General features: G+C 48.1%; 59 protein-coding genes (1 of these 59 cut by a window edge). 27 read left to right on the plus strand and 32 right to left on the minus strand.

From position 1 onward, the window contains the following. The first annotated feature begins 85 nt into the window (after window positions 1-85). Window positions 86-880 carry an NUDIX domain-containing protein gene (locus P402_RS16780; protein ID WP_051525182.1) on the plus strand — a complete coding sequence of 265 codons (795 nt, stop codon included), beginning with the start codon at window positions 86-88 and terminating at the stop codon, window positions 878-880. Window positions 881-931: 51 nt separating this feature from the next. Here the strand turns inward: P402_RS16780 and P402_RS0115225 are convergent, their stop codons facing one another. After that, a complete protein-coding gene (locus P402_RS0115225) occupies window positions 932-1,786 on the minus strand; it encodes a VOC family protein (protein ID WP_026829469.1) in 855 nt (284 codons plus the stop codon). Between the two features lie 120 nt (window positions 1,787-1,906). On the opposite strand from P402_RS0115225, the gene P402_RS0115230 reads away from it, so the two are divergent. Further along, the gene (locus tag P402_RS0115230) at window positions 1,907-2,287 is read left to right on the plus strand and encodes a winged helix-turn-helix transcriptional regulator (protein ID WP_012369193.1); all 381 of its coding nucleotides are present in this window, start codon (window positions 1,907-1,909) and stop codon (window positions 2,285-2,287) included. A gap of 80 nt (window positions 2,288-2,367) precedes the next feature. Next, entirely contained in the window at window positions 2,368-3,138 is a 771-nt protein-coding gene (locus tag P402_RS0115235) for a nucleotidyltransferase domain-containing protein (RefSeq protein WP_026829470.1), read from the plus strand. A 266-nt stretch (window positions 3,139-3,404) separates the two neighbouring features. Here the strand turns inward: P402_RS0115235 and P402_RS0115240 are convergent, their stop codons facing one another. Together P402_RS0115240 and P402_RS0115245 are read right to left on the minus strand one after the other, a co-directional pair. Next, a complete protein-coding gene (locus P402_RS0115240) occupies window positions 3,405-4,334 on the minus strand; it encodes an NADP-dependent oxidoreductase (RefSeq protein ID WP_026829471.1) in 930 nt (309 codons plus the stop codon). A gap of 101 nt (window positions 4,335-4,435) precedes the next feature. Continuing rightward, window positions 4,436-5,908: a methyl-accepting chemotaxis protein gene (locus P402_RS0115245; protein ID WP_026829472.1), complete on the minus strand. Its 1,473-nt coding sequence runs from the start codon at window positions 5,906-5,908 to the stop codon at window positions 4,436-4,438. Between the two features lie 148 nt (window positions 5,909-6,056). On the opposite strand from P402_RS0115245, the gene crcB (P402_RS0115250) reads away from it, so the two are divergent. Both crcB (P402_RS0115250) and crcB (P402_RS0115255) read left to right on the plus strand, forming a co-directional pair. Then, window positions 6,057-6,458 (plus strand): fluoride efflux transporter CrcB, encoded by a 402-nt coding sequence (gene crcB / locus P402_RS0115250; protein WP_012369189.1) that lies wholly within the window; start codon window positions 6,057-6,059, stop codon window positions 6,456-6,458. Then, window positions 6,455-6,802 (plus strand): fluoride efflux transporter CrcB, encoded by a 348-nt coding sequence (crcB, locus tag P402_RS0115255; RefSeq protein ID WP_026829473.1) that lies wholly within the window; start codon window positions 6,455-6,457, stop codon window positions 6,800-6,802. The genes crcB (P402_RS0115250) and crcB (P402_RS0115255) overlap by 4 nt, the downstream gene beginning before the upstream one ends. Window positions 6,803-6,868: 66 nt before the next feature. Here the strand turns inward: crcB (P402_RS0115255) and P402_RS0115260 are convergent, their stop codons facing one another. The 6 genes from P402_RS0115260 to P402_RS0115285 all read right to left on the minus strand — a co-directional run bounded on the left by P402_RS0115260 (window position 6,869) and on the right by P402_RS0115285 (window position 14,801). Then, window positions 6,869-7,723, minus strand: a complete 855-nt coding sequence (locus tag P402_RS0115260; protein ID WP_026829474.1) for a DegV family protein — start codon at window positions 7,721-7,723, stop codon at window positions 6,869-6,871. Window positions 7,724-7,794: 71 nt separating this feature from the next. After that, on the minus strand, window positions 7,795-8,823 hold the full coding sequence (locus tag P402_RS0115265; RefSeq protein ID WP_026829475.1) for an aldose epimerase family protein: 1,029 nt from the start codon (window positions 8,821-8,823) through the stop codon (window positions 7,795-7,797). 102 nt (window positions 8,824-8,925) lie between these two features. Next, window positions 8,926-10,608 (minus strand): LytS/YhcK type 5TM receptor domain-containing protein, encoded by a 1,683-nt coding sequence (locus P402_RS0115270; RefSeq protein ID WP_026829476.1) that lies wholly within the window; start codon window positions 10,606-10,608, stop codon window positions 8,926-8,928. 176 nt (window positions 10,609-10,784) lie between these two features. Continuing rightward, on the minus strand, window positions 10,785-12,098 hold the full coding sequence (locus tag P402_RS0115275; RefSeq protein WP_012369184.1) for a hemolysin family protein: 1,314 nt from the start codon (window positions 12,096-12,098) through the stop codon (window positions 10,785-10,787). Window positions 12,099-12,132: 34 nt separating this feature from the next. After that, window positions 12,133-12,510 (minus strand): MerR family transcriptional regulator, encoded by a 378-nt coding sequence (locus P402_RS0115280; RefSeq protein ID WP_234944558.1) that lies wholly within the window; start codon window positions 12,508-12,510, stop codon window positions 12,133-12,135. Window positions 12,511-12,668: 158 nt separating this feature from the next. Continuing rightward, window positions 12,669-14,801 (minus strand): (Fe-S)-binding protein, encoded by a 2,133-nt coding sequence (locus P402_RS0115285; RefSeq protein WP_026829477.1) that lies wholly within the window; start codon window positions 14,799-14,801, stop codon window positions 12,669-12,671. Between the two features lie 202 nt (window positions 14,802-15,003). On the opposite strand from P402_RS0115285, the gene P402_RS16635 reads away from it, so the two are divergent. After that, a complete protein-coding gene (locus P402_RS16635; protein WP_012369181.1) occupies window positions 15,004-15,348 on the plus strand; it encodes a hypothetical protein in 345 nt (114 codons plus the stop codon). 155 nt (window positions 15,349-15,503) lie between these two features. On the opposite strand, the gene P402_RS0115295 is transcribed toward P402_RS16635, so the two are convergent. The 5 genes from P402_RS0115295 to P402_RS0115315 all read right to left on the minus strand — a co-directional run bounded on the left by P402_RS0115295 (window position 15,504) and on the right by P402_RS0115315 (window position 19,758). Further along, window positions 15,504-16,547 (minus strand): zinc-binding dehydrogenase, encoded by a 1,044-nt coding sequence (locus P402_RS0115295; RefSeq protein ID WP_026829478.1) that lies wholly within the window; start codon window positions 16,545-16,547, stop codon window positions 15,504-15,506. A gap of 43 nt (window positions 16,548-16,590) precedes the next feature. Further along, entirely contained in the window at window positions 16,591-17,031 is a 441-nt protein-coding gene (locus tag P402_RS16640) for an NUDIX domain-containing protein (RefSeq protein WP_051525183.1), read from the minus strand. Window positions 17,032-17,112: 81 nt separating this feature from the next. After that, the gene (locus P402_RS0115305) at window positions 17,113-17,532 is read right to left on the minus strand and encodes a hypothetical protein (RefSeq protein WP_012369178.1); all 420 of its coding nucleotides are present in this window, start codon (window positions 17,530-17,532) and stop codon (window positions 17,113-17,115) included. After that, window positions 17,522-18,037, minus strand: a complete 516-nt coding sequence (locus tag P402_RS0115310) for a DUF1934 domain-containing protein (RefSeq protein WP_012369177.1) — start codon at window positions 18,035-18,037, stop codon at window positions 17,522-17,524. The genes P402_RS0115305 and P402_RS0115310 overlap by 11 nt, the downstream gene beginning before the upstream one ends. A 20-nt stretch (window positions 18,038-18,057) precedes the next feature. Next, window positions 18,058-19,758 (minus strand): glycoside hydrolase family 13 protein, encoded by a 1,701-nt coding sequence (locus P402_RS0115315; RefSeq protein WP_012369176.1) that lies wholly within the window; start codon window positions 19,756-19,758, stop codon window positions 18,058-18,060. 366 nt (window positions 19,759-20,124) lie between these two features. Here P402_RS0115315 and P402_RS0115320 point away from each other — a divergent pair, with 366 nt between their 5' ends. From P402_RS0115320 to P402_RS0115360, 9 genes are all read left to right on the plus strand, one after another. Then, window positions 20,125-21,564: an NAD-dependent succinate-semialdehyde dehydrogenase gene (locus P402_RS0115320; protein ID WP_026829480.1), complete on the plus strand. Its 1,440-nt coding sequence runs from the start codon at window positions 20,125-20,127 to the stop codon at window positions 21,562-21,564. Further along, the gene (locus P402_RS0115325; RefSeq protein ID WP_026829481.1) at window positions 21,561-23,186 is read left to right on the plus strand and encodes an acetolactate synthase large subunit; all 1,626 of its coding nucleotides are present in this window, start codon (window positions 21,561-21,563) and stop codon (window positions 23,184-23,186) included. Before P402_RS0115320 ends, P402_RS0115325 begins: the two co-directional genes overlap by 4 nt. Before the next feature lie 5 nt (window positions 23,187-23,191). Then, entirely contained in the window at window positions 23,192-23,518 is a 327-nt protein-coding gene (gene ytxJ, locus P402_RS0115330) for a bacillithiol system redox-active protein YtxJ (protein ID WP_026829482.1), read from the plus strand. A 230-nt stretch (window positions 23,519-23,748) separates the two neighbouring features. Next, on the plus strand, window positions 23,749-25,281 hold the full coding sequence (locus tag P402_RS0115335) for a DHA2 family efflux MFS transporter permease subunit (RefSeq protein WP_026829483.1): 1,533 nt from the start codon (window positions 23,749-23,751) through the stop codon (window positions 25,279-25,281). Window positions 25,282-25,442: 161 nt separating this feature from the next. Beyond that, window positions 25,443-25,739 carry a metal-sensitive transcriptional regulator gene (locus tag P402_RS0115340; RefSeq protein WP_026829484.1) on the plus strand — a complete coding sequence of 99 codons (297 nt, stop codon included), beginning with the start codon at window positions 25,443-25,445 and terminating at the stop codon, window positions 25,737-25,739. A 12-nt stretch (window positions 25,740-25,751) separates the two neighbouring features. Then, complete coding sequence (locus tag P402_RS0115345; RefSeq protein WP_026829485.1) at window positions 25,752-27,878, plus strand: heavy metal translocating P-type ATPase; 2,127 nt, start codon at window positions 25,752-25,754, stop codon at window positions 27,876-27,878. 2 nt (window positions 27,879-27,880) lie between these two features. After that, window positions 27,881-28,087 carry a cation transporter gene (locus tag P402_RS0115350; RefSeq protein WP_026829486.1) on the plus strand — a complete coding sequence of 69 codons (207 nt, stop codon included), beginning with the start codon at window positions 27,881-27,883 and terminating at the stop codon, window positions 28,085-28,087. Window positions 28,088-28,171: 84 nt separating this feature from the next. Then, window positions 28,172-28,396, plus strand: coding sequence for a hypothetical protein (locus tag P402_RS0115355; protein WP_026829487.1), 225 nt, complete (start codon window positions 28,172-28,174; stop codon window positions 28,394-28,396). A gap of 206 nt (window positions 28,397-28,602) precedes the next feature. After that, window positions 28,603-29,910, plus strand: coding sequence for a globin-coupled sensor protein (locus P402_RS0115360; protein WP_026829488.1), 1,308 nt, complete (start codon window positions 28,603-28,605; stop codon window positions 29,908-29,910). A 51-nt stretch (window positions 29,911-29,961) separates the two neighbouring features. On the opposite strand, the gene P402_RS0115365 is transcribed toward P402_RS0115360, so the two are convergent. Together P402_RS0115365 and P402_RS0115370 are read right to left on the minus strand one after the other, a co-directional pair. Beyond that, window positions 29,962-30,579 carry a class F sortase gene (locus P402_RS0115365; RefSeq protein WP_235188894.1) on the minus strand — a complete coding sequence of 206 codons (618 nt, stop codon included), beginning with the start codon at window positions 30,577-30,579 and terminating at the stop codon, window positions 29,962-29,964. Further along, window positions 30,539-31,333: a DUF4397 domain-containing protein gene (locus P402_RS0115370; protein WP_026829490.1), complete on the minus strand. Its 795-nt coding sequence runs from the start codon at window positions 31,331-31,333 to the stop codon at window positions 30,539-30,541. Before P402_RS0115370 ends, P402_RS0115365 begins: the two co-directional genes overlap by 41 nt. Window positions 31,334-31,589: 256 nt before the next feature. Between P402_RS0115370 and P402_RS0115375 the strand changes: the two genes are divergently transcribed. Then, window positions 31,590-32,048, plus strand: a complete 459-nt coding sequence (locus P402_RS0115375) for an Lrp/AsnC family transcriptional regulator (protein WP_026829491.1) — start codon at window positions 31,590-31,592, stop codon at window positions 32,046-32,048. Between the two features lie 3 nt (window positions 32,049-32,051). Further along, window positions 32,052-32,636 (plus strand): LysE family translocator, encoded by a 585-nt coding sequence (locus tag P402_RS0115380; RefSeq protein WP_081776666.1) that lies wholly within the window; start codon window positions 32,052-32,054, stop codon window positions 32,634-32,636. Window positions 32,637-32,682: 46 nt separating this feature from the next. Here the strand turns inward: P402_RS0115380 and speB are convergent, their stop codons facing one another. The 3 genes from speB to P402_RS0115395 form a co-directional block, all read right to left on the minus strand. Beyond that, on the minus strand, window positions 32,683-33,555 hold the full coding sequence (gene speB, locus P402_RS0115385; protein WP_026829493.1) for an agmatinase: 873 nt from the start codon (window positions 33,553-33,555) through the stop codon (window positions 32,683-32,685). 61 nt (window positions 33,556-33,616) lie between these two features. After that, window positions 33,617-34,456: a polyamine aminopropyltransferase gene (speE, locus tag P402_RS0115390; RefSeq protein ID WP_026829494.1), complete on the minus strand. Its 840-nt coding sequence runs from the start codon at window positions 34,454-34,456 to the stop codon at window positions 33,617-33,619. A gap of 143 nt (window positions 34,457-34,599) precedes the next feature. Further along, window positions 34,600-35,274: an NAD(P)H-dependent oxidoreductase gene (locus P402_RS0115395; protein WP_026829495.1), complete on the minus strand. Its 675-nt coding sequence runs from the start codon at window positions 35,272-35,274 to the stop codon at window positions 34,600-34,602. A gap of 388 nt (window positions 35,275-35,662) precedes the next feature. On the opposite strand from P402_RS0115395, the gene P402_RS0115400 reads away from it, so the two are divergent. Both P402_RS0115400 and P402_RS0115405 read left to right on the plus strand, forming a co-directional pair. Then, a complete protein-coding gene (locus P402_RS0115400; RefSeq protein WP_026829496.1) occupies window positions 35,663-37,219 on the plus strand; it encodes a BCCT family transporter in 1,557 nt (518 codons plus the stop codon). A gap of 79 nt (window positions 37,220-37,298) precedes the next feature. Further along, window positions 37,299-38,141, plus strand: coding sequence for a metallophosphoesterase (locus tag P402_RS0115405; protein WP_235188895.1), 843 nt, complete (start codon window positions 37,299-37,301; stop codon window positions 38,139-38,141). Window positions 38,142-38,186: 45 nt separating this feature from the next. Here the strand turns inward: P402_RS0115405 and P402_RS0115410 are convergent, their stop codons facing one another. Then, on the minus strand, window positions 38,187-38,681 hold the full coding sequence (locus P402_RS0115410) for a YwhD family protein (protein WP_012369156.1): 495 nt from the start codon (window positions 38,679-38,681) through the stop codon (window positions 38,187-38,189). Between the two features lie 70 nt (window positions 38,682-38,751). Then, the gene (locus P402_RS0115415; protein ID WP_235188912.1) at window positions 38,752-39,273 is read right to left on the minus strand and encodes a hypothetical protein; all 522 of its coding nucleotides are present in this window, start codon (window positions 39,271-39,273) and stop codon (window positions 38,752-38,754) included. Between the two features lie 174 nt (window positions 39,274-39,447). Between P402_RS0115415 and P402_RS0115420 the strand changes: the two genes are divergently transcribed. Both P402_RS0115420 and P402_RS0115425 read left to right on the plus strand, forming a co-directional pair. Then, window positions 39,448-39,633 carry a 2-hydroxymuconate tautomerase gene (locus P402_RS0115420; protein WP_014969267.1) on the plus strand — a complete coding sequence of 62 codons (186 nt, stop codon included), beginning with the start codon at window positions 39,448-39,450 and terminating at the stop codon, window positions 39,631-39,633. A gap of 75 nt (window positions 39,634-39,708) precedes the next feature. Beyond that, complete coding sequence (locus tag P402_RS0115425; RefSeq protein WP_026829499.1) at window positions 39,709-40,338, plus strand: NAD(P)-dependent oxidoreductase; 630 nt, start codon at window positions 39,709-39,711, stop codon at window positions 40,336-40,338. Window positions 40,339-40,428: 90 nt separating this feature from the next. On the opposite strand, the gene P402_RS0115430 is transcribed toward P402_RS0115425, so the two are convergent. The 3 genes from P402_RS0115430 to P402_RS0115440 all read right to left on the minus strand — a co-directional run bounded on the left by P402_RS0115430 (window position 40,429) and on the right by P402_RS0115440 (window position 43,884). Then, window positions 40,429-41,607 carry a NupC/NupG family nucleoside CNT transporter gene (locus tag P402_RS0115430; RefSeq protein ID WP_026829500.1) on the minus strand — a complete coding sequence of 393 codons (1,179 nt, stop codon included), beginning with the start codon at window positions 41,605-41,607 and terminating at the stop codon, window positions 40,429-40,431. A gap of 124 nt (window positions 41,608-41,731) precedes the next feature. After that, on the minus strand, window positions 41,732-42,583 hold the full coding sequence (locus P402_RS0115435; protein WP_026829501.1) for a phosphotransferase family protein: 852 nt from the start codon (window positions 42,581-42,583) through the stop codon (window positions 41,732-41,734). Beyond that, the gene (locus P402_RS0115440) at window positions 42,580-43,884 is read right to left on the minus strand and encodes an HD domain-containing protein (protein WP_026829502.1); all 1,305 of its coding nucleotides are present in this window, start codon (window positions 43,882-43,884) and stop codon (window positions 42,580-42,582) included. Before P402_RS0115440 ends, P402_RS0115435 begins: the two co-directional genes overlap by 4 nt. 154 nt (window positions 43,885-44,038) lie before the next feature. Between P402_RS0115440 and P402_RS0115445 the strand changes: the two genes are divergently transcribed. Together P402_RS0115445 and P402_RS0115450 are read left to right on the plus strand one after the other, a co-directional pair. Then, complete coding sequence (locus P402_RS0115445) at window positions 44,039-44,863, plus strand: lipoate--protein ligase family protein (RefSeq protein WP_026829503.1); 825 nt, start codon at window positions 44,039-44,041, stop codon at window positions 44,861-44,863. A 14-nt stretch (window positions 44,864-44,877) separates the two neighbouring features. Continuing rightward, window positions 44,878-45,726, plus strand: coding sequence for a DegV family protein (locus tag P402_RS0115450; RefSeq protein WP_026829504.1), 849 nt, complete (start codon window positions 44,878-44,880; stop codon window positions 45,724-45,726). 114 nt (window positions 45,727-45,840) lie between these two features. On the opposite strand, the gene P402_RS16785 is transcribed toward P402_RS0115450, so the two are convergent. The 8 genes from P402_RS16785 to P402_RS0115490 all read right to left on the minus strand — a co-directional run bounded on the left by P402_RS16785 (window position 45,841) and on the right by P402_RS0115490 (window position 52,894). Then, window positions 45,841-46,251: a hypothetical protein gene (locus P402_RS16785; RefSeq protein WP_026829505.1), complete on the minus strand. Its 411-nt coding sequence runs from the start codon at window positions 46,249-46,251 to the stop codon at window positions 45,841-45,843. Beyond that, window positions 46,248-47,768: a flotillin family protein gene (locus P402_RS0115460; RefSeq protein ID WP_026829506.1), complete on the minus strand. Its 1,521-nt coding sequence runs from the start codon at window positions 47,766-47,768 to the stop codon at window positions 46,248-46,250. Before P402_RS0115460 ends, P402_RS16785 begins: the two co-directional genes overlap by 4 nt. Further along, on the minus strand, window positions 47,765-48,286 hold the full coding sequence (locus P402_RS0115465) for an NfeD family protein (RefSeq protein WP_026829507.1): 522 nt from the start codon (window positions 48,284-48,286) through the stop codon (window positions 47,765-47,767). The genes P402_RS0115460 and P402_RS0115465 overlap by 4 nt, the downstream gene beginning before the upstream one ends. After that, on the minus strand, window positions 48,276-48,527 hold the full coding sequence (locus P402_RS0115470; RefSeq protein WP_026829508.1) for a hypothetical protein: 252 nt from the start codon (window positions 48,525-48,527) through the stop codon (window positions 48,276-48,278). The genes P402_RS0115465 and P402_RS0115470 overlap by 11 nt, the downstream gene beginning before the upstream one ends. A gap of 190 nt (window positions 48,528-48,717) precedes the next feature. Beyond that, window positions 48,718-49,917, minus strand: coding sequence for a Bcr/CflA family multidrug efflux MFS transporter (locus P402_RS0115475; protein WP_026829509.1), 1,200 nt, complete (start codon window positions 49,915-49,917; stop codon window positions 48,718-48,720). A 17-nt stretch (window positions 49,918-49,934) separates the two neighbouring features. Continuing rightward, window positions 49,935-51,068: a YfbR-like 5'-deoxynucleotidase gene (locus P402_RS0115480; RefSeq protein WP_026829510.1), complete on the minus strand. Its 1,134-nt coding sequence runs from the start codon at window positions 51,066-51,068 to the stop codon at window positions 49,935-49,937. Between the two features lie 59 nt (window positions 51,069-51,127). Beyond that, window positions 51,128-51,883, minus strand: a complete 756-nt coding sequence (locus P402_RS0115485) for a TerC family protein (protein WP_026829511.1) — start codon at window positions 51,881-51,883, stop codon at window positions 51,128-51,130. Between the two features lie 153 nt (window positions 51,884-52,036). Continuing rightward, the gene (locus tag P402_RS0115490; protein WP_026829512.1) at window positions 52,037-52,894 is read right to left on the minus strand and encodes a TerC family protein; all 858 of its coding nucleotides are present in this window, start codon (window positions 52,892-52,894) and stop codon (window positions 52,037-52,039) included. A 312-nt stretch (window positions 52,895-53,206) separates the two neighbouring features. On the opposite strand from P402_RS0115490, the gene folE2 reads away from it, so the two are divergent. From folE2 to P402_RS0115510, 4 genes are all read left to right on the plus strand, one after another. After that, window positions 53,207-54,112 carry a GTP cyclohydrolase FolE2 gene (gene folE2, locus P402_RS0115495; protein WP_026829513.1) on the plus strand — a complete coding sequence of 302 codons (906 nt, stop codon included), beginning with the start codon at window positions 53,207-53,209 and terminating at the stop codon, window positions 54,110-54,112. Between the two features lie 100 nt (window positions 54,113-54,212). Beyond that, window positions 54,213-55,979 carry a LytS/YhcK type 5TM receptor domain-containing protein gene (locus P402_RS0115500; protein WP_026829514.1) on the plus strand — a complete coding sequence of 589 codons (1,767 nt, stop codon included), beginning with the start codon at window positions 54,213-54,215 and terminating at the stop codon, window positions 55,977-55,979. Continuing rightward, window positions 55,960-56,655: a LytR/AlgR family response regulator transcription factor gene (locus P402_RS0115505; protein ID WP_026829515.1), complete on the plus strand. Its 696-nt coding sequence runs from the start codon at window positions 55,960-55,962 to the stop codon at window positions 56,653-56,655. Before P402_RS0115500 ends, P402_RS0115505 begins: the two co-directional genes overlap by 20 nt. A gap of 134 nt (window positions 56,656-56,789) precedes the next feature. Further along, window positions 56,790-57,671, plus strand: partial view of a carbon starvation CstA family protein gene (locus P402_RS0115510; protein WP_026829516.1) — the beginning only. Its footprint extends 912 nt past the window's final position; 882 of the gene's 1,794 nt are visible here — the first part of the coding sequence; the start codon lies at window positions 56,790-56,792; its stop codon lies off the right edge, out of view.

Genomic DNA, 57,671 nt, shown 5'->3' on the forward strand with positions numbered 1-57,671 from the left:
TCCGACAGAAAAGCAGGGATATTCCCCCTGATGCGAGAAGGTAGTCAAGGAACCTAACTGCTTAAAAGATAGAGGAGGAATTTCCATGTTACATCGCCGGAAGACCTATACGATCCGCCCGGAACGACTGCAGGAATTTACCGAGTTCTTTCACACGTATCTCTACCCTTTACAAATCAGCCACGGCGCCCGTCTTGTCGGTCGCTGGGTGAATGAAGCAGAAGATGAAGTCATCGCCATCTGGGAATATCGTGATCGCGAACATTACGAACAAGTCGACCGGGACGTCCGTGGCAGTACGTTACGCCGCGAAGCGATGAAAAAACGCGCCCGTCTCGGGAAAAACCTTTATATTAAATCAACGGAAGACTTTTTGACGGCAACCGGCGTCTATGCTCCGCCACGGGCCATCGTCAGTGTCACCGCTTATATCACGAACGAAGCCGGAGAAGTCCTGCTCGTCCGTAATCTCCATCGTGGTGACACGTATGAAATGCCGGGTGGTCAGGTCGAGAATCACGAATCGATTCTCGACGCCATCCACCGGGAAGTCAAAGAAGAAACCGGAGCGGATGTCACGATTGAAGGCATTACCGGTATTTATCAAAACGTCTCAAGTCACGTTCTTTGTGTCGCCTTCCGCGGCACCTATACCGGCGGAGAACTCCGTCCGCAAGAAGGTGAAACAGCAGAAGTCGGTTTCTTCGACTTGAACCGCGAGAACATCGAAACGTATATCAAACGGGAACATTTCCAGTTGCGGACGCTTGATGCGATGGATCCGCATTACTTCCCGCATGCCCTTTATAAAGTCCGTCCTTATGAATTGATCAGCCGTTATGACGGTAATGCACCGTCAGCTTTGTCCGGTCAAAATTAAGAGACGTCAAAAAAGCGATTTCGTTATCGAAATCGCTTTTTTCTATGGTGATTATCCTTTAGAGAGTAAACGGGCGGTAATGCCGGCATCATCCGTGACGTAGACTGCATCCTCTTGCCGGTTGACTTCGTAAGGAGATTGTTCGAGTGCTGCGACTGCCGTTTCACGCGAAGCCGCGTCCGGATAAATTAACGTCCAGTATTTTAAGCCAACTGCATCAGCCGGTGTTTTCGGTGCATCAACCCCTGACCAGACGTTCGTTCCGATATGGTGGTGGTAGCCGCCGGCAGCAAGGAACAATGCCCGCATCCGGGAAGCGTCCGCCGCGACATCAAACCCGAGTGTCTCCACATAAAACTTCCGCGCTGCTTCAAGTGACTTCACATGAAAATGAACATGTCCCATGACCGTATCTACCGGCATGCCGTACCAGTCTTCCTCACCCGCCTCGACGAGCATACTTTGCCAGTCAACCGGATCCGTCGTCATTTTGACGTCACCGTTTGCTTCATACGTCCAGGTATCACGCGGACGATCGGCATAAATCTCAATCCCGTTTCCGTCCGGATCTGATAAATAAAACGCTTCGCTGACGAGATGATCCCCTTGCCCGAGTTCAATTCCTTGGGCAATCAAGTTACGAATGACGAATCCGAGTTCTTTCCGGTTCGGTAATAAAATCGCGAAATGATACAGACCCGCCACTGAATTTTTCGGGAGTTGTTTTGCCGTACTGTGTTGCTCCAGAATGACGAGCGGTGTCGTCTTCGCGCCGAGTGTTGCCGTCTGTTCGTCTTGTTTTAAAACGTTTAATCCCAGTGCATCCCGGTAAAACGCAATCGATTGTTCCAGATTGGTAATCCGTAAGCTGACCGGTCCGAGTGTAATGTTTGGATTGATGTTCATTTTGCTTCCTCCTCATAAGTTCGCTTCGTATCTTCATTATCAATCAGAAGTGACAGGAACGGAAGTAGGCACAAAGAAGTGGTATAGTATCCTAAACGATACCATTAAGGAGGAACCGCCATGGAAGAGACACCAAGCTGCCGCGTCGAGACGGCACTCGAAATTCTGACCGGGAAATGGAAACCCTCGATTTTGCTCGAACTGATCACCCATGACACGCTCCGATTCAGTGAACTGAAACGGAATCTCCCGAACATCACGCAAAAAATGCTGACAGCCCAGCTCCGGGAACTCGAGCTGAACGATATCGTCCACCGCGAAATTTATCAGGTGGTCCCGCCGCGTGTTGAATATTCGCTGACGGATTACGGAAAAACGTTGATTCCTGTTCTGAACGCTATCAATGCCTGGGGCGAAAAACACGTAGAACATTTGGCGCAGAAAGATATGCTTCAAGATACGACACCAACACTTGCTTCTAGTACGAGCGATTCATTTTAATGGAATCGCTCTTTTTTATGGAATAATATCCCTTATTTCACTTATACTGACTGAATAGACTATATAAGGGAGCGAGCCCCATGCATCAACTTCATGCGATTGAACAGTTAGTAGCACGTTTACGGCAAGATCCGGCTGTCGAAGCGATTTTTTTGAAAGGTTCATTTGGACGCGGAGAAGAAGATGTCTATTCGGATATCGATCTCTATTGTCTTGTGTCAGAAGACAGAATGGCTAAATTTTTAACCCGTCGACTGACGCACCTGTCTGTCTATCGTCCGATCATCTGGAAAGACGACATCTTCATTGTCGCACCGCAACTGATTGTCGTGTACGATGATCTCCTGCATGTCGACCTGTTTACGGTGACCCGCGAATCGTTGAATCATTCCGATACGATTCGTGTCTTGTATGACCCGAAAAGACAACTCGATGCGTACGTCGAGACTTCTTCTTTGGCACTCGGGACACAAGAAGCTGCGGATGAAGCGATTGATTCCGTCTGGTTTCTGTTCCAGTATCATAAAGCAGCCGGTCGCGGGAATGGATTATGGGCGGTCGAGATGTTACGGAGTGCACTGATCAAATTTGCCAAAGTCCTGTTGCACCGGTATGTTCCTGACCGGGCGCAACTCGGTTTAAAAACGGTTCCTGACTATTTACCGGAATCTCCACGTCTGCGTCTTGAAGCGATTTATAACGTCCTCGTCCCGGCAACGCATATCGAAGCGGCACGTCTCTACCGGGAATTCTTACAGGAAGAACGGCCGCACTTGCAACAGATGCTGATTAATCAACCGGACACGTTACAGTTACTCGACCGACTGTTGGCATCCGAACAAGTCTATTGAGACCATCAAATCCAGCTTTATGCAAAAAGCCGATTCCTCTTCTTTTGAAAAAAGAAGGGATCGGCTTTCTTGTGTGATTTTCAGTAGCTTGTTAGAGAAGCAGGCAAGACGAAGACCCCTACGGGAAAAGCGGAACCGGTGAGACCCCGCAAGTCGCGCAGGCGACGAGGAGGCTCACGTTTCGCCCGAGGAAAGCGAAGTCTTGCCTGTGTATCTCATAAGGCTATTGATTTTCGTCTATTTGAGAGCGCGTTCTGTTTTCTTACTCACTTCACTTTAATGACGATTTTCCCTTTCGCATGACCTTCTTCTCCGTAGTCATGTGCTTCTTTGATTTGATCCAAATCAAAGATACGGTCGACAACCGGTTTCAACTCTCCCCGTTCCACTGCTTGGGCGATATGTTGCAGCCGCTCGCCTGTCGGCTGCATGAAGACATAGGCGACGCGTGCCTGTGCTTCCTTCGCCTGATCTTCGTCCGGTGGTGTTGAAATCGAGACGAGCATTCCGTTTGGTTTAAGCATCTGGTACAGCTTTGCTTGTCCATCGCCGCCCATCGTATCAAACACAAAATCGAGATCACGGACAGTTTCTGCCGGATCTTCCTGTTTATAGTCGATGACTTCGTCTGCTCCGAGCGCTTTGACCCAATCGACGTTTTTCGTACTCGTCGACGTGATGACGTGTAAACCGTGTGCTTTCGCAAGCTGAATCGCAACCGTTCCGACACCGCCTGAACCGGCACCGATAAAGATTTTATCCCCTGCTTTCGCGTCCATCACTTCAAACATGACCTGCCATGCCGTGTGGGCGACGAGCGGCAGTGATGCTGCCTCCTCAAACGTCAACGCTTCCGGTTTCTTGACGACAAGATGGGCGTCGACGGCGACATATTCCGCATAAGTCCCTTGACGGGCAATATCCGGACGGCTGAACACTTCATCACCGACCTTCAAGTCTGTCACGTTCTCTCCGACTTCTTCGATGACACCGGAGACATCCCAACCAATGACGAGCGGCATATCGTAACTGAGCATTTCTTTTAAGTACCCTTCACGCAACTTCCAATCAACGGGATTAACACTTGCTGCATGCACCGCAATCAATATGTCATCTGCTCCGACGATCGGACGATCCAGTTCCCCCACTTTAAATTGTTCCGATCCACCGTACTGTTCAATATAGGCTGCTTTCATGTGATTTCCTCCTCTGATTGTTGTACCTCTTAGTTGTTCCCGTTCACCACTTGTGACAAACGAAAAAAGTGCACCGACTCTTAAGAATCGGTACACAGATATCAGGCATGGGCCGTCTGTTGAAGGGTTAATGCGGTCTCGTTTAGTGTATGAATCGCTTGCTGTAAATCACCAATTTGTTCGACTTGCGAACGCGTCAGACCGGACAGTTGATCACTGCTCGTCAGTAACAGATCCATGAAGGCGTCGAGTTGTCCGGTAGCCTCTGCGATATTCGAGAGACTATTTGTAATCGTCGCGAATTGTTGCTGCGCACCGCTGATTGCCTGAACGGAATCGTTCGAATCAGTCGCAATCGTCTGCAACGCGGTTTGACTCCGTTGCATCCGCGCTTCCTGCTCCCGCAGTAAGTTGGTGCTGGCATCAATCGAATTACCGGTCTGCATGACATCACGATCAACCCGTTCGATGATCTGATTGATTTCCGTCGAAGCCGCTGCCGTCTGCGCGGACAAATTCCGGATTTCCTGGGCGACGACGGTGAACCCTTTACCGAATTCACCGGCACGTGCCGCTTCGATTGAGGCATTTAAGCTCAATAGATTGGTTTGTGTCGCAATCGCATTGATGCTCGAGGTGATGCTGACGATCTCTTTGAAGCGTCCGGCGAGCTGTCCAAAGGCGGTGACCGATTCATCCATACTTTCGGTTAATTGCTGTAACGACTCGCCGGCCTCGCTGATCGTAGCCTGGCTTTGCTCGGCCGTGACTTTTGATGACGAACTGAGGGCAAGTGCCCGGTCGACGGCTGTCGCGACATCCGTCATCAACTCGACGTTATCAGTGTTCATCTGTTTAATCTGTCGGACGGATTGGGCATTTTTCGAAGAATTATCAGCCAGCATCTGCATCGCCTGATCAATTTTCTCGAACGAGGCTTTTGCCGTATCGACCGTTTCACTCATCTCTTCCGTGAACGTCGTGACATCCGTTGCGGTCGCCGCTGACTGACGAAGCGTCAGTTGAGACGTCTCCGCGTAATGTTCCGCTTTTTCTTGTTGACGTTTCACTTCCCGCATGACGTTTCGCCCAAATACGGCGACGAACGTCGCTGCCGAAAAGACCATCAAGTAGATAACGAAAGCGACGATCATGTCAAACGTGTTCGTAAACACGATGGTTCCGAGCAGCGTAAAGAGAACCAGTTCAAACAATCCGAGGACACCTGCGAGCACGACCAGGTGCGGGATGAGATAGACAATCGAGATCGTCAGATAGAGATAGGCAATCGTCCAGATGCTTTGGGACGGTAAGGTGACGAGCACCAGTGCAAGGACAAGGTACGTCAAGACGATTTGAATGTATTTCCCACTTGGCTTTTCACCAAAAAACTGATTTCCGGCAAGCAACGCGATTGTTAATAACAGTCCGCCGGCTAAAAATTGGTAAAAGACGCTCATCGGGACATAGCCGATTTGAGCAAAAATAAAAATCAAGGGATGGGCAACTGTGATCAATACAGGAATCAGACGAGAGAGTATTTTTGTACTCAATCGTTCAAGCGGTGAGACCATCTGCAAAACTCCTTCTGTTGGATTCGTACACTTTTCTTATCGTCCAATTTTAAGATGACGTTTAGTCTCTATGAAAATTTTCATGACTTGACGCATGATTTCTGAAAAGCGTATGTTGAATACAAAAATGAGTGGAAGGGGGCTCCTTATGCTCTATCTATTAGTCGGGCTCGCCGGCATACTCGGCGCCTCTGCCCGGTATGGTCTTGGTCTTCTCATCGGAAATGTGGTGGTGGGTGCGTTCCCGTGGACGACGTTAACCATCAATTTAATCGGTTGCTTCGTATTAGGTTACGCGACACATTTTTTATTTAAGACGACCTTACTGCATCAGTATGCAATGACGGCACTCGGAACCGGTTTTGTCGGTTCCTTCACGACCTTCTCGACGTTCAGTGTCGAATCGGTTGAATTGTTGCGGGCTGGTGTCTACAGTTATGCGTTCGCCTATATCAGTCTCAGTTTGTTTGGGGGCTTATTGTTGTCTTACGTTGGTTATCTACTTGGAACACGCCGGTTACGCCGCTTTCAAAAGGAGGAGGTCTCATGAATTTCCTCGCGCTTGCGACCGGTGCCTTTTTTGGGGCAATCAGCCGCTTCGCCTTAAGCCAATGGACCAAAACGGTTTGGAAAAAGGATTTTCCGCTGGCGACATTCATCATCAATGTGCTCGGTTCGTTTTTACTCGGTCTTGTCATCGGCTCCCACCTCGATTCGACCTGGACGTTGTTGCTCGGGACAGGATTTCTCGGCTCATTTACGACGTTTTCGACCTTTAAGCTGGAAACGTTACAGCTCGTCCAGAATCAAAATCGAAAGACACTGGTCCTGTATCTCGGACTCAGTTACCTCTGCGGAATTGGTGCCGCTTTTTTAGGAATTATTCTTGCCTGAAACACAAGAAAAAAACCAGAATCTGTTCCCTGTCTCAAGGAATCGATTCTGGTTTTTCATTGTTTTTTAGTCATTCAGCCAGAACAAGCCGACTGTTTCTGCTCCGGCGTGTGTTCCGATTGCCGGACCGAACGTGCCGTCGAGCACCGTCAGTTCCGGGAATTTTGCTGCGACTTGTGTCCGTAAATCGGCTGCCATCTCTGGTGCCATCGTCGTCGCGACATAAATCCGGTTTTTATAAAACGTATGCTGACGCATCGCTTCTTCGACCTGTTTGATGATTTCGATGTAAGCCTTTTTCAGCGACCGCGCTTTTTTAAACGGGACGATTTTTCCCGCTTCATCCGTCGTGATGATTGGTTTGATGCTGAGCAGGTTAGCAAGGAACAAATCACCGGACGAGACACGTCCACCCCGGCGCATCGTCTCCATGTTCCCGACGATCATATAAAAATGTGTCTTCTTTGCCAATGCATGCAAGGCAGCCGTAATTTCTTCGACTGATTTACCTGCTGCTTCAAGCGCCATCCCGAAACGGATGAACTCCTGCTGGTTTTCAAATGCTGTATGTGAATCGATGATGTGGACCGGGAAGCTCGCCGCTTCCGCTGCTGATGCTGAACTTTGGACCGTACTCGACAAACCGTTTGTACAGTGGACGGCAATCGCACAGTCGTATCCTTCTTCTTTTAACCGTTCATACGTCCCGACGAACTCCCCAAAAATCGGTTGCGAGGTTTTGGCGACTAACTTCTTGTCTGCCTCAAGCGCTCGGAATAACCGTTCGACAGTAATCGTATCTTCGTTGTATGCTGTCTCACCGAGCATGATTTGAATCGGTACGACATTGACGCCGATTGCTTCTGCCTCTTCCTTTTTGAAATAGGCCATACTATCGGTCACCCATGCTATTTTAGTCATTTTCCTATGCCTCCGTTAGATTCTTCTCGCTTTATCCTACCACATTCGCTTCGGATGTTAGCAAAAAAACGTTACTGCACTCGACTAAATTGGAAGGTCGTCCGCTTTTCATAGACCTCGCCTGCCCGCAAAACGACAGACGGAAAATCTGGTTGATTGATCGCGTCCGGCAATCCTTGTGTCTCAAGACAAATCCCGAGATAGGGTGTCGCCCGGCGCCCGGCGATTGTAAAGTCTCCTGCCAAATGATTTCCCGTATAGACGACGACACCCGGTTGATCAGTTTCAACACGTAAAATCCGGCCACTGACCGGTTCCTCTAAGACGATTTCTCCGCCTTCTTTCAGTAAAAACGGGTGGTCAACACCACTGCCGGCCTGGCGCAACGCTTCGTCACTCGCATGCGTCACTTCATACAGAGAACGCGCTTTTCGGAAGTCAAAGACGGTCTCGTTGACGGATAAAATCTCGCCCATCGGAACCGACTCTTCATTTAGCGGTACGTAAAACGGCGCATCCATCCGGAGACGATGTTGCTCAATCGTCGTTTTCGCATTTCCTGTCAAATTAAAATACGTATGATTCGTCGGACTGAACGGTGTCGATGCCGTCGTCGTCGCGTGATACGTCAAAATCAGTACATCTTCGTCCGTCCAGTCAATCGTCAACCGGACATCCAGTTGACCCGGATAGCCGTTTTCTCCATCCGGACTCGTCAAGAGCAGATGTAACAGCTCACCGTCGATTTCATAATCAAAAAAACGATTCGACCAGTTGACGCTCCCTCCATGAAGGTGATGCTCTCCTTCGTTTTGCTCCAGGATATAGTTCATCCCTTCTAATGCAAACGCTCCGTTGGCGATCCGCCCGCCGACCCGTCCGATTGTTGCCCCTAAATGGTGGGGATCTTCTAAATATTCTTCCATATCATCAAAGGCTAAGACGACATTCTCAATTGTCCCGTGTTGATCCGGAACACGGATTGCCGTGATTTTCCCGCCCAAATTGAGTAATTCCACGCTGTGTCCGTTACGATTCATCAATGTAAAAGCGATGATCGGCTGCTCGCCGGAAAAACCGACTTCTTTTGTTGTAATCATGCGCTTATCCTCCTGTATCGATCTACTCTTGCTTTCATTTTTACCCAGGATTGGCTAAAAAAAAACAATCGTTCGATTCCGATAATCCGAATCGAACGATTGTTACATCTGATCGGTCGTAAGGGGCAACGTCAGTTTCAGGCGTGTTCCACCCGGTCGGGAATAAATCGTACACCCCGCCTGCTCACCGTATCGCCGGTGAAGAGCACGTCGTAATAAAAACAAATTACTCGTTTCCGTCTTTTTATCCTGCTCCCAGCGTTTTAAGAATTCGGCCGGTATACCGACTCCGTTGTCCGACACTTCAAGCACCCAGTGTGTCTCTTCCTGAAATGCCCGGACATCAATCCGGTGATACGGACCGCTTTGGGGAAAGGCATGACGTAACGCATTATCGACAAGCTGTGTCACGAGCAACGGAAAGACAAAATGTTCTTCAACGGCCGTTTCGATATCTAAATCAATCGTGACCGCAGCCGGTGTCAATGGATGATACCGGCGGATTCCTTCCAGCGACAAGTAAGATTTTAAGGTCAGTAATTCTTCACGTAAGGGATACATGTCGAGTCGTCGTGCTGTCGTAAGCAGTTGTCGCAAAGCTCCGAGCTGTTGTTTGACCGGGGTATCCGGATCAGCCGTCTGATGGATTTCATCGACGATCCCGAGGAGGTAGTTCGGACTCAGGATCGGTTTAATACTGGTGTTCGGAAATTGATTCAGTTGTTCCTCTTGATGAACGACGAGTTCGCGTGCCAAAAGATCCACCAACTGTTCCATCGTTCGCTCCATCGTATCATCGAACAGATGGACCGGAAACCAACAGACAATGCCAGCTTTCTTTCCTTCGACCTGTAAAGGATGAAACGAGATGATTTGACGCGTCAGCTCATCTTCCGACCGGTAAACGGCAGCCGTCTCCACCCATTCTAAAATCGTCTGATGCTGGAATAAATCCGCTGTATCGTGTCCCGTCCGGACATCGGCCAAAATCCCATCCGGTCCAAGTAAAACGACACGGTTGATTTTCGTTTCTTCCAAGATTGTCGATCCGATTTTCCGGGCGACATCAACCGTCATGCCATTTTTACGCAACGGACGAATCGCATCCAATAAACGATAGGAACGTGCGGATTCGCGAACGAACAATTCATTCTCAATTTTCAACTGCGTCCGTAAGATCGCAATGAAGACACTGATTCCGACTGCATTCGTAAACAACATCGGAAAGACGGCTTGACGTGTCAATTCCAGTACACGGGCTTGGTCCGGCGCCAACATCAATGCTACACCAATGTCGAGGATGACAGCAGTTAAGACGATACCAATCGGTTGGAGCAAGGAATAGCCGTCTTTCCTGCGCCACTGGCGACTGTACAACCCACTCAACAATCCTGTTCCAACCGCAATGATCCAAGCCGATTCCGCACCGAATGCACCGAGGTAATACCGGTGAAATCCGACCAGTAACCCGGTCAAACCGCCGACGAGCGGACCACCAAGCAGACCACTCGTGACGATAATCGTCAATCGGGTGTCGACGATCCACTGGTCCGGTGAAACGGCTAATCCGAGTAACGGATCAATCGTTTTATCCGGCGAAAGACCAATTCCGGCATAGTTCATCAAAATACCCGATACGACAAAAACACTCAGCAAAATGAAACGATGACTACGGCGCGACGACGTTTGAAACAAATGGCGCGATATCCGCCATTGCGACAATAAAAAAGCCAGTAAGGCTAACATGCCTAAGCGGCTGAGTAAAAACGGGATTTGCTCAAGCACTGGACGTCTCCCTTCTCAAAAAAAATAATCTCTCGTCTCTTTACTCTTTCCCGCTTCCTACATCGTTTCCCTACTACGATTTGTCTTCTTTACACAATCAGTCGGATTTTCAATTTTTGACTGATGACTTGTCCTAAAAAAAAGCACCTTTCGTACAGGACGAAAGATGCTGTCGGTTATTCCGCTTGTTCAAGCGGATGTAACCATAATTTGATCTGATTGATTTGATAGTTCTCCATCTCGATCACTTCGACCGAGAAGGCTTCCGTATCAATGTGTTCTCCCGGTTGCAGGTCGATGTTATGCATTTGGATCCAACCGCCGATCGTATCGACGTCTTCGTCGTTCGTAAACGTCATACCGAACCGGGCTTCGAGATCTTCAAGCAAAACGGTTCCCGCGACCAAATACTCATTGTTCGGCAACTCTTGAATTTCTTCGACTTCATCCGTATCAAACTCGTCCCGAATCTCACCGACGATTTCTTCGAGTAAGTCTTCCATCGCGACGATGCCGGCTGTTCCGCCATACTCATCAACGACGAGGACGATATGTGACCGCGTCTTTTTCATCTTCCGTAACGTGTCCTGGAGCGAAGTGACTTCCGAGACGACCGGTAAATCCTTCACGTAATGTGTGACCGGATGATGGTTTCCATTGGCGAAGTCCGTCAACATCTCCTTGACGTTGACATAACCGAGAATCCGGTCCTTATCATTTTCTTCCGTGACCGGATAACGGGTAAACGGATTATCCATGAATATTTCCATCAGCTCGTCTTTTGACAATCGTTCTGAGATCGTCGCCATTCGCATCCGTGGAACCATCAAATCTTTGACGATATGCTCGTCAAATGCAAAAACATTCTGCATCAGTGCGAGTTCCGTCTGATTGATTTCTCCGCTTTGAAAACTTTGTGCCATGATGATTTTCAATTCATCTTCTGAGTGGGCTTGTTCGTGACCAGCCGGTTTGACACCGAATAATCCAAGGAAAAAGCGGGCCGAACCATTGAGTAACCAAATGAACGGATACAGGATTTTCCCGAAGATATACAGAGGACGGGCAAACAATAAGGTCATTTTTTCCGCATATTGAATCGCTAACGTCTTCGGAGCAAGTTCTCCGATGACGACGTGTAGGAACGTCACGGAAACAAAGGCAATCCCGAATGACAACAAAGTCGAGACGGCAGCCGAGACGCCGAATTCATCAAACACCGGGTGCAGGATTTTTTCGACGGTCGGTTCACCGAGTGCACCAAGACCAAGTGCCGTTACCGTGATGCCAAGCTGACAGGCAGACAAGTAATAGTCCAGGTCCCCGGCAATCTTCTTCGCCAGGACGGCACTCTTATTTCCTTCCTGAATCATTTGATCCAGACGCGACATCCGTACCTTGACGACCGCAAACTCTGATCCAACAAAAAACGCGGTCAACACGATCAATAACACCACTAAAAATAAATTGATAAATAATATAGTATCCAAAATCCCCTAAACAGGGGTCACCTCCATTTTGTTGTTACAGCTGCGCAATCAGGGAAGCAATCAATGTCAGACGTTGAGACAGTTCGAGACGAATCTCCTGTTTCTCATAGTCGGTCGATTGCAATAAACGCTGTTCGAGACCGTTGACGCTTTCTTGAAGCTGCTGTACTTCTTGATAAATGGCATCACCCGTTTTGACTTCACGCTCGGTGAAGAAAGCAAGAATCTCTTGCAGGGACAGCCGTTGTGTCTTTAAATACTCAATCTTTTGAATATGCTGGACGACATCTTCCGTATACAAACGATAACCAGCTGGTGTCCGCTCTGTTGTTAATAAACCGAGCGATGTATAGTAGTCGATGGTCCGTTTTGATAAGCCGGTGGCCTCCGCGACCTGACCGATTTTAAGCAACGCCTTCCCAAAGATCCTCACCTCCCTCTCATTAAATAATGCTTTTATCATACCACGGTTAAACCGTACACAACAACGTTATGCTTATTAGGCACCTTTAAAAAACGCCCCCTCTTTCGTAGAGGAGACGTTCCGTTTGCTCAAGCTATTTTTTAAACTTAGTTTGTTACCGCTTCCTTCATTGGTGTTCCGACGATTGACCGTTCGAGCAGTTCGACGACATCATAGGTCGCGACTTGCTCGTCGACCTCTTTCGCCTTCGTTCCGTCGCTGAGCATCGTCAGGCAGTACGGACAAGCTGATCCGATGACGGATGGTTGCACCGTCAACAACTGTTCGGTCCGTGCGACGTTGACCCGTGCGCCGACTTTTTCTTCCTGCCACATCATCCCACCGCCGGCTCCACAACACATTCCTTTTTCCCGGTTGCGTTCCGTTTCGACAAGCGTGATACCCGGAATTTTCTCTAAGATATAACGTGGTGCATCATAAATGTCATTGTAACGCCCGAGGTAACACGAATCATGGTAGACGACCCGTTCACTGACCTCATGAACCGGTTTGATCCGTTGATCGTCAATCAACCGGGCGAGCAGCTCCGTATGGTGATACACTTCGACGTCCGGGCTGAGACCAAAGTCTGGGTACTCGTTTTTGAACGTATTGTACGCATGCGGATCAATCGTGACGATTTTTTTAACATCGTATTTCTCAAACGATTTGATGTTTGCTTCCGCGAGTTCTTGGAACAGAACTTCATTCCCGATGCGGCGTGGTGTATCACCGGAGTTTTTCTCATCGTTGCCGAGAATCGCAAACGAGATGTCCGCTTCATTTAAGATTCGCGCAAACGCCATCGCGATTTTTTGACTGCGGCTGTCATATGAGCCCATCGCTCCAACCCAGAAGAGGTACTCGAACTCTTCGCCGGCTTTTTTCTTTTCTTTTGCAGTCGGGACGACCAGCTCTTCGCGCGTTTTGCGCCAGTTTTCGCGTTCTTTCCGGTTCATCCCCCATGGATTCCCCTGGCGTTCGATGTTCGCCATCGTCCGCTGCATCTCGGGATCCATTTTCCCTTCCATCATCACAAGGTGACGACGGAGGTCGATGATTTTATCAACGTGTTCGTTCATGACCGGACATTGGTCTTCACAATTCCGGCATGTCGTGCAGGCCCAAATCTCTTCTTCAGTGATGACGTTACCGATCAACGAATCCGGAACGACATCCATCTGTCCGGCCGCAGCAAGTGACGCAATCTGATTTCCCTGTGACCCTTCAAAGGCAAACGCTGGTGCCCACGGAGATTTTTGGGTGATCGCCGCCGTCTTCATATTCAGGTGATCACGCAGTTTAACAATCAAGTCCATCGGTGACAGCATTTTTCCGGTTCCGCTGGCCGGGCACATATTCGTACAACGGCCGCATTCGACACAGGCATATAAATCAACGAGTTGCTTTTGATTAAAATCTTCAATCCGGTTAACACCAAAGCTGAATTCTGCCTCGTCGTCTTCTGCTTCTTCCATGACTGACAGATCAATCGGTGCGAGGCGTCCGACTTTTGACGTCCGGCCGAGCCAAACGTTGGCTGTTCCGGCAATCAGGTGGGCGTGTTTGCCTTGCGGGATATAGACCATGAAGCTGAGTAAGAACAGCAAGTGCGCCCACCAGAAGAAGACAAACAATCCAAAGGCGACTTGTTGCGGCACCCAGCTGAATAGGAAGGCAATCGCCGACGCGACCGGTTCACCGAACGTGGAATGATTTTCATAGACGAGGAAAAATCCGTTTCCGAACAGGACAGCGATCATTAATCCACCGATGAAAATCAAGGCCAGTCCGGCCATGAAATTTCGTTTTAGACGAACCAGTTTTTCAACATAGCGGCGGTAGAATCCCCAAACGACAGCCACTAAGATGACAAGCATGACGATTTCCTGGAAAAATGTGAAAATCGGATAAAGTGGACCGAGCGGAATATGTGGAAAACGTTGTCCGACCGCGAGCCCCTTCCAGATAAAATCAATCGCTCCAAATTGAACGAGTAAAAATCCGTAAAACATCATGACATGAATCGTACCGCTTTTCTTATCCTTCAACAGTTTCTTTTGTCCAAATACGTTGACGAGAACCGCATTGAGCCGTTCTTTGTTTGTCAGCGTCCATTCCGCTTTTTTCCCCCTGCGAATCGCCTCGTACCGACTTTTGACAAGCGTGACGAATAAATAACCCGCGTATCCTGCGATGAGCAGGAAAGCAATCCAGTTAATCAGTAAAAACGTCCCCATGAAACAAGCCCCTTTCCCCCTAAAGCCATTATTTGATATGAGTATAGCATATAATGAATGACTATTCATTCATTATTTTACTGTTTTTTCTTCTATCTTAATCATTGACTATACCTTACAAAAAAACCGTTTAAATTGAAAAATAAGTAGGTTAAAATTAAAAAGTTCTAATATATGTATATTTTGTAGGAGGTAATTGGCTTTGAACGGAATTTTACAACATTCAAGCGGCTTAATTAAAGAAGTAAAAGCAGGATTCTCATGGACAACATTCTTTTTTGGATTCTTTCCAGCATTTTTCCGAGGCGATATTAAATGGGGATTGATTCAATTGATTGTCGGTATCGTCACTACACTTTTGACTGCCGGTTTCGGGGGATGGATTGTCAATATCGTCTTTTCTTTCTTATACAATAAAATTTACATCAATGATTTAATCGAAAAAGGCTATCGTCCGATTGACCATTCATTCCAACAAGCATTAAAACAACGTGGAATTCATGCAAAGTTGTTATCTGAAACTCCGACTTCACAATCAGCAGTGTAATACTCTTTCCTGTAACTATCTCTAAAAAATAAGGATGACGGATGCGTCACTCTTCATATTCAAAGAGGACACCGGATTTCAATTCCGGTGTCCTCTTTGAATTATCGAGAATTTATTCGCTTCCCAAGACTACTCCAGAAAAAAAACTATATGCTTCAATCCGCCTTCAGTATCAACACGATTTTCCCGAGTTTGCCTGTCTCTTTAAAATACGATTGGGCTGCCGCCGCTTCCTCAAGCGGAAACGTCCGATCAATGACCGGTTCGAGTTTACCGTCAGCAATCGCTTCAAGCATCCGTCCGAACTCGTCACGCGTTCCAAGCACTGAGCCGTAAAATGTTAAGTGCTTCAGGTACAGCATCCGAAAATCGAGGTTCGTCTGTTGTCCGCCGGCAGAACCGGAAATACAGAATTTACCGCCGTTTTTCAGAACCGCAAAAGCCGTCTTAAATAACGCATCCCCGACGACATCGAGTACGGCGTCAACTGGTCCGCTGTTAACAGCTAGGATGTCTTCTGTCAATTGATCGGAACGGTAAGACACGACGTATTTCGCCCCAAGACGCTTCAATTCCTGTTCGATCTTCATGTCGCCGACGACGGCAATCACAGTTGCTCCAAACACCCGCGAGGCGATTTGAACGTTCAACGAACCGACACCGCCGCTTGCCCCCGTCACGAGGACGGTTTGCCCCGGCTGTAACTGGAGTTGTTCGTTCATATGCCATGCCGTCAAGCCACTGACGGAAAAAACAGCACTTTTGACGTAATCGTCAAGCGGCATGTCGTAACAGAGCGTTGCCGGCCAGACGACATACTCGGCGTATCCCCCGTCATATTCCGATCCGATGAACGCCATATCTTCACTGATATGTTCCGTTCCATCGGCGCCACTTGAAGTAAACGGAAACAGGACGACATCTTGACCAACCCGGGAGGGATCAACACCACTCCCGACTTCAATGATCCGGCCGCTGATATCGGAACCCGGGACACGGGGAAACTGAACGCCCTCCGGTTTCCAACCCGATTTGTCATCCGTTCCGTAGGCGCCTTCTCGCATCCAGATTTCTGTGTTGTTGATGCCGCATGCTTTCACTTCGACCAGGACTTCCCCAGCGCGCGGTGTCGGGACCGGACGTTCCACGACTTCGAGTTGCTCGACACCACCATATCCATTGACTTGAACAGCTTTCATCTCATCGCCTCCATCGCTTAACTTTTCTATCTCTTTTACCCGATTACCAGACCATCTGTTCATACAAATAATAAGATTTAGATGCTTTATTCAAATAATCCTGCAACGGTTCAAGCACATCACGATTCAGGAGATAGTCCCCCAACTGTTCGATCGGCACCCACTGACTGTCGACGACTTCTCGGTCAGGATCATTTGGTAACAATTCGCCTCTGATCGCACATTCAAAATAGGTAACGAGACTGTGGGCGTCAAACTGTTCGATGAAGTTTTCTGTCACGTATGCCAGTTCGAACGTCTCGACGGACAGTCCGGTTTCTTCTGCCATCTCCCGTTTTAAAGCGTCCGCCAGCGTCTCGCCGGCTTCAATCACACCACCCGGCAGACTCCACACCGCTCTTTCCCCATCCGCCTGATTTTTGACCAACAGCAACTGATCCCCCTGTCTGACAATCCCGACGACAATCCGGTATAACGTTCTCATGCTGATTCCCCCTTTGTCATGAACATCAAAAAAAAGCAGCCCGTTCAAATATCCTTTGAATGGAACTGCTCTGGCACGTACTTATTCTAATCCAAGCGATTGCGGTAATTTAACGGCACGTGCATATGCTGTTTTGTAATCTTTTTTCGACACGGCCTGTTCGACTTCACGGAGCGCCGGATGATTTTCTTCTGAAAACGCCCCTAAAATCGTCAAGTAACGTTCGTAGACCGAATCATCTTCCTTGCGTGCATGAAGTAACGCTGTGTAGAGCATGACCGTATCTTCTCCGTACAAGACCGGTAAATCTTCGTTGATCAATAATAACGAATCAATCGCATCGGAATCGACTTTCGAATTGTATTCCGTCATGACCTGTTCTGCCAGTGCTTCGAGTTGATCGCGCCATTCATTGTATTTCGGCTCGTCATTCTCTAACCATTCAAACCAATCTTCTTCGAGCATCTGTTCCATTTCTTTTACTGTTTGTTCAAACGCCATGTGTTTCACTCCGTTCCCAAGTTAATTCAATCGTATACAGACCGACCGGCTGATGATTCATCATCAGATCGTACTGGAATTGCATACGTTGTTCTGTCATTTCAATCGTTGCCGTTTCCGTCTCCATCACCATCTGACCAAACTGACTCTCATAACCACTTTTGGTTTTTTGACCCAAAATGAAGACATGGTGCATTGAGACCGGACCTTTCCGGTTCAGGGCAACTTGATCGTGCGACCACTTGATGGTCGTATCAATCGGTTGTTCATCTTCTTGCATGAACTTCAGGGCAAACCCGTCTTTTGTTTCAAACAAAGTCCCGTCTGCTTCTAATTCAACGGACTCCCGCATCGCGTCATCCTGAATCGATGTCACTTGTCGCAGGCGGACCGGATAACGTACTGGTTTCACTTCTATCACCTCATCGTCTAGCGTACACGATTTTCTTCTGTCCTGCATCTTCTTGATTTCTTTTTTAGCGACAGCAAAAGCTGGATTCGGCATCTGCCAAATCCAGCCTTGTTTTAACGTACGCGGTACAGGCGTGCTTCAAAAGGTTGAAGCGTGAGTTCGGTTCCTTCATGATACGTTGTCTCATAGTTCGCAAGCATGATGTTATCCGAATGGAGGATGATGTCGGTGTCGACTTCCGCCACTTCGTCTTTCAGGTTCGTCACAATCAGGAACTGTTCGTTTCCGAGCGTCCGCGTGTAACCATAGACTTTTGTATCTTCCGGAAGAATGAGATCGTATTCTCCGTAAATCAACGTCTCTTCCATCTTCCGGATTTGAATCATCCGTTTATAGAAGTTCAGGATCGAATCCTCATCGGCTTGCTGCGCCGCCACGTTGATGTCGGCAAAGTTCGGATTGACACCGAACCATGGGGATTGTTCCGAGAAACCGCCGTTTTGTTCATTTGTCCACTGCATTGGTGTCCGGGAGTTATCACGCGACGAGTTCCAGATGACTTCCATGATCTCTTCGTGTGTTTTCCCTGATGCCAGTTGCATGTTGTACATGTTTTTCGTCGCGACATCATCGTAGTCGGAGATATCCGGGAACTGGACGTTCGTCATCCCGATTTCTTGTCCTTGATAGATGAACGGTGTTCCTTGCATGAAGAAATACATCATCGCAAGTGACTTCGCGCTTTGTTTCCAGTACTGTCCTTCATCACCCCAAAGGGAGACGGAGCGGACCTTATCGTGGTTTTCAAGATACAGTGCGTTCCAGCCTGTTTCTTCAAGTCCTTTTTGCCATTTCGTCAAAACTTGTTTCAGTTTGACAACGTCGACGCCTTTTTCGGCATCTGCCCGCCACAGGTCCATGTGTTCAAACTGGAAGACCATGTTCATCTTGCCGTTTTCTTCTCCGACCCAAAGATCTGCTTCTTCCGGCGTTACACCGTTCGCTTCACCGACTGTCATGATGTCGTATTTTGAGAACGTCTCGTTTTTCAATTCTTCGAGATATTCGTGAATCCCTTCGACATTCATGTGCATCTCAAACGATGGCACGTGCGGCATGCCGAGTGGATTCGGAAGATCTGCGTATGACTGATCTTTATTAATGTGGCTGATGGCATCAATCCGGAAACCATCGACCCCTTTGTCGAGCCACCAGTTGATCATCGTGTAGACCGCTTGGCGCATGTCTTTATTCCGCCAGTTCAAATCTGGCTGACGACGTGAGAAGACGTGCAGGAAATACTGCTCGGTCTTTTCATCGTATTCCCAAGCAGAACCGCCGAAGATACTTTCCCAGTTGTTTGGCTCCCCACCGTTGACGGCATCCTTCCAGATGTACCAGTCGCGTTTGTCATTATCTTTTGACGAACGCGATTCGAGGAACCACGGGTGTTCATCCGACGTGTGGTTGACGACCAAATCGAGTAATACTTTAATGTCACGTTTATGTGCTTCTTCCATTAATAAATCAAAATCGGCCATCGTTCCGAATTCGTCCATGATGTCTTCATAATCACTGATGTCATATCCATTGTCATCATTCGGTGATTTGAACATCGGGCAAATCCATAATACATCGACTCCGAGATCTTTTAGATAATCCAACTTGGCAATGATACCCGGGATATCGCCGATTCCATCATTGTTTGCATCATAAAAGCTGCGCGGATAGATTTGGTAAGCAACTGCCTCTTTCCACCAAGCTCGTGTGAGTGTTTTTTGTGCCGTTTCCGGACGCGGTATCATTTGTGTCATTATGGATAAATCCTCTCGTATTTCAGTCTTTGTTGTCCGTTTTTTTATACTAATTCTTGATATTTTATAGTAATCATCGGTTCATTCTAATTAAGCGCAACCGATTGCGCAAATACCCTATCTTCATCTTATCAAACCCAGTTGGAATGTCAATGATTCGGGACATTCTTCATTACTTCACACATGTATGAAATTTGATTCTTTACGAATTGTTATTGAAAAAATACATTACATTTACTGAATTATCCTACACTGTTTATCGGTCAATTTCTAGTCTTTTGCACAACCTTTTTCGGAAAAGCGAATCTTTTTTTCAATCTTCGGGTATATCTTTAACAATGCGAATAAAAAAGGGGGATTTTGTAAATGAAGGGACAGTTTTTAATCAATGGACAGTGGCTCGATCTGGGACGCGAGCGGACGGATGTGAAGAATCCGGCGACAGGTGAAATCGTCGGAAGTGTGCCAAACGGAACGAAATCCGATGTTAATGAAGCGGTTGAAGCAGCTCACAAGGCTTTTCCGGAATGGTCGAAACGGACGGTTTATGAACGCGCGGCGCTTCTTGAAAAATTGTATGCGAAAATGCTTGAGAAAAAAGATGAATTGGCCCGACTGATGACACTTGAGATGGGTAAACCGCTCGCAGAATCAGAAGGTGAAGTCGAATATGCGGCGAACTTCGTCAAGTGGTTCGCGGAAGAAGGAAAGCGGGCCTACGGGCGGATCATCCCGTCACATGATGCCACTAAACGCCTCCATGTCATCAAACAGCCGGTCGGGGTCGTCGCTGCGATTACTCCATGGAACTTCCCGGCTGCCATGATCACCCGAAAATTGGCACCGGCGCTCGTCGCAGGCTGTACGTTCGTCCTAAAACCGCCCACCGCCACTCCGTTGACAGCACTCCGGCTACTCGAACTCTGTCAGGAAGTCGGCATTCCGGACGGTGTCGTCAATGCGGTGACCGGAAGTGGGAAAGACTTAGGCGAATCCCTCGCCACTCATCCACACGTTGCTAAAATCACGTTCACGGGGTCGACGGAAGTCGGTCGGACGTTGATGGCACAAGGTGCGGAAACCATCAAGGCGATGTCACTCGAACTTGGTGGACATGCCCCGATTCTTGTCTTTGACGACTGCGATCTCGATCTTGCCGTCAGAGAAACGATCAAATCGAAGTTTCGTAACGGTGGACAGACATGTGTCTGCGGCAATCGCATCTATGTCTCGGATTCGATTTATGATACGTTCGTTGAAAAGCTCGGTCAGGAAACAGCCAAACTCAAAACCGGCAACGGACTCGATAGTGAAACGAAAATCGGTCCGATGATCAACAAGGCCGGCTACGATAAAGTCAAAAAACATGTCGATGATGCGACATCGGCTGGCGCCCGTGTTGTCACCGGCGGATCAGGACAAACAGATGACGAAAACGAGATCTACTATTATGAAGCAACCGTTCTCGCCGATGTCACCCCGCAGATGCTGATCATGAATGAAGAGACATTTGGTCCGGTTGCGCCTGTCCAACGTGTCAGTTCAGATGAAGAAGCTGTCCATTATGCCAATCAAACGCCGTTTGGTCTTGCTTCGTATGTCTTTACGAACAATTATGCCCGGGCATTCCGCGCAATCGAAAGTCTCGACTACGGGATCGTCGGGTGGAATGACGGTGTTCCTTCAGCCGCCCAGGCTCCGTTCGGCGGAATGAAACAATCCGGCGTCGGTCGTGAAGGCGGATCAGAAGGTCTCGAAGCTTATCTCGAGACGAAGTATGTATCGATTGGCGGACTCGATCAATGAACGCGGCCGAACGATTTGTCCAGTGTCTGGAAGCGGAGGGCGTCACGCATATCTTCGGAGTTCCCGGTGAAGAAAACATCACCTTACTTGAAGCAATCAGTAAATCGGATATCACGTTCATCACGACACGCCATGAAACGAACGCTGCCTTCATGGCATCGATGTTCGGCCGGTTAAGTGGACGCCCCGGCGTCTGCCTGTCGACGCTTGGTCCCGGAGCGACCAACATGATGACGGGAATCGCCAGTGCGACGATGGATCATTCGCCTGTCGTCGCCATTACCGGACAAGGTGCAACGTGGCGTCAACATAAGGCATCCCATCAAATGTTTGATTTAGTCGAGATGTATCGACCAATTACCAAGTCTAGTACGTCGATTGTTTCAGGAGAAGTCATTTCAGAAGTCGTCCGCCAAGCATTTGCTCAAGCTGCTTCCGAAAAACCAGGCGCGACACACATTTCCTTTCCGGAAGACATCGCAAAAGCCGATGTCGATGCCAAGACACCGATTTTACGGGATAGTATTCCGACCTTCCTGCATCCGACATCTGTTACGGACAGCGATGTCCTGTTGCAAATCGAACAGGCAGAACGTCCAGTCGTGATTGCCGGATTCGGAATCAACCGAAGTGGTGCTACGGATGCTTTCCATGCTTTCGTCGATCAATTGGGTGCTCCTGTCGTCGAGACAATGATGGGGAAAGGCACGATCTCATCTTTTCATGAGCTCGCTGCCCACACCATCGGCTTACCAAATGCCGATTATAACCAACGGATTCTTGATCAAAGTGATTTAATTATTGCTGTCGGCTACGACATTACGGAATTGCCGCCTTCAAAATGGAATCCGAATCAGACACCCGTTTTGCATATCGATACCAATCAACATGAAATCGATCAGTTCTATCCTGTTGTCGCGAATCTGATCGGCTCGTTACCCGATATCTTGCATCTGCTCTCGGAAAGTATTCCGAACCGATCCTGGACCGGGTGGCAACAGGACCGAGACCGGCTGCGTCAAGAAATCCAGGCGACGTATTCCCTCGCCCTTCCGCTCCATCCTCAAAGCATCGTGCGTGAGCTCGAACAGGCAACAGGTGAGGACGGGATGATTTTTTCGGATGTCGGTGCCCACAAAGTATGGCTCGGACGGCATTTTCAGACGACACGTCCTAATCAATTGTTCATCTCCAACGGTTTTTCTTCGATGGGATATGGCTTGTCGAGTGCGATTGCCGCTAAACTGTTGCATCCGGAACAACGTGTCCTCTGTGCTTCAGGAGACGGTGCCTTCTTAATGAATGGTCAGGATCTCGAAACCGCGGTTCGGTTGAAATTGCCGATCGTCGTCATCATCTGGCGCGATGGCACATACGGACTGATTGAATGGAAACAACAGCAAGCGTACGGTCGTGCACCTTATATTGAATTCGATAATCCGGACCTTGTACAACTGGCTGTCGCCTTTGGGGCACTCGGTCTGCGTGTCGGAGAACACGGTACCCTGTCCAGTTGTCTCGAACAAGCTTTTCTGAGTGACGGACCCGTTTTAATTGACTGTCCGGTCGATTACAGGGAAAATCTGAAGTTAAGTGACCGTTTACGGACTTATGGAGGCTGATAAAGATGACCCAACTCAGAAAATTACAATCGATTTCCGATTTTGATCAATTCGTTTCAGAACATGCAACATTCGTGATTTGTAAACACAGTACGACCTGTCCGATCAGTTCAGCCGGTTTTTCCGCCTATACGAAATATGCGGATACGACAGCAATTCCGACTGCTTATTTATTGATTCAGGAAGCTCGGACATTGTCGAATCATATCGCAGAACAGTACAACGTCCGGCATGAATCACCGCAAGTCCTGTTCATTCAAGATGGAAAAGCGGTCTGGACGACCTCCCATTATGACATCACGACAGATGCCTTACACACACACGTCGGATAATTGTCTCAGCTTTGCAAAACGTGCGCCTTCTCCTGTTGCATTTGATACAGGAGAAAGCGCACGTTTTTTAATGATTCCAAGTTAGGTTACAGCCCTTCTCCTTCATAACAAATAAAATTACCTTTCTTAGCTATTAATATTTGTAATTCAAGCTAATTCAGATTAAGATAGACAACAGATATAACGACCGTATAGAATTGTGTACTGTTAGTTCATTAAGGAGGAAAACCATGTCACACGAAAAATCTGCTACCGCTCGTCCCCCTTACGGTATCCTTGCCGTATTGATGATTGGTGCCTTTATTGCTTTTTTAAATAACACCTTACTCAACATCGCTTTGCCGTCTATCATGAAGGATCTGGAGATTGAAACGTCAACGGTCCAGTGGTTATCGACCGGTTTCATGCTCGTCAACGGGATTTTGATTCCGACTTCTGCTTTCCTGATTCAAAAATTCTCGGTCCGCCGTCTGTTCCTGCTCGCGATGACGCTGTTCTCTGCGGGTACGATTCTTGCCGGATTTGCGGACGCTTTCCCGGTCCTGCTTGCCGGACGAATGATCCAGGCTTCCGGATCTGCGATCATGATGCCGCTTCTGATGAACGTCATGCTCGTCAGCTTCCCGATTGAAAAACGCGGAACGGCGATGGGCTTCTTCGGACTCATCATGATGGGGGCTCCTGCGATTGGACCAACCCTTTCCGGTTGGATCATCGAACATTACGATTGGCGGATGTTGTTCCACTTTATTACGCCAATCGCCCTGATCGTGCTCGCTGCCGGTTTCTTCCTGCTTCGTGACGTCAAAGAACGCTCTAACGCAAAACTCGACTTTATGTCCGTCGTCTTGTCTTCTTTCGGATTCGGTGGTCTCCTGTACGGTTTCAGCTCTGCCGGTTCAAAAGGTTGGGATAGTCTGCAAGTCATTTTAGCGTTAGTCATCGGGGTCGTTGCACTCGTAACGTTTATCATGCGTCAATTGAGAATGGAACGTCCGATGCTCAACTTCAAGATTTACCGTTATCCGATGTTTGCTTTATCGTCCGCCATCTCGATAGTCGTGACGATTGCCATGTTCTCCGGGATGTTACTGTTACCGATTTATGTTCAGACGATTCGCGGGATTTCTCCGCTTGATGCCGGTCTGATGTTACTGCCGGGTGCCATCCTGATGGCTGTCATGTCACCAATCAACGGGAAACTATTTGATAAGATTGGCGGTCGTCCACTCGCCATCACCGGCTTGTTCATCACGGTTGTCACAACCTACTATTTCAGCCAACTTAAAATGGATACGACTTATACCCATCTAATCGTCCTTTATTCTCTCCGGATGTTCGGGATGTCGATGGTTATGATGCCAGTCTCGACGAATGGTCTGAACCAATTGCCGACCCGTTACTATCCACACGGGACAGCGATGAATAATACGTTACAACAAGTTTCTGGTGCGATCGGAACGGCGCTCCTCGTTACGATCATGTCCACCCACGCGAAAACACGTGGAGCGGAACTCGCGCAAGAAGCAGCGAAAAACATGACAAGCCAACCAACAGCGGAAGCTGCTGCAGCGATGAAACAACAAATCGTGATGCAGGCAACGCTTGACGGCATTAACTATGCTTTCTTCATCTCAACGTTCATTGCCGGTCTCGCCTTTGCCCTCTCGTTCTTTATCAAACGGGCGACACAAGCGGAAGACATCATCAGCAACCGTTCGTTAAACGAACAAATCATTAAACCGCAAGTTTCCAATCAGTAACACCACTCGTTGTTGATCCAACAGCGGACCAGAGCAAGGGGCTGACTTTTGAGTCAGCCCCTTTTTCGTTTGGTTTTTTAAACTCCAGTCTTTATACTGGTACCCCCTATACCTATATGATATACTCAACGTATCAACTACTCCGGAAAAGAGGTGTACTTATGACTCATGATCATCCCCTTGTTCCCCGTTCCACTGAAGAACAAGATGCCTTATTAAAACGTTTAAAACGAATTGAAGGTCAAGTCCGCGGCATTGCTAACATGGTCGAGGAAGACCGGTATTGTATCGATATCCTGACTCAAACCGCATCGATTCAAGCTGCACTCCGGCAAGTCGAGTTGCAGGTCATCGAACGTCACGTCAAGATGTGTATGCACGATGCAGCGACCGGTGAACAGGATACCGGTGTCTACGTCGACGAATTGATGGCCGTTATTGCCCGTCTCAAGAAGTAAGGAGGGATTTCGATGTCAAAAACGATGGAACTGAATATCGAAGGCATGACGTGTGCAGCCTGCTCGGCTCGGATTGAAAAGGTGTTGAACCGGATGGACGGAGTCGAAGCCACCGTCAACCTGCCGCTCGAAACAGCACGGATTGCTGTTCCGGAAGAGATGGATGAACAACTGATTTTAGATAAGATTAAAAAAATCGGATATGGTGCCACCATTAAGACGGCACCACACGAACAGGTACAAAACCGCCGGATGCTCTACCGCTTTTGGATTGCCGCTTTCTTGTCCCTGCCGTTACTGCTCAGTATGATCTCGCACATTCCGAACAGTCCGATCCACCTCCCGTGGCTTATGAATCCGTGGATTCAGTTCGCCCTGGCGACGCCAGTCCAGTTCATCATCGGTGCACCCTTCTATGTCGGTGCCTATAAAAGTCTCCGGAGCGGAAGTGCCAACATGGACGTCCTGGTCGTACTCGGTACTTCCGCAGCCTACTTCTATTCTGTTGCCGAAATGATGGTTCATCCCTTGATGCCGAATCTCTACTTTGAGACGAGTGCGGTTCTGATTACCCTCGTCCTGCTCGGGAAAGTACTGGAGGATCGTGCCAAACAACAAACAACCGGTGCGATCAAAAGTCTTCTTTCCTTACAGGCGACGGATGCCGTCGTCCTGGAGCATGGCGTCGAGCGGATGGTTTCGCTTGATCAGGTCCAACCCGGTATGCAATTAATCGTCAAACCCGGTCAAAAAATTCCGGTCGATGGTGTCATCACAGCTGGTGATGCCTATCTGGATGAATCGATGTTGACCGGCGAACCGCTCCCGGCTCATAAAGGGATCGAGGATGTTGTAATCGGCGGGACCTTGAACACGAACGGTCACCTGACGATTCAAGCCACGAAAGTCGGTCAGCAGACGATGCTTGCAAGCATCATCCGTGTCGTCGAACAAGCCCAAACAGAAAAAGCCCCTATTCAACGTCAGGCGGACCGGATTTCCGGCATCTTTGTTCCAATCGTCGTCGCCATCGCGCTCGTGACGCTTGCCGTCTGGTGGTGGACGACCGGTTCATTCGCTGAAGCGATTCGTCCGGCGATTGCCGTTCTCGTCATTGCCTGTCCCTGTGCTCTCGGGCTCGCGACTCCGACGTCGATCATGGTCGGAACCGGTAAAGGCGCAGAACACGGGGTACTGTTCAAGGGCGGAGCGCAACTCGAATCGTTACAACACGTGGATGCTGTTGTCTTTGACAAGACGGGAACATTGACGATCGGACGCCCGGTCGTCATTGAGACGTTTGGACAAGAACAGGCCCTGGATTTTGCAGCTGCCCTTGAAAAAAAATCGGAACATCCACTCGCTCATGCAATCACGGAAGAGCGCGACGTCGTCTTTGATATCGAACATTTCACCGTCGATCCCGGACGCGGTGTCCGGGGAATGATTATGAAACAAGACATCATGGTCGGGTCGGCACGGATGATGGAAGAACACGGCTTATCCTTACCCGACTGGACATCCATCGGAGCAACGGTTGTGTATGTCACCGTAAACGGGACGATCGAAGCGGGTTATGCCATCCGGGATGAATTGAAACCGACTACCAAACAGGTCATTCAGGAGATTCAGCAGACCAAAGCGGTTTATTTGTTGACCGGAGACCGGCGAGAAGTCGCCTTACAACTCGCAACGGAACTTCAGATTCCACCGACCCATGTCTTCTCCGATGTCCTGCCGATTGAAAAAGCCGATCACATCAAAGCACTTCAATCGAATGGGCAACGGGTCGCGATGGTCGGAGATGGTATCAATGATGCGCCGGCCCTTGCGACAGCAAATGTCGGGATTGCCCTCGGCAGCGGGACAGATGTCGCTCTCGAAGCAGCAGACGTCACATTGCTGGGACATGATCTGCAACAAGTCATCACCGCCATTCGACTGAGTGAACAAACGATGAAGAACATTCGGCAAAACCTGTTTTTCGCACTCGGCTATAATGCGATCGGGATTCCGATTGCCTGTCTCGGTCTGCTCGCCCCTTGGGTCGCAGGAGCCGCAATGGCATTCAGCTCTGTCTCTGTCGTCACAAATGCGTTACGCTTAAAACGTATTCCACTATCCAAAGGAGGAAACTAATCATGAAAGAAACAACTTTAACTGTCGTCGGAATGACATGTAATCACTGTAAAGCAAGCGTTGAATCGGCGTTGAACGAACTCAACGGGGTAACGAATGCAACCGTCTCCCTTGCAGACAACAATGTCACAGTGACACACCAAGACGTCGCGACAGAACGTCTCGTCGAAGCGATTGAAGAAATCGGATATGACGTTCCGACTGCCTAATTTTTTAGCCAAACTGCGTGAAACATGCAGTTTGGCTTTTTTATTTTGAAAAAAACGGGAATGGTTCTACAAGGAGGGGTTCGTATGGTACCGAAAATCGAATTCGTAGAACACTTCGATGACAACAAAGGAAAACGATTTAAAATCGAACTTTGGAATCTCGGAACCTTCACATTCAGTGCCGAATCAGCTAAAGGACCTGTCACCCGGTTTACGTCCATCGACATTCAATTCGTCCAGACTTGTGTTAGTCGGATGCGATCGATTGTCGATGCCAAAAAAGCTTTCCAAGAAGATCAACCCGTCTAAATGATTCTCCGACACATATAGCATGAACCCCGGATTTTCGAAAGGGTTATTACACTCATAGTCCAAGACTGTGAGTTTTTTGTTTTCAGGTCAATACTTTCCATACAAACATTAAATTCTCAAAAAAAGGATTACCGGTTTTCTAAAAACAGCCGATAACAATAAGACACCAAAAATCTTAATTTTGAGAAAATCGGGGGCATAACGTGCGTAATCCATTTAAAACTAAAGCATCGATGTCGACTTATCAGGCGACAATCGGATTTCCTGACAAACGACTTATTACAAAAACAAGTGATCCAAGCTTAACAGGACGCTTGGAATACATGGGCTATACAGAAGAACATCTGCAAACCTTAAAAGCGATGGCGCCTGTCGTCAACAGCATCTTGGACGAAGTGCTCGAGCAAGTCCTCGATCACCTGCTTTTGCATCCAGAGATGGTTCAGATTGCTCAAAATTCATCAACTCGCGAACGTTTGAAAAAAGTCTTTGCGGATTATTTCGGCAGTTTATTGACTGGTAACATGGATGATAAGTTCCTGGCGATGCGGACACGGATGGGAAAAACCCATAATCGTAACTTCGTCCCGGTCACTTGGTTCATCGCATCTTACGCAGCATTCAATACCTTGTTGGTTCCAAAGATCGTCGAGCATTTCCAACACGATCCGGCTCAGTTGTCGAATGCGATTCTGGCGCTCAACCACGCGATGAATCTAGATGCGCAAATCGTGACAAGTCAATACGTGGATGCCCGCTTACATGAAGTCAGTGCCGCAAACGAATCACGGAGTCGCCTGTTGCAGGATGTCGTGCGTGTCAGTCAAGAAGTCGCAAGCACCGTCGAGCAGACGGAAGAAGCCATTTCTGAGACGAGCCGTCGGGCAACACAAATCTTATCCGAAACCGATCAAACGGAGAAAACAAGTCGTAATTTGGTCGGATTGACGTCAGAAAATGAGACGAAAATGGATAAAATGGAACAACAGTTTGTACAGGCAACAGAACAGGTCAGTACTTCATTAACCAGTATCCAGCAACTGAAAACAACTTCAGACGAAATCGTCAAGATGACACAAGGCATTGAAGACATCGCCAATCAGACGAACTTACTTGCCTTGAATGCTTCGATTGAAGCGGCTCGTGCCGGTGAACACGGTAAAGGATTCTCTGTCGTCGCAATCGAAGTCCGGAACTTGGCGGAAAACGCGAAATTACTCAGCAGCAGCATCAACAGCCTAATTCAAAAAAATAACGGGAACATCAATGAACTCGTTTCCCAAATGGATGATATTACCCGTTCAAACTCCGCTTCCCGCAACGAACTGCAACAAGTGAAGAGCGGCATTCACACCGTGAAACAGGAAATGGAAAACTATTTGGAGATGTTCGGTCGTAACAAAAACGACTTAAGCCAAATCGTTCAAACGATTCAAGGCATCAGCCAGACGACACAAGGATTGTCCGCCTTAACGACAGATCTTGTTGCGGCTTCTGAAGTCAATGCTTGAGCAAACTGAATAAACAAAGGGACCTCTCCATTGATGGAAAGGTCCCTTTGTTTATTTTTCCTGTTCGGCGGTCACAACCAATCGTTGATCGTATCCTTTCGATTGGGTGAACGTTCCGACACAGGTGATTAACGTTAAACGTTGCGCAAGTGTCGCACCAAAAATTGATCCGACAGGTGCCTGGTCAACGGGATAAGACATCACGTTCGTCACCACGTATGAAACCTGTTCTCCCGTTTTAGAATTGACTTCAATCCGTTGTCCTCGTTTCACTTTTGCCAAGTCATAAAAGACAGCCGGACCATTCGTATCATCTAAATGCCCTGCCAGAATGACATTGCCGGTCTGATTGGCTTTTGCTCCGTACTGGTACCAACCGACTTGATCTGTCTGCTTCGGAACATCCATCCGCCCTTTGTCATCTCTTCCAACGACTTCGACTTTTGCATCCACATCGATGGTCGGAATCTTTAGACGGTTCGGTACAAATGTTGCCACTGCTTCTGCTTCAGACTTTGGTGCCGGTGATTCGACGACAGGTGTTGCCGGTTCCTCAGAGCGTGGAGGAGGAGAAGTTTCCTCTGCTCCTCCACATCCTGCAAGCAACACGGTAATGAATAACAAGAGGTTACGCGTTTTGTTTACGACGGACGACATAAGCTGTCCCAACAAGTGCAGCTCCAGCAAGTGCTACAAGTGCCCAAGTTGTTGCCATCGATGACGTTTCAGTTGTTCCGCCAAGACCTGTGTCCGGCATTGCTGCCATTTCACCGCCGTCCGGAATCAAGAGGACGTCAAAGGCTGGTTCGCCTTCAAGTAGCCCGATTGCGAGTGCTGTATAGTTTTTACCGCTGTCGAGTTTGATGCCGTCGAGTGCTTTAACGACATCCGTTGCACCGGCAGGTCGTACTTCAAGATCGTACGTACCGGCATCCAGTGTACCGTAATCCGAGACTTTCGAGAATTCGAGGTCGCTGAAGAGTGGGTCTCCACCTTTTGGTGCGACATCAACGGCTGGTGCGTCCGGTGCAAAGTGAGCGACACGGACCATTGATTTTCCATCTTCACCTTTGCCGTTATCTTCCATGACAGCAAGTTTAATGTCTGCCAATTTACCGATTGCCGCAACAGAATAGAATTTTCCGGCTTCGATGTTGAGTGTTTGAGAAAGTACAGGATCTTTTGTTGTACCGGCTGCGAAGACTTCTACTTTATGTTCTCCGGCTGGGAGAGTGAGATAATCTGTGACGGCTTTAAATTCTGCTCCTGAGACTGCTTTTTTGCCATCGACGGCGATGTCCACTGCTGGAGCATCAGGTGAAGCGTGAATCACACGAACCATTGCATCGTCCGCTGCACCTACCGGGAGCACAAATAGTGCGAATAGCAGAGCAGCTGTGACGAAAGATAAGAGTTTCTTCATCTTTTTTCCACCTCTCATGTCATGATGTATTTCGCTCTCAAACCAACAAATCTTTTTTACGCTTTACTTTACTGAAAGAAACTTTTTTGTGGTGACACAGAAAATATTTCCCTCGTGGTGACATCTTAAACTTAAAGTAATTTCACCCACCTGTAAATGTTTCAATATGCTTTTTCCGGCAAAAATTGCATATTGCACTTTATTTAAAAATGAAATAAATTAAAGTTAAAAACATTAGAAAAGAAGGTTTTTAATTATGAATTCATTAGATTTGAAGATAATTAAGTCACTTATGCAAGATGCCCGCATCAAGTGGTCGACGCTTGCCAAACAGGTTGGCTTATCCGCTCCTGCTACGGCTGATCGTGTTCAACGCCTGCAAGATCAAGGAATCATCCGGCGGTTCGAGACAGTTCTCGATCCGGCTCTTCTCGGTTACGACCTTGGTGCATTCGTCGCCGTCTCCTTGGAGCGTCCCGAACACCGTGATCCATTTTTGCAACGAGTCCAAGAGTTGCCCTATATCCTCGAATGTCATCATATCGCCGGCGAAGATGACTACCTGCTCAAAATCCGTTGTCGCAATACAGAAGAACTGGACGACATCATCACGAACCACATCAAAAGTTTACATGGCATCTCCCGGACGAAAACGACGATCATCATGCGGACATTAAAAGAATCGACGGCTTTGCCGCTGCTTCCGGAGGATTGATCCATGGTAATGAACGGTTTTCTGATCGGCTTCGCCATCGCAGCTCCAGTTGGACCAATCGGGTTACTCTGTATCCAACGGACGCTTCAATTCGGTAGACGTTTCGGATTCGTTTCCGGTTTAGGCGCTGCCACAGCGGATTTAATTTATGGACTGATTGCCTTATCCGGCTTATCACTGATTCAGCTGTTTGTGACACATACCGTTCCGCTTCAATTCGTCGGCAGTCTGTTTCTCTGTTATTTCGGTGTGAAAACACTTAAGCAGACACATGCGGTTCCGTTATCCAGGCCAACTACCTCATTAGCAGTAGCATATGGATCGACCTTACTGCTCACGTTGATGAATCCGATGACGATTCTTGCATTTTTAGCCATTCTTGCCCGTTTTCAGGATACAGCAGTATCGCCACTCAGCTTACTGATTGGAATTTTTCTCGGTTCAGCCAGTTGGTGGTTATTTTTAAGCCAGTTGATGCATCTTCTAAAAAAACAACTTTCTCCTGCTCTCTCCCGTTCCATTCAATACTTGTCGGCTTTCTTGTTGCTGGGTTTTGGTGGATACGGATTATATGAACTTCTGATATGACGAAAAAAGGTCAGATTCCGCAAAAACGGATCTGACCTTTTCGTTTTTACTTGATAAATCCAATCATCATTTCACGCAAGACCTTGGCAGCCGCGATTGCTGTCATGTCAGACTGATCATACGCCGGACAAACTTCGACGAGATCGGCTCCGATGACGTCGACATCCGCCCGTGCAATCATATGGACGACTTCAAGTAATTCCTTTGTCGTCACGCCGCCGATTTCCTGCGTCCCGGTTCCCGGTGCCGCCGACGGATCGAGCACATCGATATCGATCGTCACGTAAACCTTTTTACCGGCAAGCTTCGGTAAAACAGCTTTTAACGGTTCGACGATTTCGTATTTAAACAAGTTGTAACCAGACGTCTTAGCCCAGTCAAACTCTTCTTTCATTCCTGAACGAATGCCGAACGAATAACAGTTTTCCGGTCCAATCAAGTTCGCGATTTTTTTGAGTGGTGTCGAGTGCGACAACGGCTCTCCTTCATACGAATCGCGTAAATCCGTATGTGCATCAAAGTGCAACACAACAAAATCATCATAATGTTTATCGAACGCTTTGACGACCGGCCATGTGACGAGGTGTTCTCCCCCCATACCAAGCGGGAATTTCCCTGCCGTCAGCAACGAATCGACGTATTCTTCGATCATGTCGAGCGACTTTTGGGCATTGCCGAATGGCAACGGGATATCGCCGGCATCAAACAATTTCGCATCCGCAATGTCACCGTCGAGATACGGACTGTATTCTTCGAGTCCGAGTGACACTTCACGGATCCGGGCTGGACCAAATCGTGAACCGGGACGGAAACTGACCGTCCAGTCCATCGGCATACCGTACAATACACCTTTTGCATCTTCGTGAGTCGGTTGACTCGCGATAAATACCTTACCTGAGTAAGCTTCATCAAATCGCATCATTATTCCTCCATTCATAGAAAGGAGTGCCCCTAAAAAACGGAACACTCCTGACGTTTAATTAAATCGTTAAATCTTTGACGAACTTCGGTAGCGCGAATGCAGCTGTATGAAGTTCCGGTGTATAGTATTTCGTTTCGATATCGTGGAAACGTTCTGGTGCGACAGCGAGAGGATCATGTTTTTTCGATCCAATCGTAAATGTCCACAGACCACTCGGATACGTCGGAACGTTGGCAATGTAAAGTTTTGTGATCGGGAAGATTTCTTTGACGTCGCGTTGAACATCACGGATCAAGTCCGGTGTGAACCATGGGTTATCCGACTGTGCGACGAAAATACCGTCCTCTTTTAATGCTTTCGAGATTCCAGAGTAGAATCCTTTTGTGAACAGGTTGACCGCTGGACCGACCGGTTCTGTCGAATCGACCATGATGACATCATATTCATTAACAGCTTCTGCGATATGCATGAACCCGTCTCCCACGATGACTTCAACACGTGCGTCGTCAAGACCGCCTGCAATGTTCGGTAAATATTTTTTCGAGTATTCGATGACTTTTCCGTCGATTTCGACAAGAACCGCCTTCTCAACCGATGGGTGTTTTAAGACTTCACGGATGACTCCGCCGTCTCCTCCACCCACGACCAAAACTGATTTTGGGTTCGGGTGCGTAAAGAGTGGAACGTGTGCGACCATTTCGTGATAGACAAACTCATCACGATCTGTCGTCATGACCATTCCGTCAAGTAACAACATTGTACCGAACTCGTCCGTCTCAACCATCTCCAGGCGTTGAAACTCCGTTTGTTCGCTCTCATAAACGTGGTTGACACGGAATGTGATACCGTAATCTTCCGTTTGGTGTTCCGTGAACCATAACTTTAATTTTTGTTCCATTTGCGATAGAACCCCTTTCTTTCATCAAGACAAAAGTTGTTCGTATGCGAGTGGCGTTTACGGCGCTTCTTAATCATACAAATGCGAGTATACCGAACTTTGAAAGAAACTTCTATATAATTCGAAAAGATTCGCCTGTTTTTTTAGTCGACGACCGTGACGATTTCATCCAGGCACCGACGCTGTTTCGCTCGTTTCGGTTCATCCGCCCGATAGCCAAATGCAACCATGACAGGTACGGTGAAAACCGATCGGTCGAGCACACCGTGCCGTTCCAGAATTTGTTCCACTGCCTGTTGATCAAATCCTTCAATCGGACAAGAGTCGATTCCGATTTGCGCTGCGGTCGACATCATGTTTCCAAGTGCGATATAGGCCTGTTTCGCAGACCAATCCGCCATCGCCTTTTCATTATCCCCAATCTTGAAATCTTCTTCGAGGAACAGACCGTATCGTTTTGTGCGACCGGCTTTTGCTTCCTCCGACAGACCTAACAGATCCATCATGTGCGTCACATGTTCCCCGTCCGGTTGCATCTGTTTCCCTGTCCGGGCAAGGAAAATGACATAGTGGCTCGCCGTCGGCAATTGACCTTGTGCTCCCCAGGCAACGTCCCGAATTTCATTTCGAACGGCTTCGTTTTGAATGACGAGCAGATTCCACGGTTCGTATCCGAAAGAGCTCGGTGAAAGACGTGCCGTCTCTAAAATAAATGAAAAATCTTCTTCTGTTATTTTTTTTGTTGAATCAAATGATTTGGTCGCATGACGGAACTGAAAAGCATCGATAATCTGTTGTTTTGTTTGATCGTGATTCATGAGTGATTCCCCCTACGTAATATAATGACTACCTGATACGATATCAAACCCGTTTCACTTCGTCTGTTTTTTTGCTTCATCAATGTATCTGAAATGCATGTTACAAAACAGAAGAACCGGGAAATAATAAATAATTCAACTTTTTCATTCTGTGTGTTCCATCAATTCAAAGGCTTCATTCCAGGGTTTTTCTAGATTACACCGCTTTGTTTCTCGCCCCATCACTTTCCATCATTACCCATTTTAGTTTGCCAGTCCGTTCCATCTTTGTTACGGTTAGAACTTGCGTGATTAGGTTTTGTTTTCAAATGACGCGGGTATTACTAATGTCGTTGTCTAAATGAGTTACAAAACTACATGTAAAATTCGAAAGAAGGTGTTGAACACGATGGAAAATAAACGAAAAAGTAAGATCACGAATGTCTTTATTGTCTCCGTCATTTTCTGTGTGCTCTTTACCATATGGGGAATCTTGCCTGAGTCACTGATTGGTGCTGCAAATCTCGGAAATGTCACAGGCATTGCTCAAAACTTTATCTCAAACGGTTTTGGTTGGCTCTACCTTCTCGGGATGAGTGCCTTTTTGTTAATTGCCATCTTTCTCATTTTTTCCCGTTTCGGTTCAATCCGACTCGGTAAGGACTCCGATCGTCCGGAGTACGGACTCATTTCCTGGTTCGCGATGCTGTTTAGCGCCGGCATGGGAATTGGTCTTGTGTTTTGGGGTGTTTCGGAACCACTAACTCACTTCCATACGCCGCCGGTTGCAACCGACGACCCGACAGAAGCAGCGCGCCTCGCGATGCGTTATTCATTTTTCCACTGGGGTCTTCATCCATGGGCTCTTTATGCCATTGTTGGTCTTGCCATCGCCTACTCGACGTTCCGCAAAGGACGTCCTGCAACGATTGGTGATACCGTTGCTTCCCTGATGAAACCGAAGTACGAAGCGGCCGGTAAAGGAACGGTTGAAGTACTTGCCATTGTAGCTACGGCATTTGGTGTTGCCACGTCACTCGGTCTCGGAGCCCAACAAATTTCAGGTGGACTTCACTTCCTTGTCGACGGCATCCCGAACTCCTTCATGACCCAATTAATCATCATTTTAGTCGTATCCGTCCTCTATATGATGAGTGCCGCTTCCGGTCTTGATAAAGGAATCGTCCGCTTGAGCAACGCCAACATTGTCTTGGCGATTCTCTTGATGGTTGGGGTTCTGTTCCTCGGACCGTTCAGCTTCATCATGGATCTATTTGTTCAAACGACAGGTGCTTACTTGCAAAACCTACCGACCATGAGCTTCCGGGCATCTGCCTTTAATCCGGATGAACGCGGCTGGATCAACGCCTGGACGATCTTCTACTGGGCATGGTGGATTTCTTGGTCACCATTCGTCGGAACGTTTATCGCCCGTGTCTCAAAAGGACGGACGATTCGTGAATTTGTTCTTGGAATCGTTTTGATTCCGACGATTTTCGGATTGCTGTGGTTCTCTGTTTTCGGTGGATCGGCGATTTGGAATGAACTGTTCAACAGCGTCGATCTCATTTCAACGGTCAACGATAAAGGGGTCGAAACCGGTATGTTCGCCTTGTTCGAAACATTCGGTGGTCTCGGAACGTTCCTCAGCATCATTGCTGTCTTCTTGATCACGACGTTCTTCATCACGTCTGCCGATTCGGCGACATACGTCCTCGGAATGTTGTCTTCCGGCGGTAGTCTGTTGCCGAGTCTCCGCATCAAATTGACATGGGGAATCATCCAGTCGTCAATCGCAGCTGTTCTCTTGTACGCAGGCGGACTCAGCGCCTTGCAGGCCGCAGCTGTCCTTGCCGCCTTCCCGTTCATCTTCGTTGTCGGGATGATGGTCATTGCCCTGTTCATGGATCTGTCCAATGAACCGGATGCTGCGAAATCAGAAGAAGATTTGAAAAAAGAAGCGTAACTGCAGTCAGCCCCTGCCTTCCGTCATGCGGAAGACAGGGGCTTTTTGGTATGCTGAAGATAAGAAAAGAGGTGAGGACTTGCGGCTCAGAAAAAAATGGTTCATTCCACTCGGAATTATCGCTCTCAGCAGCTTGTTTTTGTACCGGGAAAACAATCAAATCGACACGACGGCAGTAACAGTCCAATCGGATAAACTACCTGCCGCGTTTAATGATTATACGATTTTACAGATCGCCGATCTCCATGGTAAATCATTTGGTTCCCGTCAAAAGGTTCTTTTGAAAAAAGTAAATAAACTAAAGCCGGATCTCATTTTAATGACCGGTGACTTGATTGATTCAAGACGGAATGGAGAAGAAGAAGCACTCCTGCTCATGAAACAACTGACTCCTGACTATCCGGTTTATTTCGTGACAGGCAATCATGAAGTCCGTCTGAATTTGACGATTTTACCGAAGCTTGAACGCCTCGGCGTCACTGTCCTTCGAAATACGTCTGTTCCGCTCGAACGAAGCGGTCAGTTCATTGAGTTACTTGGAATTGATGATCCGACGACGACCCGTTGGAGTGAAGGTCTGCAGGAGCCGGACGGTATCCGAAAGAGCCTCGATCAAGCCCAGTCGACCGCCGATACCCGTGCTTTCCAATTGTTGATGGCACATCGTCCGGAGTATTTGCCGTTGTATGCGGAACGGAAAGTTGATTTGGTATTATCCGGTCATGCCCATGGCGGACAGATCCGTCTACCGTTCACAGACGGGATGTATGCACCGGGTCAAGGATTTTTCCCTGAGTTGACAGCCGGACAGCATGTGATGGAGAACACACGGCTGATCATCAGTCGCGGGCTCGGCAACAGCTTATTTCCGTTTCGAATTTTTAATCATCCCGAGTTGATTGTCGTGACGTTACGCACGTGATCAATCAAAAAAAGTGCCAACTCTTTCACAGAGTCGGCACTTTTTTTAAGCGAGTGCTTCATGCAATTCTGGTTCAGCATTTTCCCACATCTCCGGTTTGTGTGTCTGCAGGAAATCACGCAACAAGTGTTTTGATGTCTCATCCATATGATCGACGACAATCCGTCCTTTTAACGATTTATCCATCTTATTGACATGATCCGCTAAAATCTTAAAGCCGCGCCGTGCTTCGACATCGACTAACAGGTCACATGCTGCAACGCCACCGTAATAAAAGCCTTCCGGTTTCCGTCCAACCGTCACCCAAACGATCCAGTACAGCTTTCCGTTTGGGGAATCCGCCTTGTCCGTCGTGAATTTAATCCGTTTCTCGATTGCTGCTTTCGCATGCATGGCACCCATATCGATGTAGGCTTCGCCGTCTTCCGGCGAGATGATGACAGGTGACATGCTGTTCAGACTAAGTGTACCGACACCAAATCCACCATGCCCGTCCGTTGAGTTATCTGAAATGATATTGAAGTTGATTTTCTTTTCCATCGTTTACTTGTCCCCTTTTACTACTGTTGTCTCTATCATACCGCATCCAACAGTCGGTGCAAGCCTTCGTTTACCGCTTGAGCGTCTCCAGCTGCTCCCGGGTGACACGACGGATTGTCGGTAAGCGCAGACACTCGAGGGACGTAAGTTCTTCATGTGCGGGTGGATTCAACTCCTCCAGTTGCACTAACGCCTGGTCATACAACGTTTGCGATGCGCGACCGAATAAAATAATCCGCTCCAGCGATGAACATTTGGAACGGATGGCCCGTAATTGCTTGGCCAGTTCCCGAATCCGCTCTGTCAACTCGTCTTCAATCTCAGGTGTTGGTTTTCGATTTTGAAAAATCGGCTTGAAACGAATATCATCACGTAACAATGTCAACATCCCGTAGCGCTTTGCTTCTTCATTTCCGACAAGAGCCGCCAAGTCCTTGTCCGTCACAAGACGTCCGAATGGAATGTTTTGATCAAACAAGACATCTGCGACTTCGAGACCTTTTGCGCCTGATAACGGGTATGTGTTGTCTTCTGGTAAAGCGCGGTCAAAAATCAGTAGCGTATGGATTTTTTTTCGAATCACCGGTTCCATTTCCATGCCTTCACCTCATCCTCATCATTTCTTAATATAAGTACTTCTTGCTTACGACAGGCTACTCCTGTCTATACCCTTCTTTTTCGATTTCCATGTACCGTTTGACGGAACCCGTGTGACATACGGTATACTGATGGCGTATTGTACTTATGCTAGAAGGAGGAATCTGATATGCCTTACGTTACAGTCAAGATGTTAGCCGGACGTACCGTTGAACAAAAACGTGCTTTGATCGAAAAAGTCACAGCAGCCGTGTCCGAATCTGTTGATGCTCCAAAAGAAAACGTCACTGTCTTCATCGAAGAGATGGAGAAAACCGATTATGGTCAAGCTGGCGTCATGTTCGCGGATAAATAAACACTTTTCAGGAGGAACGATCTAACCCGTCGTTCCTCCTGTTCCATATACTTATCACAGGAAGGATGAATCATCATGGCAACAGTAAGCTTACTTGGAGCAACAGGACGTACAGGACGCCCTTTACTAGATCGTTTATTGGAGAAAGGACATGAAGTCCGGGTCCTCGTTCGATCGGAACAACATGGACTGCCTGACCATCCCCACTTGACGATTCTCAAAGGAGATGCGACTGATGCAGACGATCTCGAACGGGTCATCGAGGGGACGACTGCCGTCTTCAGCTGTTTAGGAACCGATCAAAAACAAATTCTTTCCGTTGCAGTTCCCCACCTCATCATTAAGATGAAGGAACAACAGATCGAACGGATTGTTTTCGTAGGAACGGCCGGCATCCTTGATGCTTCAGAAGAACCGGGAAAATATCGTTTCCAGTCCAGTGAATCCCGCCGCCGCTCGACCATCGCGGCTGAAGATCATCTCAAAGCCTACTTGACGTTAAAAGACGCGGATGTCGACTATACCATTATTTGTCCGACACAACTCGTCGAAGAAGACGCGATTGAGGACGTCTTGATTGAATCCAATCGATTCACCCACGAAACCGGTCCAATCCCACGGATCAATGTCGCCCGCTTCGCTTACGAAGTTTACGATGAAGGGCTGTTCCATCGCGAACGGGTTGGAATTGCTTCACGCGGCTAAAAGTATCGGAAACAAAAAGAAGGACCTGATTTTTTACAATCAGGTCCTTCTTTGTTTTAAGGAATGACATGTCCGTCATTCTTATACGATTTAGAGTAAAATACTGACGACGATTGCCGTCAAGACACTGACAAGTGTTGCTCCGTAAAGCAACTTCAGACCGAAGCTCGCTGCGACACTTCCTTGACGATCGTCCAGTCCTTTGACAGCACCCGCGATGATCCCGATTGACGAGAAGTTAGCGAATGAGATCAGGAAGACAGAAACGATTCCAAGTGTCCGTGCTGAGAATTCTTTTGCATATTCAGGCAGGCTGAGCATCGCGACGAATTCGTTTGTAATCAATTTCGTTGCCATGACACTACCGGCACTGACCGCTTCCGCCCATGGAACACCCATGATAAAGGCGAACGGCGCAAAGATGTAACCGAGAATTTCCTGGAACGAGATTCCGAGAACCATTAAGAAGATATCGTTGACCATGCCGATTAAGGCGTTATATCCGATCAACATCGCTCCGACGATGATCGCGACTTTGAATCCATCCAGGATGTATTCGCCGAGCATTTCGAAGAACGTCTGTTTTTCTTCAACGATTTCTAAAATGTCTTCTTTTGGATCAACTGTGTACGGATTGATGATGGAAACAATCATGAATCCACCAAACAAGTTTAAGACGATTGCTGTGACAACATATTTTGGTTCGACCATCGTCATGTATGCACCGACAATTGACATCGAAACCGTCGACATCGCAGACGCACACAATGTATACAAACGGTTCGGCGGTAATTTACCGATTTGTTTTTTAACAGTGATGAAAACTTCTGATTGACCGATCGCAGCTGACGCTACGGCATTATATGACTCAAGTTGTCCCATTCCGTTAATTTTCGAAAGGACAAACCCGATCCCGCGCATCAAGAGCGGCAGGATTTTTGTGAACTGTAAAATCCCGATTAAAGCCGAGATGAAAACGATTGGTAACAGGACATTGATGAAGAACGGCTGCGCGCCTTCGTTCGCTAATCCACCGAATACGAAGTTGATTCCGATTGCGGCATAACTGAGCAATTTCTCGAACACTCGAGCGACACCTTTAATGACGATATAGCCGAATGACGTATTCAACAGGATGTATCCAAGTACAAGCTGAAGCACTAGCATGACCGCAAGCGGTTTCAATTTGATGCCTTTACGGTTGCTACTGACAAGGTATGCCAAACCAAACACGATGACAAGTCCCAGTATTGCGATTAAATATTTCACGAACTATCCCTCAATCCATAGTTTATTTTATCAGTTGTACATAAGTACGAGGTCTGACGTTCAATCTCTTTCCCAAGTACTAGAATAATCAACATTCGGAAGAACTGCAAGGGGTAAAGTTCATTTAGTAACCGCTTTCGTCATTTTCATAAACTTTCAATACAATGTTTTCCATCCGTTCCCGAACATTGCCCTGACTGATGTTCGTCTTCCCATATGCTTTCCAACCGGCATAAACATCGACGGTGTCCGGTTCAAAATCAAAAACAGCCGTTAAATCCCATTTTCGATCGTACGAAAATCCACTGCAGGCAATATATTCAGCTAAAAATTGATCTGCTGCCTCCATTGATTCAAGCAATGCCAAATTTAATCGGCAATGGGCGACGTCTGCTTCAATTGGTCCGACACAGGCATTAATCCAATCAACTACGTTATACTTTTCAACTGATTCGTATAACACATTGACTGGATGGAAATCACGATGGATGAATCGAATTTGCTGACTCGTCGCCGGTGGTTCTGCCACGGCCCGTTGCCAGACTTCTGTTTGAACTGTCCAGGAAGGAACTGTTCGCTTCGTCACGTATGGTGCATACCGATACCGGGCTTCCGGAACCGGCAGTTGATGAATCGCGGCTAACGTTTTTGCCAATTGTCTGAGATACGCTCGATTTAACGGCTTAAGTCGGACGTCGCCCGGTAAATGCGTCATTTGAATCCAGGGCGGAATCTGACCGTCCCACATCAATTGATAATTTTCGACATCCGGTCCTAACATCCCAGTCGCCTGTAACGCAAAGACCTCGTGCGCGACGAGGTCCGGTTCCTGCTTCAGCCAGGCAGCATTTGTATGGATTCGAAAGACACTATCTCCTGCTCGAAACACATGCGAGGAAGTCGCACCCTTTAAGGGGATAACAGTTTCCCCTTCCAATCCGACACGTTGCAAAATCGTTGCGATGATCTTGTTCACGCTTCTTCTCCAAGTAACAATTGATCGATTTGCATCTTCTCGTTCGCAAATTCCCGTAAGTCATGCAGGATTTCCTGCGGATAAAACAGCTTCTCGTCCGTCTGACGCGAATTGGCAATCGCTTGAACGAGGGGCGAGACTTGCGAGATCTCTTTCATCTGACCGTTTTTCATCTGCAGCATAATCGGTTGTTTGCTGATTTCTCCATTGTCCCCGTACAAGTCATACGGCAGGCGGCTGAGCTTGTCTTCGAGTAGATAATAGGTCGGATCAAGACCGATCTGTTCAAATAATGAACAGAGTTTTTTATGAACACGCGCCCGTTTATCGGCCGGGTAATCGACATATTTAAATAATTTCCGGTCGACGAACCGACGTGCCAGATCGCTTAATACCACGTCCTTCTCCTCCGCCCACTGTTGGAAGTAGAAGTAGACGATTGTCTCGTCGAGTGCCAAATAGTTTTTTAAGGACATCTGTTGTGTAAAGAGTGGACTTAAATGAATCGGATCAATCGCAAATTCGTAATCGCCCGTATACAGTTCTTTGGCCCGTTCAAGGATCGCTTTTAATAAATAATCACTCGATCGCGTGACAGGATGGAGGTAGACTTGCCAGTACATCTGATAACGTCGCATGATGTAATCTTCGATCGAGTGCATGCCGGACTGCTTGACGACCATCTGATTCGGTGCCGGACGCAGGACACGCAACATCCGTTCGAGGTCAAACTTCCCGTAACTGACACCGGCGAAATGGGCATCCCGCAACAGGTAGTCCATCCGGTCGACATCGAGCTGGGAACTGATCATCGTCACAAGCAATTGGTTCGGATGGGTTTTATTGATGATTGACGCGACTTCTTCTGCAAATCCTTCGCCGACTTGATCGAGGACCTGCTTGATTTCTGTATCCCCCAAGATGATCCGTTCCGTCCATTCCTCGTGATCAACGCCAAAGACATTCTCAAAGGCATGGGAAAATGGTCCGTGTCCGACGTCGTGCAGCAGTGCCGCGACCAGTGTCAATTCACGGTACTGATCGTCCCAGTCAGCCCGACCGTTAAAGACGTCAATCAACTGCCGCGTAATCTCGTACACGCCGAGCGAATGGTGGAAACGGGTGTGCTCGGCTCCATGGAACGTCAAAAACGATGTTCCGAGTTGTTTGATCCGGCGCAAGCGTTGAAATTCCTTTGTTCCGATCAATTGCCAGATCAATTGGTCACTGACGTAGATGTAACGATGAACGGGATCCTTAAATACCTTTGTTTCTTTTAATTGCCCCAGTGACTGATACATACACTCTCTCCTTTAATGGTTCGTTCTCGATCGTTATAGTTCATATTTCGGTTTAAAACGGTCCGTTCCTGTTGCTTGCCTTGCTTCTTACAGAAAGTTTACATTGCCCTATGCTATAATGGTGTCGCAAATCTAGAAAAAAAGGAACGAGCCTATGGGAATCGAACTCTTAAAACAAGAACATTATCGTATTTTTGATCAAACGTCACTCGGAAACACCTTTCATGCCACACAATCGTTTGCGATGGACGATACATTGTGCGCCTCCGTCGCTACAGAAGGTGCCGCCATCCGCTCCTGGGTCCACCACGAAACGGTTGTCCTCGGTATTCAGGATGCGCGTCTCCCTCACCTCGATGACGGCATCGACGTCTTACACGCCCGTGGTTTTCAACCGGTCATCCGCAATTCCGGCGGTCTTGCCGTCGTGCTCGATGCCGGTGTCCTGAACATCTCGCTTGTGCTTCCGGAACGCGGCGGAATCGATATCGACAGCGGTTATGAAGCGATGCTCGCCCTTGTCCGTCGCATGTTCGCCGAAGAAACGGATGCCATCGTCGCCGGCGAAGTCGTCGGATCATATTGCCCCGGATCGTATGATTTATCGATTGCCGGCAAAAAGTTCGCCGGGATTTCACAGCGGCGTGTCCGTGGAGGCGTCGCGGTTCAAATTTATCTCTGCGTGAAGGGCAGTGGCAGTGCCCGGGCGCAACTTGTCCGTGATTTTTATGTTGCCGCCCTTCAAGGAGAAACGACGAAGTTCGTCTATCCGACAGTCGTTCCGGAAACAATGGCGTCTTTGGAAGAACTGTTGCAACGTCCTTTGACGGTCGAAGACTGCTTGATACGTGTTTATCGCTCCTTGATGGAACTTGGCGCCACACTCACACCGTCCGTCTTGAGCGAGGTCGAAAACGAACGCTTCGGTGTAAACCTGGGTCGGATGTTGGATCGAAATGAAAAAGTCCTAGGTGAATAAAGGAGAGAACGCACATGGTACGTTTTATTACAGACAGCGGTGCCGATGCACCCAAAGAATTACTCGATGCTTACGGCTTCACCGTCATGCCGTTCGGCGTGTTGATTGACGAAGAGACATTTTTCGACGGTGAATCGATTTCACCGGTCGAATTATATGAAAAAATGCGGAACGGGGCGGCACCAAAGACGTTTCAAGTAGAAGTGTCACGGATGGTCGAAGTCTTTACAGAACACTTTAAACAAGGTGAACCGTTCCTCTATCTGGCATTTTCCAGTGAATTGTCCGGAACGTATCAAACGGCAACGATGCTTGCAGCAGAGCTTGCTGAAACGTATCCGGATGTCCCATATGCCATCATCAACACAAAAACAGCCTCGACCGGTCAGGGACTGTTCGTGTTGGACGTCGCTGCATTTGCGAAAACCCATTCGTTTGAGGAAACAAAAACGTATGCCGAGCAAAAAGTAAATACTATTCGGCACTTGTTTACGGTCGAATCTTTGGAATACTTGATGCGCGGAGGCCGGGTTTCGCGGGCAAGTGCCTTTATCGGTGGCCTGCTGTCAATCCTGCCGCTCTTGACGGTCGAAGACGGGAAACTGATTCCAAAAGAAAAAATCCGCGGACAGAAAAAAGTAATGAACCGGATCGTCGAATGGATGGAAGAAGCACGTCCTGCCATTGACGGACACCGGATCATCATCGGTCACGGCGATTCAATCGAACGGGCGGAACAACTGAAACAGTTGATTGAAGCCCAGTTCTCACCGAGTGAAATCCTGATTACAGTCGCTGGAGCAGCGATCGGTTCGCACACCGGACCGGGACTGCTTGTCATCGGCTATGATTTGCCGACCTGACAGCCGCTTGATTTTATTCACACTAAAAAAATCCGAATGATCCCCCCTCTTCTTTATCAGAAAAGGTTGGATCCTCCGGATTTTTTTGTTTTTTTAATCTGTTATTTCACGGTTTCATCGTCTCGATGCATACGGTGTCCGCTCTGTTCCCGGTTCAAAAAGCCCGAGCAACAAAAAGCGGAACAACACATATACAAACAAGAGCAACGTCACCAGTTCAAAGCACAAATAGCCGACGTCTTGCAAGGACAGTCCTGTCCGGATTCCGTTCCACAAGTAGGGAAGATCTATCGTCAACAGACCGATTAGACCAGCAGCCAGCGCTTCCGCCCGTGTCAGCGGATGGCGAAGCGAATAGGAAACGCGCTTGACGTTAAAGATGTTCTGGATTCCGTTCTCTGATGTATAGCCTTTATACAGCCCGAACGCCGAAGCGATTGCTACGAGGAAAAGTAGCGAAAGCGGGACGACGAGATTTACGACGACTAGCAGGAACAGCATCGTCAAGACAATGTTCGGTTTCATTCAGGTTTGCCAGACGCTACCGGTTCTCCTTGATTCAAGTTGACCGTCAATGGTTTCGCCGTTCCTTTACCCGAGAAGTTTTCAATCAAGTCTTTGACATCGATACCGGATGACGCTTTAAGCGTCTCCTGCAACGAAGCCATCAAGTCGGTTGCGTATCCGGTCACCCGGTTTGCACCGCCGCCCTCACCGCTTCCCGTGTCCACGACCGTAATCTTGTCGATGTTGCCGAGTGGTGCTGCGACCTGTTTCGCATATTCCGGCATCATCCGGACGACCATGTCGAGGATTGCCGCTTGTCCGAACTGTTCGAACGCCTGAGCGATTTTTTCTTTGGCTTCCGCTTCCGCGAGACCTTTCAGACGGATGATATCCGCTTCCGTCTCCCCTTGCGCCCGTTCGGCTTCCGCTTTCGCCAAACCATCGAGACGAATCCGTTCGGCGTCGGCTTTCGCAGAGGCTTCAATCCGGTACTTCGTCGCATCGGCTTCCGCATATTGTTTCGCACGATCGGCTTGGGCCGCCTGCTCAATCGAATAACGGTCGGCGTCCGCCCGTTTTTTGACTTCCGCATCGTATTGTTTCTCACGACGGAGAATCTCACGTTCTTCAAGCTCGATTTGTTTCTGACGTTCGATGATTTTAATTTGCATCTGTTGTTCCGTAACTTCCTGCTGAGCGCGTGCATTTTCAAGATCATACGCCTGGTCGGCTTTCGCTTTCGCGATATCCTGTTCACGGCGGTAATCAGCCATCTTCAGCTGATTTTCTTTTTCCGCTTCCGCAATTTCCGTCGCCCGTTCAAGTTCAGCTTTTTTCGCATCTTTTGACGCTTCCGCCCGTTTGATTCGTGTTTCTTTTTCTGCATCGGCTGTTGCGATATCAGCATCCCGGCGGACCTGGGCAATCCGCGGTTTTCCGAGTGATTCGAGGTAACCGTTCTTATCGCGTACGTCTTTGATTGTAAACGATACGATGATCAGTCCCATTTTCGCTAAATCCTGCGAGGCGACCCGTTGCACTTCTTGCGAGAATTTATCCCGGTTCTTATAAATCTCTTCGACCGTCATCGAACCGAGGATCGACCGCAAGTGACCTTCGAGTACTTCACGTGCTTCGCCTTCCCGGTCTTCCTTTGATTTACCAAGGAATTGTTCGGCTGCCGTTGCGATTTCGGAAATCGAGCTGCCGATTTTGATGATGGCTGTCCCGTCTGCCATGACCGGAACACCTTGCTCCGTATAGACTTCCGGTGTCGTTACTTCGAGCTTGCTTGACAGCAGGCTGAGCGGGGATGCTTGTTGAAAGACCGGTAAGATGAATGCTCCGCCACCGCGAATGATTTTGACCCGATTGCCGGATTCATCGGTGTTGACGGTCGGACTATTTCCAAGATAACTTCCGGAAACGATTAACGCTTCCTCCGGTCCAACTGTGCGGTACTTTGTCACGAATAAGGCAATCAGCGCTAAGATCAACGCACCGGCAATAATAGCCACGATAATAATCGGGTTCATGAAAACATCTCCTCTTTCCACCTTGTGGGATAGGTCATGACATGGGCCACGCCTTGTTTAATTTCAATGATAATGACTTTTGTTCCTTGTTCTAACGCCGGCCCTTCAAAAAGAACAGCAGATTTGGCAATTCGTCCCGAGACATCGTCGACGAGAATTTCGCCGTACCCGTTTTCAGGAATCGGGGTGATGACGAGAGCACTGCGTCCTTCGAGTGTCTGTTCCGAAAAACTGATTGACTGCTCTGCTTTAGCAAGCGGAACAAAAATAAATAAGTGCAGTAAAGACGTCAAAATGAGACTGATGCCGGCACTGATCAGCAAAACAACAAGCGAACCGAGCGACGTCAGGTGTTCCAGTCCAAATCCAAAAGCAGATGTCAAAATAACAAAGGATAGGATTAACGTCGGATGAAAGATTTGATCGATGCCGGGAATCAAGTCTGAAAAAATAACAGACAATAAAACACCACAGGCTGCGGCGGCAAGGGCATACAGATAAAGCGTACTAACGTCCATCTTCTATCACCTCGATAAACGAATTCGATCCGTACAGTTGCCGATAGGCTTGAAGATATGCGTGTCGATTTTCTTCATATAATAATTCGGCTAATTCTTTTTCCCGTGGACTGCCTGCTTCTTCACATCGGCGGGTATACTTTTTTTGTGCCGCGTAATGTCGCGCCAACAAACTCTCCAGTGTTCTCTGATTCTTTGGTTCAGATACCGGCCGTGTATCCGAAAGAGATCGTTTTTTCATCCGACTGCTCCTCTCTTCTGTGCTGAGCTCTTCTTTATTTACGATTTATTTTTGGAAATAGTTTCAAAATCCTCTGATTTTTTTCTGGAATTCACAGACATAATAAACAAAAAAGGACCAACTTAAAAGTCGGTCCTAACAAAACATCATTTGAGTCATTTTTAAAGCAGTTTCTCCTGTAAAAAAAATCTTATGCTTTTTTTCGCACAATCAATAAGGTATAGACAAGTAAAGCCAAACAATCAAGTGTCATGATGATTAACCCCATCGGCAAAGCCGAATCTTCCCCCATCACACCAACAAGCGGTGACACAAGTGAGCCGACAAGCATCGGCAACAGACCAAGCAATGCCGAGGCACTTCCGGCCGTTGAACCGTAGTTTTGCATCGCGAGCGTAAAACCGAGTGTCGAAATCATACCGACACTCGAAACGACGAAGAACAACGGAATCATGACGAGAATCAGGGAGCTGGATAAAGTCAGAGCAAGAAACAGACAGATCCCGGCTAAGGCGACGACCGTCAAGGCAATCCGCATCATTTTTTGACTATCGACGCGTCCTGCCAACCGTCCTGCTGTTTGGGCAGCAAGAATGATCCCGATACCGTTCAGACCAAATAAGAAACTGAATTGCTGCGGACTTGCGCCGTAGATATTCTGTAACACGAATGGGGATCCGGAAATATACGCAAACATCGCGCCCATGGCAAACGCTTGGGCAAAAGCATAACCGATGAAGGTCCGGTCCGATAACAGCCTTCCAAACGTTTGAAATGTCGTCTTCAAATTCCCTTCGACCCGGTGATGGACAGGTAGTGTTTCCGGCAACCGGAATGCGACTGCAATCAGCATTAACGTACTTAAGATGGCGAGCAGATAAAACACGACGCGCCAGTCGCCGAACCGTAAAATTTGTCCACCGATGATCGGCGCCAAAATCGGTGCGGTTCCGTTGACCAGTGATAACGCTGCAAAAAACTTCGTCAGTTCTGGTCCTTCAAACAAATCCCGGACGATGGCCCGCGAGATAACGATTCCGGATGCACCGGCTGCTCCCTGAACAAAACGTAAAGCGATCAAAACCTCAATCGTCGGTGCAAAGGCACAGGCGAGTGATGCCAGTAAATAGGCAAACAGGGCCAGTATCAAAGGACGTTTTCGCCCCCGGACGTCACTGAGCGGACCGACGATAATCTGTCCAAGTGCCATCCCGAGCATACAGGCAGTCAAGCTGAGCTGAATCGAGGAAGCACTGGCACCAAAAGAACGGGACATGTCCGGAAACGCCGGTAAATACATATCAATGGAAAGCGGACCAAGTGCAGCGAGTGATCCTAAAATCAGGATTAAGGTCAATCGTTTGGTTTGAATCGGTGAGGCGTTCGTCATGATCTTCCTCCTTTGTTTTAAGATGTCACGTAGTCCAAATCATGTAAGACATAAGCCAGGAAGAAGACGACGGATGGGTTTTCATAAACCGTTTGGACTTTCTTCAACTGTGCACGGTAACCCGTCTCATATTCCACGCCGTTTAATTTCCGTTCCATGTTCATCTTGATCAGCGCATCGAGCTTATCGACGACATCGACCATCTGTCCTTCGTACGTCTCATCTTTTGCCTCGACGACGAACCGGTGAAATTCTTTTCGCATTGAAGACGGCAACAGATTAATCAACGCTTCGCCTTCCGTTCGCTCATAGGCTTCAAAAGCCGCCGCCGTGACCGGCGTCGCATGTTTGACGGGACCGAGGACATCGCCTGTCGTTCCTTCGACCAGATCATGGCACAGCAGACGTGAGACGACTTCTGCCGTATTGATCTTCACACCGTATTTTTTGGACTCAATCAATCCGTTGAACAAGCCGAGTGATGCCGCACGGAACGCATGTGTCGCATCATTGTCGTCAATCGTATTGAACCGTCCTTTCCAGCGACGGATCGTATCCATCATCAAGACATTGTCAATGAAACGCGACATGTCGTCCTCTGCCCAAACCGACTCCGTCAACGTCCGGATGGATGACAACGGATGAGTCGACAGTGCTGCTTTGAGTTCATTCGTCTTCTCGCGGAAAAACGTCGATCCCGTCACTTCCGCTTCTCGTTTCGCAAACAGCATCGCATCAAACGTGTCGATTGCTTCGACCAGCTTTCCTTCTGTCGAGTCATCTTCTGCGAACACCAGATAATTCGTGAAATCCGGTTGAAGGGACTTCGACAGTAACGCTACGAGTTTTTCACTCGCCTGCCGCTCCATCGCCTGGATGTGGGCATGCAAAGTCGGTTCTTTTTTCGTCCGGTGTTTAATCGGTCCCGTGATGACCTCATTCATATCATGGAACAAGGCTTTCCCAAGCAACGTCAATCGATCGTATTTAGTATCTGCTACCTCTTCTTCAATATAACTCGCCATCAAACTGAATAAAGCGACACGGAAGCTGTGACTCGCCGCATTATCCGGAAAACGAGGGGCATATTCGTCCCAACGCGGGACATTCTGCATCCGTGTCAACATGCGAATAAAATTACCGTTTTGCACCGTCATCTCTCCTCATAAAAAACGGACAGAGGAATGATGACCCTGTCCGTTTCTAATTATTATTTGTCTGTTTTCGGACCACTTCTGAACCAACCTAACACTAAAATCAAGACGAGGACAATCCAAAAGATTGATTGCCAAAGCGTACTTTCCGGAAATTCATGCGGTAAGACGTGAATCGACGGATGCGCCAGTGTCATGACGACTAGCTTGACCCCGACCCACGCAACGAGCCAAAAGGCAGCTTCTTCGATACCCGGCCGTTTTTGCAACAAGACGACAAACCAGCTGGCGAAGTAACGCATGATGACGAGTCCGATGATTCCGCTGAAGAAGACGACCCAGAATTGTCCTGTGTTCAAGCCGCCGATCGTTCCGCCGATCATCGGTAACGTCGTTGCCATCGCAACGGCTGCGAGCGTCGAATCGACCGCAAACGCCAAGTCAGAGAACTCGACCTTGACGACCGTCCACCAAAAATTCGGTGACGCCTTTTTAGAGGAAGCTGACTCCGGAATCTGGTGTTTGTTCGATCGTGCCTCGACAATCCCTTTGAAGGCAACATAGAATAAATAAATTGCTCCGAGTGCCTGTAACTCCCAAATCGTCGCCAAGTAAGACGCAAAGAAAATCGCGACGAAGCGTAAGACAAGTGCTCCGATCAATCCGTAAAACAATGCTTTTTTTCGTTGATCGTCCGGCAACGGACGTACGAGAACAGCCATAACCATGGCGTTATCGGCTGACAGCAGACCTTGTAAGATGATTAAAACAAGTCCGACCGTCGCATACTGTGTAATTAATCCAATATCCATAAAAACGAATCCCCTTTTTGTTCAGTAAGTTTATTATAAGGCCGCTTATCTAAAAGCAAAAGACTGAACACTTGAATCTGACTGTTCTTTTTACCCGAACTTCCGGATGATTAGACAAAAAAAGACTCTCCATGATGGAGAGCCTGATTGTGATTAAAGATTTTTTTCGACTTTCTTTTCGGCATCCGGATTTGATTTCGTCTTCGGAGAAGAGAACCAACCCCAAAGTGCGAGACCAACCATGACGGTCCAGAAGAAGATTTGCCACGGTGTGCTGTGGGCGAATCCTTCAGGAAGTTTCAACGCTTCGAAAATCGTACCTTCGATTGAAACATGGTATTTCGGATGTTCCAGTGCGAGAACCGCAAGTTTGACCCCGACCCAGGCAACAATTGCGAATGCTGCTGTTTCAAGACCCGGACGCTCTGCCAGTAACTTAACGAAGACGCGGGCTGCGAAACGCATCAAGACGACACCCATCAGTCCACCTGTCAAAATGACGACGAAGTGACCGGTGTTCAAGCCACCAATTTCACCTGTTCCCCAGTTCGGAAGAGCAACGGCAAGTGCGACGGCTGCCAAAATCGAATCGACAGCAAATGCGAGGTCAGCGAATTCAATTTTTGCGACTGTTTTCCAAAACTCTGCTTTCGAAACCGGCTCATCTGATTTTGGTTCTGCGTCGAGCTCGTTTTCTGCTCCATGATTCTCACCGATCCGCCGGGCTTTAATGGTCTTATAAATATGCCGTAGTCCCATGATCAATAGGTAAGCGGCACCAAGTGCTTGGATCTGCCAGATATCGACGAGGAATGAGATTGCAAATAATGCTGCAAATCGAAGAACGAATGCTCCTGCTAATCCATAAAATAAAGCCTTTTTCTGCTGTTCGCCCGGTAAATGCTTTACCATGACCGCCAAGACGAGTGCGTTATCTGCCGAAAGTAGTCCTTCTAACGCGATTAAGACAAGGACGACCCAGGCATATTGAAGTACTAACTGCCAATCCATCTACTTCATTCCTTCCTAGTTTACGATTTTAAATTGAAAATCAAGTTTTCATTAGACACATCGTTTATGCGTTCATATGAACATATACTATAGGATACTATACCCGATTGCAAGCAACTTATGCCTGCGAATCAGCAAACTGTTTCTTCCGAGTCTTGTAAGTTTTATTTTTAGGAAGGTTCGTGATAAAATTCATAGCAACGATACGTCGCGACAACACATTCACGGAATCACCAGACTTGCTCGTCTCTAGCATTCCTGTCATGTTATTACTACTTGCACTACTACAAAAGGACAAAGGGGCCGATATAAATGTCTACTTACCCGGTTACACTGCCAACCAAAGAAGAGCGCCACAAGCTGTTTGGTTCTGTTCCTCCTATTAAAGGGACAAAGCCGACTGAAAAAGATAAAATGATCGACTTGCAGAACACACCGAAGAATTTCCTCTTTGCACTGGATGCTGTAGGAATTTCAAACGTGAAACATCCGGTCGTCATCCAAGACGGCGAAACGACACAAGCAACCGTTGCGACATTCGAACTGTCCACTTCGCTTGTTCAAGACCGTAAAGGGATCAACATGAGCCGTTTGACGGAACAACTCGATCAGTATCATAACGAGGGTTGGGTCGTCACGAATGAATCCCTCATCCAATTTGCACGCGAACTTGCTGAGCGGATGGAACAAACAGAAGGACAATTGACAATCCGTTACCCATGGTTCTTCACACGTAAAGCTCCTGCAACAGGACTCGGCGGATTGATGAATGCCGAAGTCTGGCAGACCGTCAGTGTCAACACGGAAACAAACGAAGCGACATTGTCTGTCGGTCTGACGATCAATGTGACGACACTTTGCCCATGTTCAAAGGAAATCAGTGAGTATAGTGCGCATAACCAACGCGGTTACGTGACGATGGAAGCTTCATTACGCGATGAAGCAGATGATTTCAACTGGAAACAAGAACTTCTCGATGCAGCGGAATCCAATGCATCGGCACCTCTGCACCCGGTCCTCAAACGTCCGGATGAAAAACGTGTCACAGAGATGGCCTATGAAAACCCGCGTTTCGTCGAAGATATGGTGCGCTTAATCGCTGCTGATCTTTACGAAATGGATCCAATCGCGTCGTTCTTCGTCGAATGTCGCAATGAAGAAACAATTCACCAGCATGATGCGATCGCACGCATCACGTTTGATAAAGATGCACAGTAATACGCAAGGAAACTCCAACCGACCCGAGGGTCGGTTGGAGTTTTTTTTCGTTGTCCTCCTTTTCGGTAACGTTTACACTTAGGACGAACGGAGGGATGTCATGTTTGAACTCATACCTTTTTTACTGGAACGACTCGGAATCATGATCATTTTAGCGTTCATCCTCGCCCAGTGGGGACCGACACGCCGCTTGCTGAAACAGCCTGAAGCCGGCTGGCAGTTCGGATTGTTGATTCTGTTTTTCGCCACATACGGGATTTTGAGTAACTACACCGGTGTCAAAGTCGATTTGGCCAAGTTTTTACCGCACACCTGGCTCGAACAGGTCGATGGCACATCGGCAATCGCGAACACACGGACGATGATTGTCGTCATCAGCGGATTACTTGCCGGTCCGATTGGTGGAACGATCACCGGTCTGCTCGTCGGTATCCATAGATATACACTCGGTGGTTTTACCGCCTTCGCTTGTGCTTTATCGACCGTTGTTGCAGGCGGCGTCAGCGGCTTGTTGCGTCCTTACTGGCGCGACCGTCTCGGAAGCCAAGCATTGTTGCCAATTTGTCTGACCGGTTTTTTAATGGTTTTCGAAATGTCCCTGATTCTTCTGTTGTCTGATCCGTTTCCTGCTGCCCTTGAACTGGTCCAGTTCATCTTCCTTCCGATGACCGTCGTCAACGTCCTTGGAGTGTGGTTGTTCTTATCGATCATCCGCCTCGCAGCGCGCGAGGAAGAACATGTCCGGGCTCGGGAAGCGGAACGTTCGTTGCATATCGCTGATTTAACATTACCGTACTTAACACGCGGTCTGAATATCCAAACTGCTGAAGCCGTTGCCGATATTTTGTTACAACAAACGCGAGCTGATGCCGTCTCCTTAACCGATCAGTCCGTCATTTTGGCGCATATTGGTGTCGGCAGTGACCATCACCGGTCCGGCGGGCACTGGACGACGCGTCCGACGGAACATGTCCTGACAGACGGACAACTTCGGCTTGTCACCGACCGTGATGAGATTGGTTGTCCGAAAGCAGACTGTCCGCTCCAAGCCGGAATCATTGCTCCGTTGACGATCGGCGAGACGACGATCGGGACGTTGAAGGTTTACTATCCCCACCCTGAATTACTCGACGCGGTCGAGGTGGAATTGATTGAAGGACTCGCGAAGCTCTTTTCGACCCAACTCGCCCTCGGCAAAGCGGAACGGCAAGCCGGTCTATTGAAGGATGCTGAAATCCGGGCACTCGAAGCGCAAATTCATCCGCACTTTTTGTTTAATGCCATCAATACGATTTATGCTTCGTGCCGGACCGATATCGAACAGGCCCGCACATTATTGCTGGAACTGTCGACATTTTTCCGCAGTAATCTGCAAGGTGCCCGTTCGACGAAAATCCCGTTGCAAAAGGAACTGGAACATATCGAATCTTATATCTCACTTGAAGCTGCCCGGTTCCCGAGCCGTCCATTCGTTGATATTGATTTAGAGGAAGGCACGGAACAACTACTCGTTCCTCCCTTTGTTCTCCAACCGTTAATCGAAAATGCCTTCCAGCATGCGTTCAGTCCCGGTCAGACCGGATACGTCGGCGTCACTGCATGGTTGACCGCGGATCAATTGGTGTTGGAAGTCGTCGATAATGGACGCGGGATTGAAGAGGAGCGGCTTGCACGCCTCGGCCGGGAAGTCATTGAATCCAGTGGTACGGGAACCGCCCTTTTCAATACAGCGGAACGAATCAAAAGCCTGTATGCCGAAAACGGTTCTTTCCGATTGACCAGTCAACCTGGAGAAGGTACAAGCATTACCATCCATCTGCCGATTGAAACAGGAAAGGAGGCGCCGCATGCGCACGATTTTAATTGAAGATGAACCGCTCGCCCGCGACGAACTGCGGTATCATGTCGTCCGGGCCGGACTCGAAGTCATCGCCGAGACCGGACACGTCGGTGAAGCCGAGCAACTCGTTCGGACATTACAGCCGGATCTCGTTTTTTTAGATGTCGAACTGACTGACGGAAGTGGTCTGGACGTCGCGAAACGATTACAATCGATGCCTCATCCACCTGCGATTTTATTCGTGACGGCTTATGATGCCCATGCACTCGAAGCTTTCGAACTGAACGCTTACGATTACATCTTGAAACCGTACGATCCGTCACGGATTATTCGGGCTATTGAAAAAATCATGCGGAAACCGGCGCTGAAAACACCGCGGATTGAACGATTGGCCGTCGAATCCGGAGAGCAGTTAAAATTGCTTTCCCCGCAGGATGTCGACTACATTGTCGCTGAAAACGGTAAAACGAAAATCGTAACCCGTTCCGAATCCTATCCGTCGAACGACACGTTACAGGAACTTGAACGAAAATTATCCGGTCACCGCTTTCTGCGGGTCCACCGTTCCTACCTCGTCAACCTCGCTGCCATCGAAGCGATCGAACCCTGGTTCAACGGTGCCTATACGATCAAAATCCAACAGATTGATGTGCCGGTCAGCCGGACGTATGTCAAAGTCTTAAAGGAAGCTCTCGGTATCTGAGGGTTTCTTTTTTCCGTTCATCCCCCTTTTTCGACATGTCATCGGTTAAAACAAACCATTCATCCGCCAAACAAAAGAAAGCGCTTCCAAATAAAGTACACTTTTCTCATACCAGTTTATGAGGAGGTTCACGCATGAGTGCTACACCAATTGTTATTGCCGTCATTTGTATTTTATTGATCGTTTATCGTCTCTATGGCACATTCATGGCTGTCAAAGTCTTAAAAATCAAAGAGGACCGGGAAACACCGGCCCATAAGTTTGCGGATGGAAAAGATTATGTCCCGACCAACAAATGGGTGTCATTCGGTCATCATTTCGCAGCGATCGCCGCTGCCGGTCCGCTTGTCGGTCCTGTACTTGCTGCCCAGTTCGGCTATTTACCGGGACTTTTATGGTTGCTGATTGGTGCCGTCATCGGTGGCGCCGTCCACGATATGGTCGTCTTGTTCGCTTCGATGCGTCAAGATGGACAGTCGTTATCGGAAGTCGCTAAAAAAGAGCTCGGACCTGTCGCCGGTTTTTGTGCCGGTCTCGCGATGCTCTTCATCATCACAATCACAATGGCCGGATTATCAATGGTCGTTCTGCATGCACTGGAGCACAATCCATGGGGAACATTCGCTGTCTTCTCGACGATTCCGATTGCCATGGGTGTCGGCATCTACTTACGAAAAGGCGGTAACCTCGCCTTGGCTTCAGTCGTCGGTTTCCTATTAATTCTTGCTGCGATTGGTTTCGGTCCCCAGTTGACTGACACGTTCATCGGAACATGGTTCGACCTGTCGTCACGTCAACTCGCGATTGCTTTACCGATCTACGCCTTCTTCGCTGCAGCACTTCCGGTCTGGCTGTTGCTTGCACCGCGTGATTACTTATCAAGCTTCATGAAAATCGGTGTATTCTTTGCCTTGATCGTCGGTGTCTTCATCATCAACCCTGACATCCGCTTCCCGGCCTTCACGAAATTCGTCAACGGCGGCGGTCCCATCATTGCCGGTCCGGTCTGGCCGTTC

Origin of the sequence: Exiguobacterium sibiricum 7-3 (genome assembly GCF_000620865.1) — a bacterium.
Classification (GTDB): Bacteria; Bacillota; Bacilli; order Exiguobacteriales; family Exiguobacteriaceae; genus Exiguobacterium_A; species Exiguobacterium_A sibiricum_A.

Coding starts and splice junctions, on each gene's coding strand:
- P402_RS16780 (WP_051525182.1), top strand. CDS start 86: ATGTTACATCGCCGGAAGACCTATACGATCCGCCCGGAACGACTGCAG.
- P402_RS0115225 (WP_026829469.1), bottom strand. CDS start 1,786: ATGAACATCAATCCAAACATTACACTCGGACCGGTCAGCTTACGGATT.
- P402_RS0115230 (WP_012369193.1), top strand. CDS start 1,907: ATGGAAGAGACACCAAGCTGCCGCGTCGAGACGGCACTCGAAATTCTG.
- P402_RS0115235 (WP_026829470.1), top strand. CDS start 2,368: ATGCATCAACTTCATGCGATTGAACAGTTAGTAGCACGTTTACGGCAA.
- P402_RS0115240 (WP_026829471.1), bottom strand. CDS start 4,334: ATGAAAGCAGCCTATATTGAACAGTACGGTGGATCGGAACAATTTAAA.
- P402_RS0115245 (WP_026829472.1), bottom strand. CDS start 5,908: ATGGTCTCACCGCTTGAACGATTGAGTACAAAAATACTCTCTCGTCTG.
- crcB (WP_012369189.1), top strand. CDS start 6,057: ATGCTCTATCTATTAGTCGGGCTCGCCGGCATACTCGGCGCCTCTGCC.
- crcB (WP_026829473.1), top strand. CDS start 6,455: ATGAATTTCCTCGCGCTTGCGACCGGTGCCTTTTTTGGGGCAATCAGC.
- P402_RS0115260 (WP_026829474.1), bottom strand. CDS start 7,723: ATGACTAAAATAGCATGGGTGACCGATAGTATGGCCTATTTCAAAAAG.
- P402_RS0115265 (WP_026829475.1), bottom strand. CDS start 8,823: ATGATTACAACAAAAGAAGTCGGTTTTTCCGGCGAGCAGCCGATCATC.
- P402_RS0115285 (WP_026829477.1), bottom strand. CDS start 14,801: ATGGGGACGTTTTTACTGATTAACTGGATTGCTTTCCTGCTCATCGCA.
- P402_RS0115295 (WP_026829478.1), bottom strand. CDS start 16,547: ATGAAAGCTGTTCAAGTCAATGGATATGGTGGTGTCGAGCAACTCGAA.
- P402_RS16640 (WP_051525183.1), bottom strand. CDS start 17,031: ATGAGAACGTTATACCGGATTGTCGTCGGGATTGTCAGACAGGGGGAT.
- P402_RS0115305 (WP_012369178.1), bottom strand. CDS start 17,532: ATGGCGTTTGAACAAACAGTAAAAGAAATGGAACAGATGCTCGAAGAA.
- P402_RS0115310 (WP_012369177.1), bottom strand. CDS start 18,037: ATGCCGAATCCAGCTTTTGCTGTCGCTAAAAAAGAAATCAAGAAGATG.
- P402_RS0115315 (WP_012369176.1), bottom strand. CDS start 19,758: ATGACACAAATGATACCGCGTCCGGAAACGGCACAAAAAACACTCACA.
- P402_RS0115320 (WP_026829480.1), top strand. CDS start 20,125: ATGAAGGGACAGTTTTTAATCAATGGACAGTGGCTCGATCTGGGACGC.
- P402_RS0115325 (WP_026829481.1), top strand. CDS start 21,561: ATGAACGCGGCCGAACGATTTGTCCAGTGTCTGGAAGCGGAGGGCGTC.
- ytxJ (WP_026829482.1), top strand. CDS start 23,192: ATGACCCAACTCAGAAAATTACAATCGATTTCCGATTTTGATCAATTC.
- P402_RS0115335 (WP_026829483.1), top strand. CDS start 23,749: ATGTCACACGAAAAATCTGCTACCGCTCGTCCCCCTTACGGTATCCTT.
- P402_RS0115340 (WP_026829484.1), top strand. CDS start 25,443: ATGACTCATGATCATCCCCTTGTTCCCCGTTCCACTGAAGAACAAGAT.
- P402_RS0115345 (WP_026829485.1), top strand. CDS start 25,752: ATGTCAAAAACGATGGAACTGAATATCGAAGGCATGACGTGTGCAGCC.
- P402_RS0115350 (WP_026829486.1), top strand. CDS start 27,881: ATGAAAGAAACAACTTTAACTGTCGTCGGAATGACATGTAATCACTGT.
- P402_RS0115355 (WP_026829487.1), top strand. CDS start 28,172: ATGGTACCGAAAATCGAATTCGTAGAACACTTCGATGACAACAAAGGA.
- P402_RS0115370 (WP_026829490.1), bottom strand. CDS start 31,333: ATGAAGAAACTCTTATCTTTCGTCACAGCTGCTCTGCTATTCGCACTA.
- P402_RS0115375 (WP_026829491.1), top strand. CDS start 31,590: ATGAATTCATTAGATTTGAAGATAATTAAGTCACTTATGCAAGATGCC.
- P402_RS0115380 (WP_081776666.1), top strand. CDS start 32,052: ATGGTAATGAACGGTTTTCTGATCGGCTTCGCCATCGCAGCTCCAGTT.
- speB (WP_026829493.1), bottom strand. CDS start 33,555: ATGCGATTTGATGAAGCTTACTCAGGTAAGGTATTTATCGCGAGTCAA.
- speE (WP_026829494.1), bottom strand. CDS start 34,456: ATGGAACAAAAATTAAAGTTATGGTTCACGGAACACCAAACGGAAGAT.
- P402_RS0115395 (WP_026829495.1), bottom strand. CDS start 35,274: ATGAATCACGATCAAACAAAACAACAGATTATCGATGCTTTTCAGTTC.
- P402_RS0115400 (WP_026829496.1), top strand. CDS start 35,663: ATGGAAAATAAACGAAAAAGTAAGATCACGAATGTCTTTATTGTCTCC.
- P402_RS0115410 (WP_012369156.1), bottom strand. CDS start 38,681: ATGGAAAAGAAAATCAACTTCAATATCATTTCAGATAACTCAACGGAC.
- P402_RS0115415 (WP_235188912.1), bottom strand. CDS start 39,273: ATGGAACCGGTGATTCGAAAAAAAATCCATACGCTACTGATTTTTGAC.
- P402_RS0115420 (WP_014969267.1), top strand. CDS start 39,448: ATGCCTTACGTTACAGTCAAGATGTTAGCCGGACGTACCGTTGAACAA.
- P402_RS0115425 (WP_026829499.1), top strand. CDS start 39,709: ATGGCAACAGTAAGCTTACTTGGAGCAACAGGACGTACAGGACGCCCT.
- P402_RS0115440 (WP_026829502.1), bottom strand. CDS start 43,884: ATGTATCAGTCACTGGGGCAATTAAAAGAAACAAAGGTATTTAAGGAT.
- P402_RS0115445 (WP_026829503.1), top strand. CDS start 44,039: ATGGGAATCGAACTCTTAAAACAAGAACATTATCGTATTTTTGATCAA.
- P402_RS0115450 (WP_026829504.1), top strand. CDS start 44,878: ATGGTACGTTTTATTACAGACAGCGGTGCCGATGCACCCAAAGAATTA.
- P402_RS16785 (WP_026829505.1), bottom strand. CDS start 46,251: ATGAAACCGAACATTGTCTTGACGATGCTGTTCCTGCTAGTCGTCGTA.
- P402_RS0115460 (WP_026829506.1), bottom strand. CDS start 47,768: ATGAACCCGATTATTATCGTGGCTATTATTGCCGGTGCGTTGATCTTA.
- P402_RS0115465 (WP_026829507.1), bottom strand. CDS start 48,286: ATGGACGTTAGTACGCTTTATCTGTATGCCCTTGCCGCCGCAGCCTGT.
- P402_RS0115470 (WP_026829508.1), bottom strand. CDS start 48,527: ATGAAAAAACGATCTCTTTCGGATACACGGCCGGTATCTGAACCAAAG.
- P402_RS0115475 (WP_026829509.1), bottom strand. CDS start 49,917: ATGACGAACGCCTCACCGATTCAAACCAAACGATTGACCTTAATCCTG.
- P402_RS0115485 (WP_026829511.1), bottom strand. CDS start 51,883: ATGGATATTGGATTAATTACACAGTATGCGACGGTCGGACTTGTTTTA.
- P402_RS0115490 (WP_026829512.1), bottom strand. CDS start 52,894: ATGGATTGGCAGTTAGTACTTCAATATGCCTGGGTCGTCCTTGTCTTA.
- folE2 (WP_026829513.1), top strand. CDS start 53,207: ATGTCTACTTACCCGGTTACACTGCCAACCAAAGAAGAGCGCCACAAG.
- P402_RS0115500 (WP_026829514.1), top strand. CDS start 54,213: ATGTTTGAACTCATACCTTTTTTACTGGAACGACTCGGAATCATGATC.
- P402_RS0115505 (WP_026829515.1), top strand. CDS start 55,960: ATGCGCACGATTTTAATTGAAGATGAACCGCTCGCCCGCGACGAACTG.